The sequence below is a fragment of the Massilia sp. IC2-477 genome, from assembly GCF_020707265.1.
GTDB lineage: Bacteria > Pseudomonadota > Gammaproteobacteria > Burkholderiales > Burkholderiaceae_D > Telluria.
Window position 1 is genome coordinate 1 of record NZ_JAJFEQ010000016.1, and the last position, 57,164, is coordinate 57,164.

A 57,164-nucleotide genomic window follows, 5' to 3' on the forward strand; every position below is an offset into this window, starting at 1 on the left:
CTGCACGTTGCTCGGGGCGAGCCGAATGCGGTGCGCTACGAGCATGGGTTCCTAGTGGTAGCCGCGGTCGTCATACTAAATGAGACCGTGTAGAGTTAAACAAGTTCTGGGCGAACTGCTAAAACCCCTGCGGATAGGTCTCCGGCGGTTCGTCCGAATGCCAGCCGCTGGTGGCGTCGAGCGGCGTCACCGCGCTGCTGCGGTCGATGTGGATCACGGCGTCGAACTGGCGCGGCAGCTGGGCCATGAAGTAGTGGCTGTGGCGCTCGGTGCGCGGCAGGTAGAGCACGCCGATGGCGCGCTCGAGCCGTTCTTCCATCAGGATGTCGCGTGCCGGGCCCGGGTCGCGCAGCGGCAGGAAGAAGCGATCCAGGCCGACGCTGTGCAGCAGGTGCTCGTAGCTGCCGGGCATGCCGGGGCGCACGTGCTTGTGCTCGGCGGGACCATCCCATTCTGACGCGGCCGTGACCCGGCCGTCGTAGGTAGTAAAGCCGATCAGGCAGGCGTCCTCGCCATAAGCCTTGCGCGCCAGTTCGCCCACGTTCCATTCGCCCTGGCGCCCGATCTCGGTGGCGCGCGCGTCGCCGATGTGGGAGTTGTGCTCCCACACGACGATCTTGGCCGGCTTGCCCTCGCGTGAAAGGTGGCGCGCGAGCGCGTCGAGGGTTTCGGCCATGTGGCTGTCGCGCAGGTTCCAGGATGAGATGCGGCCGCGGAACATGGTGCGGTAGTACTCTTCCGCGTTCTTCACCAGGCGCGCGTTCTGCTGTGCGTAGAAGAAGGCGTCTTCGGGATTGGCGCCGTCGGACTGCATGTAGTCGAAGGCGCGCTGCTGCAGTTCCTGCAGCGCCGCATGGACGCCTTTCTGGCATGAGGCAGACAGGCCGACGCTGGCGGCATAGCCGTAGTGCTGGCTGTCCTGGTCGTAGTGGTCGAAGCAGGCGTAGCGGCGCCGGGTTTCTTCGGCGGCCACCGGGTCGACTTCTTCCAGGTAGCGCAGGACTTCCTGGATCGAGGTGAACAGGCTGTACAGGTCGAGTCCGTAGAAGCCGGCCTTGTTATCTCCGGCCGCATCGTTGCGCTTGCGCAGCCATTCGACGAAGTTCAGCACGGAGGTGTTACGCCACATCCAGGCAGGAAAGCGCTCGAAGCCGGACAGGGCGGCGCGCCCGTCCGCGTCCTGCCCTTCGCCGCGCACGTAGCGGTTGACGCGCCAGGCGTCCGGCCAGTCGGCTTCGACGGCGACTGCCGTGAAACCCTTTTCCTCGATCAGGCGCTGCGTGATGCGTGCGCGTTCGTCGTAGAATTCGGCGGTGCCATGGGTAGCTTCGCCAAGCAGCACGAAGCGCGCATCGCCGACGAGCTCGAGCAGCGGGTCGTAATCGGCCGCGCTGCCGGTCAGCGGCCGCGCCGCTGCACGCAGCGCGCCGGTCTCATAGTCGGTGATGGTGGCCATGGCTCGGTTCCCAGATTCAATGCAGGTAGCGGCTGCCGGCCTGCTCGCCCTGGGGAATCATCGGTGCCTGGCCATGCTCGTCCGGGTGCGCCCGCATCGGCGCCATGTTGTCGCTGACACGATAGGTCTTCGGCCGGCTGTTCTGCCAGAGCAGGGCGAGGCCGGCCAGGCCGACCAGCAGGCCGCCGGGCGAGCGCCGCATCAGGCTCAGCAGTCCGAGCATGCCGCCGCCGACCAGGGCCGGATGCGGGCCGTCGGCGCGCTCCTGGTAGCCCGTGTGGACCTCGCTCTTGCGGCCACTCAGGCTGCGCAGCCATTGTCCCAGGGCGCCGCGCGGGTTGCCGTCATCGCGGTCCGAGGCGTAGCTGTCGTAGCGTTCGTAGCTGTTGCGCTCCTGGGCCCGATCCTTGAGGCGTTCGGCGCTGTTCTCGAAGCGCCTGGCCGCGTCCTGGGCGCCGTGGCGGGCGCGTTCGATCACCGGCGCGGCCTGCGTCTGCAGGCGGCCGGCGCCGCGCGCCAATGCGCCGGCGGCGCTGTCCTTCAGGTCGGCCAGGCGGTCGCCGGCGCTGTGCAGGGCGTGGTCGACCGATGCCCCGGTCCGGCTACCTGCGGTGCGCAGCGCGGAATAGGCCCGCGAACGACGCGCGGAGCCGCGTTCGGGGTCAAGCAAGTACATCAGCAGCGCGCCGGCCGCCGCCGCCCCCAGCCATTTGCCCACGTTGCCCATATCGGTACCCGTCTCGGTAGGTATCGGTTTCATGTCCGCTCCTTTCTGTTGTCCTGGTTGCCTTGCCGGGCGGCGGGGCCTGCCCACGCCTGCGCCAGCAAATCCTGTACTTCTTCGTCGTCCGTCTGCCCAAAGGCGCGGTAGTACTGGCCGACCGCATGAAAGCGCGGCGGTGCGAGCGGGCAGACGACTTCGTCGGCTTCCCGTTCGAGGCGCGCGAGGGTAGCGGGCGCGCCCACCGGCGCCGCCACGACCAGCCGCGCCACCTGCTGACCGCGCACGACCCGGACCGCGGCCAGCATGCTGGCGCCGGTCGCGATGCCGTCGTCGACCAGGATCACGCAGCGCCCCTGCAGCCGCGGCGGCTGCCGCCCGCCCCGGTAGAGGCGATTGCGCCGCTCGAGTTCGGCCAGTTCGCGCGCCGTTACCTGTTCCACCTGTTCCTGCGTCACCCCCATCAGCCCGGGCACGCCCGGCTGCAGCACGCGTACGCCGCCGCTGCCGATCGCACCCATGGCGTACTCCTCGTTGTGGGGCATGCCCAGCTTGCGCACCAGCAGCACATCGAGCTCCGCACCGAGGGCCCTGGCTACTTCGAACGCGACCGGCACGCCGCCACGCGGCAGGCCCAGCACGAGGAGCTCGGGCTGGCCGGCGAGATGACGCAAGCAGCGCGCCAGCTGGCGGCCGGCGTGGGCGCGGTCCTTGTAGCCATCGGTATCCGGCATGGTGCAGCGAGCGAAGGACGTGATCATCGAATGCAATACGGCCGCGCCGCGCCGCGGCAGGGCGCCGCAACGCGGTCAGCGGACCAGGGACAGCGCCACAACCGGCGCTTGGCGCGGGCGACGCTACTGGATGGTCAGGCGGCGTGCTTCAGTACCCTGCTTTTTGGGCAGGCTCAACTGCAGGACGCCGTTCTCGAGCCGTGCCTGAGCCGTACCGTCGTCGACTTCGGTGGGCAGGGCAAAGCTGCGCATGAACCTGCGTGCGGTGCGTTCAGCATACACCACGGTTTCACCCTCACGGCGTTCGTTTGCCGAGCGGCATTCCGCCTCGATCGTGACGCGCTGTCCGTCCACCGACACCTTGACGTCCTCCTTGTTCACGCCGGGAAGTTCGGCCTGGATTTCGTAGGTTTTCTCGGTTTCGCTGACGTCCAGGCGCGGCGTCGCGGCGGCGTCGCCCGCCCATTGCCCGCCCTGGGCGAGCGGGGCGAAGAAGTCCTGGAACATGCTCTCGACCATGCGTCCGAACTGGTCCTCGACGGCACCAGGGCGGTAGGCCGGGAGCGCGGCATTGCCTCTCCTGATGAGATTCATGATGGCCTCCATGGATGAACATTGACGCGGCCGGCGGGGGCCGGCAGTTCATTTATAGGACGAAGTTGGCCAGTTTTCAAGCGGGCCGGACGGGCTCACACAGCGGAAGGCAAACAGCCGGGGTCAGGTCTGACATGTGGACACGAGCTCTGCCTGGACGCAGTTGTTATTGTTGAGCTCGTGTCCGATTGTCAGACCTGACCCAGGCTTGTTCAGGATTGCTTGGTACTGTAGACAGCATTGGTGCAGCACCGAACCGATCCACTTCCTTTCCCCGACGTATGGTGAAAACTGACCAGAACCAAGCGAGCTTGATCGCTACTTCATTCCTGAACCACACTGATCGGAAGCCTCATGCAAAAGTACAAAGCAGCCATGTTGGGAGGAGTCGTTGCCGGCGTCGTGACGACCGCATTCATGTTTGCAGGCCGCAAGAGCGGACTGCTGACCAAGACCCTGGACCGCGACGCGGTCGACTGGATTGATCGCACGACCGGATCGCGCGAGGTGATTGGAGACGCTGGCACGAGCGTCGTCGAATTCGCCAACCACCTTGGCGCATCCGCGGCGTTCGGCGCAGCCTTGCCAAAACTGCGGGAATGGGCTCCTGGCCTGTCGCCAACAGCGTTAGGCGTGCTGTACGGTTCCGCGCTGTACGCCGTGAACATCGGCGGCATTGCACCAGTGCTCGGCATTACGGAAGGCGAGGTGAAGGCCGGTCCACGCAAGGCCGGCGAACGTTGGGCCGTCCATGTGCTGCAGGCCGTGGTGACTGCGCTGGTGGCTGAACGGCTGGAGCGGCAGCGCCGGTGGTGAACAGGCTGCCCGTCCGGCCAGGGACGGGCAGTATAGGCGCCACTGCGATGCGCCGATGTGCCTGCATCAGCGCCTTTGCAGACCGTGGAGTCCGGTAGTCGCGTCGCGCCCTCAGCCCAGCAGGCGCCGGTGGAAACGCAGGTGATCCTCGATGAAGGTCGAGATGAAGTAGTAGCCGTGGTCGTAGCCCTCGTGGCGGCGGAGCGTGAGCGGCTGGCCGGCGCGGGCGCAGGCTTCCTCGAAGGCTTCCGGATACAGCTGCTCGGCGAGGAATTTGTCGGCCAGGCCCTGGTCGATCAGGATCCCGCCGGGGAAAGGCGCTTCCGTCATCGCGCTCATCAGTTCGGTCGCATCGTACGCGCGCCAGGCTGCCTCATCGGCGCCCAGGTAGCCGCCGAAGGCCTTCTTGCCCCACGGGCTGCGCATGGGCGCGGCGATCGGCGCAAAGGCCGATACCGAGCGGAACAGCCCGGGATTGCGCAGCGCCATCATCAAGGCGCCATGGCCGCCCATCGAGTGGCCGAAGATGCCTACCCGCGCCGGATCGGCCGGCAAGCTCGCCAGCACCAGTTCGCGCAGCTCCAGGATGTGGCTGTACATGCGGTAGTGCCGCGCCCATGGTTCTTGCGTCGCGTCGACGTAGAAGCCGGCGCCCGCGCCGAAGTCCCAGCTATCGGTCTCGCCCGGCACGCCGGCGCCGCGCGGGCTGGTGTCGGGGGTAACCAGGATCAGGCCTTCCTCGGCCGCGATGCGTTGGGCGCCGGCCTTGATCATGAAAGTCTCTTCGATGCAGGTCAGCCCGGCGAGGTAGAACACTACGGGCAGGCGCTTGCCTTCGGCGCCGGGCGGCAGGTAGACGGAAAAGCGCATCGGCAGGCCGATGGCCTTCGAATCGACACGGTAGAAACGCTGGAGGCCGCCGAAGCAGGCATGTTCGCTGAGCAGTTCAGGCATGGTTGTGCTGGATGAGTGGTCAATCCCGCAAGTATGCCCTGCGCGGTGCATGCTTGCCAGTCAGACGAATCCGAGCGCGCCGACCAGGGCCCCGGCGCCGAGCATCCACAGCAGGTGCAGGCGGGTGCGCCAGATGACCAGGCAGCTCAGCAGCGCCAGCAGCCAGGTGGGCCAGCCGGCGAGGTGCGCACCGGCGCCGGCGCCGGCAAGCAGCCAGCTGGTCGCCAGCAGCATGCCGATCACGACCGGCGCCATGCCCAGGCGGAAGGCGCGCACCGCGCGCCGCTCGCGATTGCGGTGGCCCCACTGGGCAACCTGGTAGTTGAGGATGGAGGAGGGCAGCAGGATGGCAGCCATGGTCACGGCCACGCCGGCAAAGGCGGCGGCCAGGCTGCCGGTGTTCATGCCCAGGTGCCAGCCCATCAGCGCCACGAACAGCACATTCGGACCGGGCGCGGCCTGGGCCAGCGCAATCGCGTCGCTGAACTGCGACTGGCTCAGCCAGCCTTCCTCCTGCACCAGGAAGCGCTGCATGTCGGCGGTGACGGAGATCGCGCCGCCGAACTGCAGCAGCGACAGCATCAGGAAGTGGACGAGCAGGCTCAGCCAGTCGTGCCAGCCGAGCGCCAGCGGGGCCGTCATGCGCGCAAACGGCGCCAGGCCAGCAGGCAGCCGAACCCGCCCACGGTCGGCAGCACCCACACCAGCGGCGCACGCAGCCAGGCCAGCAGCACGAAGCTGGCGGCCACCAGGGCGAGCGACCAGGGCAGGGGAATCGGGTTCCGGGCGAGCGCCGTGGCCAGGCGCAGGCCGGCCGCCGCGATCAGCCCGGCCGACACCGCCGCCATGCCGCGCAGGGCGCCGGCGACCATGGGATGTGCGGCGTAGCGCGCGTGCAGGGCTGCCAGCAGCAGCACCAGCGCCAGCGGCACCACCAGCAGGCCGGCCACCGCGACGAAGGCCCCGGCCGGGCCGAACCAGCGCGCGCCGATCATGATCGACAGGTTGACCACGTTCGGCCCCGGCATGATCTGCGCAACGGCCCAGTCTTCGATGAACTCGTCCTGCGTCAGCCAGCGCTTGCGCTCGACGAGCTCGCGCTGCACGACCGCCAGCACGCCGCCGAAGCCCTGCAGGGCCAGGACGGTGAAGGATACGAACAGGTCGGCAAGCGAGCTAGGGCGGGAGCGCTCGGACGGCGCGATGGAAGGCGAGGCAGTCATCGGAAAATTATCGCCGCCCCAGGCGTGTCCCGTCCATGCGTTTCGGGCTCAGCCTCCGCCAATGCCGCGCATGACCTTGCCGCTGCCGCCGCAGTTGGGGCAGGTCTTGCCGTCGACCTTGCCGCTGCCGGCGCAGTCTTCGCACACGTCTTCGCCGGCGCCGGGCGTGCCGGGTTCCGCTTCATCGCCGGGATTCAGGTCGGGATCGGGATGCATGCTCATGGAGTCCTCGCAGTGGTTGGTGGCGCGGCCATTGTAGGCGCGGCCCGGCAGAGGCGGCGCAGCGCAGGCGCGGCATGCGGTGCCGAGCACGAAGCGGGAACGCACGGATTGATTCGCATCAGATATTGACATTGTTCGCGCTTCCCCCATACTTTCGTGCAGCCGCACCCCCTCCGTCCAGAAAGGTCAGGCGCACGATGAATTCCCTTTGCAGCTCCCCGAGCAATCCAGACGGCGCCAGTAGCGCCGATAGCCGGCGCGACCTGCGCCAGCGCGACATCGTGGACGACGGCATCGCCCTGATGCGCGTTGCCGGCACCCTGTCCGCACTCGAATACCTCAAGTCGCGTGCCGTCGATGGACGCATCATCGCCCGCGTGCTGCTCGACCCTGCGCGGCGCCGGCTCAGCCCGGGCCAGGCGCTCGCCTGACTCGTAGCGTCCTGCGGTGCGGGTCATCCGTGGTTCACGGAAACGGGCTTATGCACAAAAAATTCCTGATATTAATTTTGTATTTTTATGCGGCGTGCATGCGACAGGCCCACGTAAGCCCTTGATTTCTGGGGCTATCGGGGCTGCCTTCCCAATAGGCAAATTGTTGAAAGCCGCACGGATGGCCGCGTTTGGCATGTCAAGCCCCCGCTTTTCCACATAGTTATTCACAGACTTTGTGGATATCCGGAAAACTTTTTAAGTATTAACTACTTAGCACGACTTCTGCATGTAATCCATGACCTGATCAAAGGAAAATCGGTCTTTCAATCGTGCGCGGACTTGCAATGCGCCGAATTTCGACTTGCACAAGAGAACTGGATAAATGTACAGTATGGCATTTCCACGTTCCGCCTGCCATGTCTGCCGTCCTCGACCAGCCCGCCACCGACGATCCTTTCGCCGGCCTGAATGCCGAACAGCGCGCCGCGGTCGAACACGACGTCGGCGCCGACAATGTGCGCCCCCTGCTGGTGGTGGCCGGCGCCGGTTCGGGCAAGACCAATACCTTGGCGCATCGCGTTGCGCGCCTGATCGGGGCGGGCGCCGATCCGCAGCGCATCCTGCTGCTGACCTTTTCGCGCCGTGCCGCCGGCGAGATGGGCCAGCGTGCCAGCGGCGTGCTGCAGCGGCTGCTTGGCAAGGGCGGGACGCAGGCCCAGGTCACGCTGCCCTGGGCCGGCACCTTCCACGCGATCGGCGCGCGCCTGCTGCGCCAGTATGCGGGCCGCATTGGTTTGGACGAATCCTTCACCATCCACGACCGCGGCGACTCGGAAGACCTGATGGGACTGGTGCGCCACGAGATCGGCCTGTCGAATACGGAGAAGCGATTCCCCCTGAAGGGTACCTGCCTGTCGATCTACTCGCGCGTGGTCAACAGCCGCGAGCCTTTGGCGTCGGTGCTGCAGTCCACCTTCCCCTGGTGCAGCGAATGGGAAGAGCAGCTCAAGCGCCTGTTCGGCGCCTATGTCGACGCCAAGCAGGAGCAGAACGTGCTCGACTACGACGACCTGCTGCTGTTCTGGGCCGAGATGGCGGCGGACCCGGAGCTGGGGCTGGAGATCGGCGCGCTGTTCGACCACGTGCTGGTCGACGAATACCAGGACACCAACCGCCTGCAGGCCTCCATCATTACCGGGATGAAGCCGGACGGGAAGGGCGTGATGGTGGTCGGCGACGACGCGCAGTCGATCTACGCCTTCCGCGGTGCGACGGTGCGCAACATCCTCGACTTTCCGAAACAGTTCACCCAGCCCGCAACGCTCATCACGCTCGAGCGCAACTACCGCTCGACCCAGACGATCCTGGACGCGTCCAACGCCGTCATCGCAGCCAGCAGGGAGCGCCATGCCAAGACATTGTGGACCGACAAGCCGTCCAGCCTCAAGCCCCAGCTGGTGCTGATCCCGGACGAAGCGCAGCAGGCGCGCTGGGTCTGCAATCGCATCCTCGAACATCGCGAGGCGGGCATCGCCCTGAAGTCGCAGGCGGTGCTGTTCCGTGCCGCCAGCCACAGCGCGGCGCTGGAGCTGGAATTGATGCGGCGGAACATCCCCTTCGTGAAATTCGGCGGCCTGAAGTTCCTGGAAGCCGCCCACATCAAGGACGTGCTGGCGGTGCTGCGCTTCGCCCAGAATCCGAATGGGCGTATGGCGGGCTTCCGCGTGGCCCAGCTGATTCCGGGGATTGGCCCGGCGACCGCCACCCGCCTGCTCGATGCGGTGGGCGAAGCCACCGATCCGGCGGCGGCGGTGGAAGGCTTCGCCGCGCCCGGCAAGAGCCAGGACGATTGGGCCGCCTTCAGCGCGCTATACCGGCGCCTGCGCACGCCCGGCGTGCGCTGGCCGGCCGACATCGAGCTGGTCAAGGCGTGGTACTTGCCGCACCTGGAGCGCATGTACGACGACGCCCAGGTGCGCGCCGCCGACGTCGAGCAGCTGACCCAGCTTGCCGGCGGCCACGCGACGCGCGAGAGCTTCCTGGCCGAGATCACCCTCGACCCGCCCGAGGCCACCAGCGACCGTGCGGGTCCTCCGCTGCTCGACGACGACTACCTGATCCTGTCGACCATCCACTCCAGCAAGGGACAGGAGTGGAAGTCGGTGCACGTGCTGAACGTGGTGGACGGCTGCATCCCTTCGGACATGAGTACCGGGAACCAGGACGACATCGAGGAAGAACGGCGCCTGCTGTACGTGGCCATGACGCGCGCCCGCGAGCACCTGCAGCTGGTGCTGCCGCACCGCTTCTTCATCAAGCAGCAGGCCGCGATGGGCGACCGTCACGTGTATGCGGCGCGCACCCGCTTCATCACGCCGGCCATGCTCAAGCATTTCGAGGAAACGACCTGGCTCGATGCGGATTCCCAGCAGCTGCGCAAGCCGGTACCGGAGAGCGTGCGCATGCTGGTCAGGGAGCGCGCCAGGAACGCGTGGAAATGAGCGCAGATCGACCCATTTTAGGGACTTATCCCCCGTGAGGCGGTTTTGTAGGAATTTGCTGTAGGAGTGCACACTGCACGAAAGTAGTGCTATACCAAGTCATTGATTTTTATAGGTTTTCATTTTGCCTGCGGAACGGGCAATTTGTTGAAACCCGCATCGTTACTGGAGTTTCGGCTTGTCAAGTAGTGCTTTTCCACATCTTTATCCACAGTTCTTGTGGATATTGAAGAATGTTCAATTGGATCAAGCACTTAGCTTTGTAGATTGACTTGGATCAATGTTTAGCGCCTCTGCCAGCAGACGCAGCGCGGCAAGCGCGCCCAACTCGAGTGCAATACCGTTCCGTACCGCCGCTGCCCGTGGATTGATCCGGATGACGGGCATGCCCTGGGCTTCGGCCATGCGCCGCACCGAGGGGATGTCGACGCCGGCGCCCAGCTCGATCACAGCCGGCCGCTTGAGGTCCGCGCGCCAGCGCGCGAAGCGCTCCATCTGCGCTTCGCTCCTTTCAGGCAGCCAGGCCCCATCATTGAACATCAGGATGTTCGGCCGCGCCATCGCGCCACAGCGCGGGCAGCGCGGCAACGCCGAGACCAGCCGGCACTGCGCCATGTCGACGCTGGGCGCGACGCTGTCGGCAGGCCAGATGGCATCAACGCAGGGGCGCGTGCACTGCAGGTGGTGGATCGAGCCGTGGTATTCGACGATCGCATCGGGGGCGAAGCCGGCGCGCTGGAACTGGCCGTCGACGTTGCTGGTGAAGACGAAGCTGCCGTGCGCCATGCGTGTGCCGATCGCGCGCAGGATACCGAAGCCGGCGTGCGGCCTTGTTGCGCGGTACAGGGCCAGGCGGTGGCCATAGAAGCCCCAAGCCAGGCGCGCGTCGGTCTCGAAGCCGTCGGGGCAGGCGATCTCGTGGAAGGCCAGGCCCAGGCGCCCGAGCGGCGGATAGGCGCGCCAGAAGCCCTCGGTGCCGCGGAAGTCAGGCAGGCCCGAATCCACGCCCATGCCGGCGCCAGCCGCGATTAGCAAGCCGTCGGCAGCGGCCACGAGCGCGGCCGCTTGCCGTATGGCGTCCTCATGCGCCATGGCCGGCCTCGCGCTTGAGGCGTTCGAGTTCGGCCAGGAAGCGCTCCGCCGCGACGCCGGGCGGCCACGGCTCCCACGGGGTGCAGCCGTAATGCGCGGCCAAGGGGTCCTGGTCCAGCACGTCGGCGCGGATCTTGAGGGTGCGCCGCACTTCGTCGCGGGTCCAGCCGGTCACGTGCACCGCTTCGCTCGCGGCGGCAAGGCGGTCGGCCTGCTTGTGCAGCCGGTGTTCCTTCTCGGTCCAGGCCGGCAGCCCATAGCGCAGGAAGACCATGTGCTCGAGCCGCTGCGTCAGGGCGCGGAAGCCCTCGCCCAGGAAGGGCTTGATCACCGAGATGGCGTCGAAGCCGAGCAGGCCTTCTTCGGCGTCGTGCAGCAGTTCGCGCAATTCCTGCACCGGCGTGCTCGCCGGGGCCATGGCGCGGCGCAGCAGCATGACGGCGATCGAGTGCTGGGCCACCGACAGTGGCAGGGGCCAGGCCGAATGCCCGCCCCAGCGATAGGTACGCGCCAGGCCCAGGGCCAGGTCGGCGTCGTCCCAGTCGAAGGGAGTGGGGTTCAGCAGGTCCAGGCGCTTTCCTGAAGGCATGCGGACCCAGGCGCGTGTATTGGCGAGTGCGTCGGCGCTGGCAGTGTTGTGCATGTGCCGATTTTACACACGGGCTGGCGCATTCTCCGCATAATTGATGCAGGCAAATGCGCCGTTGCACCGGGCTCCTACACTGGACCGGCCAGGCGGGTCAGACCGCGTAAGGGAGGCGATATGCAGGATGCGGACGGGAAGCGGAACGATCGCCTCGATTGCGACGTGCTGGTGGTCGGCGGCGGCATCAATGGCGCCGGCATCGCGCGCGACCTGGCCGGGCGCGGCCTGAAGGTGATCCTGTGCGACAAGGACGACCTCGGATCGCATACCTCCTCGGCGTCCAGCAAGCTGGTCCACGGCGGCCTGCGCTACCTCGAGCACCGCGAATTCGGCCTGGTGCGCAAGGCGCTGGCCGAGCGCGAAGTGCTGCTGTGCAGCGCGCCGCACATCATGCGACCGCTGCGCTTCGTGATGCCCCACGACAGCGCCCAGCGGCCGGCCTGGCTGATCCGCGCCGGCCTGTTCCTGTACGACCGCCTGGCGCCGCGCGCCTTCCTGCCGCCCTCGCGTGGAGTAGCGCTGGCGGGGCACCCCGCCGGCGGTGCGCTCAAGCCGGTCTTCACGCGCGGTTTCGTGTATTCCGACGGCTGGGTCGACGACGCCCGCCTGGTGCTGCTGAACGCACTCGACGCCCACGAGCGCGGGGCCACCATCCTGACCCACACGCGCTGCACGGCGTTCGAGCGCCATCCCTCACACTGGATGGCGACGCTGGTGGAGGCGGACTGCCGCCGGCGCGTGCGGGCGCGCTGCCTGGTCAATGCCGCCGGGCCGTGGGCGGCCGAGGTGGCGCAGGCTGCCACCGGCGCTGCGCCGCTGCGCCGCCTGCGCCTTGTGAAGGGCAGCCACATCGTGGTGCCGCGCCTGTTCGACCACCAGTACGCCTACATCTTCCAGCACCCGGACGGCCGCATCGTCTTCGCCATGCCCTACGAAGGCGCGTTCACCCTGATCGGCACCACCGACGTCGAATTCGGTGGCGACCCGGACAGGGTCGCGATCGCCGGCAGCGAGACGGATTACCTGTGCGAGCTCGCCAATCGTTATTTCCGCCAGCAGATCACGCCCGCCGACGTGGTCTGGAGCTATTCGGGCGTGCGCCCGCTGCTGGAGGACGAGGCGGCCAGTGCGAGCGCCGCCACGCGCGACTATTCGCTCGGGCACGACCAGTCCGCTGCGCCGCTCCTGTCGGTCTTTGGCGGCAAGATCACCACCTACCGCCGGCTGGCCGAGGAAGCCGGCGACTGGATCAGCGGCGCGCTCGGTCGTGCGCAGCCGGGGTGGACGGGGAAGGCCGTGCTGCCGGGCGCCGACCTGTTCGGCAGCCTGCCCGACAGCCGCGGCGTGCTCGAATTCGACGGCTGGCTGGACGGCTTCGCGCGCCGCCATCCCTGGCTGCCGACGGAGCTGGCCCAGCGCTGGGGGCGCGCCTACGGCACCCGTGTCGAGACCCTGCTGGCAGGGGCGACCGGCATGCTGGACCTGGGCGAGGCGGTGGCGCCCGGCCTCTACGCGGCCGAACTGCGCTACCTGATGCGGCACGAATGGGCCGCCTGCGCCGAGGACGTGCTGTGGCGGCGCTCCAAGCTGGGCCTGCACATGGCCCCTGGCCATGCGCGGACCATCGACGCGTGGATGCGCGTAGCTCGCGCGGAGGCGGGCGCGCCCTTGACCGAATCGGTTTGAGCCGCGCTATCATGGGCGCTTCTGCCCAAGGATAAAACCGTTCATGCGCCTTTACACCAGCCCCCGTGCGCCCAACCCGCGCCGCGTCACCATGTTCATCGCCGCCAAAGGCATCGACGGCATCGAGCTGGTCGACGTCGACCTGAACGCCGGCGGCCACCGCACGGCCGAATTCACTTCCCTGAACCCGCTGGCGCGGGTGCCGGTGCTGGTGCTCGACGACGGCCGCGCGCTGAGCGAAACGCGGGCGATCTGCACCTACCTCGAAGGCCTGTATCCGGAGCCGAACCTGATGGGGGTGGATGCGACCGAGCGCGCCTTCATCGAGATGGCGGACCGCCGCATGGAGCTGCACCTGATGCTGGAAACGGCGCTGTGCGTGCGCCACACGCATCCGGGGCTGGCGGTGCTCGAGCAGCCGCAGTTCCCGGACTTCGGCGCGGCGCAGGGGCAAAAGATGCGTGCGACGGCGCGCTGGCTCGATGGCGAGCTGGCCAAACATCCTTACGTGGCGGGGGAACGCTTCACGATCGCCGATATCACGGCCTTCTGCACGCTGGAGTTCGCGCGGGGATTGTTGAAGTTCCGGCCGGGGGAGGAGGGGATGCCGCACCTGCAGGCGTGGCGCGACCGGATTGCAGCGGAGTACTGACCGCGTGGGCAGGGTGTTTCAGGCCAGTGGCCTGAAACACAAATGCCCACCCTACAGCGTCCGGCCGTCCGTAGGGTGGGCGGGTCTTCCGCCCACGCGGTCAACAGGAAGGAAAATCACCGCACGCGCTTATACCACCCGCCATCCTCGAACAACGGCACGTAATCCGCCATCCCCGCATCCGCCGGCGCCAGCTCGCGGTCCAGTCCCAGCACCCCGAACAGCGACAGGCTGTCGCGGAACAGGCGCAGCACGCGCTGGCGTAGCACCGGTCCGAAGTCGGGCAGGGCGCGGCGGCAGACGATGCCGTGGAACTCCTGGAACGAGGCGTCCGTCACCAGGCTGTACTGCGCCCAGGTGATGCGCTCGCGCAGGCGCGGCAGCAGGCGCGCTTCGCCGTTCGAGACCTCGAAGTAGTCGGCCAGGCGGCCGTTGCCGCCGCTGGCCTCGTACTGCGGCTGCGACTGCGTCAGCTGCGCCACCGGCAAGCTAGCGTTGCGCACCTCGAACAGCAGCTCGTCGCTGGCGACGGTGGCGAACACCTCCGTGCGTCCGTACAGCTTTTCCTCGGCCAGCAGGATTGCCAGCGTCCAGGCCTCGGCCACGCCGGCCGGCTCGGCCAGCCAGACCTTGGGCAGGGCGGTCGGACGCAGGCTGTCGCCAAGGGCGGCGCGCAGGCGGCGCGTGTCCTCGGGCAGGTCGAACAGCGGCGCCTGCGGCACCGCCAATACCCGCAGCACGTCCTGGGCGGCGCCCGCTTCGTGCAGCACCCGCTCCTGCAGGCTGGAGATGGTCGCCAGCCCGCGCGCCTGCAATAGTGCCAGCAGGCGCTCGCGCAGGCGCGGCCGGGCGTAGCCACGGAAATCGAAACCGAAGCGCTGGTACACGGCTTCCAGCAGCAGCTCGATCTCGAGTTCCTCGGTCGCCTGGGCGGCGGCAAACCCGCTCCAGGCGCTCAGCTCGCCCATCAGTGCAACCAGACGCGCATCATCGACAGCAGCTGGGCCACATCGACCGGCTTGGTGATGTAGTCCGAGGCGCCAGCGGCGATGCACTTGTCGCGGTCACCCTTCATCGCTTTCGCGGTCAGGGTAATGATCGGCAGCGAACGGAACTTCGGAATGCGGCGGATCGCCCGCATCGTGTCGTAGCCGTCCATCTCCGGCATCATGATGTCCATCAGGACGATCTCGATGGTCGGATCCTTCTCCAGCACTTCGATGCCGTCACGGCCGTTCTCGGCGAACAGCACCTGCATCTGCTGGCGCTCCAGCAGCGTGGACAGCGCGAAGATGTTGCGCAGGTCGTCGTCGACGATCAGGACCTTGCGGCCCGCTAGGCCGCCGTCGGCCGCGTGGATCTCTTCCAGCATGCGGCGCTGGTTTTCCGGCAGGCTGGCCTGCGAACGGTGCAGGAACAGCGCGGTCTCGTCCAGCAGGCGCTCCGGCGAGCGGGCGTCCTTCATGACGATGGTTTTCGCATAGCGCTTGAGCTTGGTGACTTCCTTGCGCGAGAGTTCCTTGGCGGTGTAGATCACCACCGGCAGGTCGCGCAGGCGCTCGTTGCCGCCGATGCGGTCCAGCAGGTCGAAGCCCGAGATGTCAGGCAGGGTCAGGTCCAGCACCATGCAGTCGAAGTGCGAGCTTTCCAGCGCTTCCATCGCGGCGGCGCCGGTATCGACGGTCACCATGTGGATGTCGGCGTTGCCGATCAGGTTCACGATCGACTCGCGCTGGGCCATGTCGTCTTCCACCACCAGCAGCGAGCGCTTGCCGCCCATCAGGAACTTCTGGATGCGCTTGAATTCTTCCTGCAGGGCTTCGCGGCCCACCGGCTTGTTGATGTACGAGATCGCACCCTGGCGCAGCGCGCGCTCGCGCTCGCGCAGCGAGGACATCACGTGCACCGGGATGTGGCGGGTGTTCGGGTCGCGCTTGAGGCGGTCGAGCACCGTGAAGCCATCGATGTCCGGCAGGTCGATGTCGAGCAGGATCGCGGACGGCAGGTAGTCGCGCGCCAGCGACAGGGCCGAATCGCCGCGCTGGGTGACGATGGCCTTGAAGTTCTTCTCGCGGGCGAAGTCGAGCAGGACCTTGGCGAAGCGCTCGTCGTCTTCCACGATCAGCACCGACGGATCGCCCGGGGTCACCAGGCCGCGGTCGTCCAGCACCGACGAGTATTCGACCACCGAACTGGTGTCGCCCAGTTCGACTGTCGCCACGTCGACGCTTGCCTGCACCACCGGCTGGTAGGACACGGTGGTGGCAGTGCTTGCCGGCGGCGGGGCCAGGCGTGCCGGCTGCGGCTGGCGGGTCTGCTCGTAGTTGACGAAACCGGCGCGGTTGTATGGCAGGTACAGCGTGAAGGTGGAGCCGACGTTGACCGTGGACTCGACGCGGATCTCGCCGCCCAGCAGGCGCGCCAGTTCGCGCGAGATCGACAGGCCCAGGCCGGTGCCGCCGTACTTACGGGCGGTGGAGCCGTCGGCCTGCTGGAATGCCTCGAAGATCAGCTGCAGCTTGTCGGCCGGGATGCCGACACCAGTGTCGCGCACCGAGAAGGCCAGCACGGCGTCGGCGTGCACCAGGTTCGGGTGGTCGTGGGTCCAGCCGCTGTTCACGAGGCTAATGCTCATCGAGACGGTGCCGTGGCTGGTGAACTTGAACGCGTTCGACAGCAGGTTCTTCAAGACCTGCTGCAGGCGCGTGGTATCGGTCATCACCGCGGTCGGCAGGTTGTCCGCCAGGTCGACCTCGAAGCCGAGGTGCTTGGCTTCGGCCATGTGGCGGAAGGTGCGGTCCACGTAGTTGCGCAGGTTCGAGAAGCGGTATTCCGACACGTCCAGCGTGACGGTACCGGACTCGATCTTCGACAGGTCCAGAATGTCGTTAATCAGGGTCAGCAGGTCTGAACCGGAGCCGTGGATGGTCTTTGCGAATTCCACCTGGCGGGAAGACAGGTTGCCCTCCGGGTTATCCGACAGCTGCTGCGCCAGGATCAGGAGCGAGTTCAATGGCGTACGCAGTTCGTGCGACATATTCGCCAGGAACTCGGACTTGTACTTGGAGGACAGGGCCAGCTGGGTCGCCTTTTCTTCGAGCGCCAGCTTGGCCTGTTCCACCTCGCGGTTCTTGCGTTCCACCTCGATGTTCTGCTCGGACAGCAGGCGCGCTTTCTCCGCCAGCTCCTGGTTGGTTTGCTGCAGTTCCTGCGCCAGCGACTGCGACTGGGTCAGCAGCGATTCGGTACGGCTGTTCGCTTCGATCGTGTTCAACACCACACCGATCGATTCCATCAGCTGGTCGAGGAAGGACAGGTGGGTTTCGGTGAAGCGGTCGAGCGAGGCGATCTCGATGACCGCCTTGACCTGCTGTTCGAACAGGATCGGCAGCACCACAATGTTGTTCGGCGGCGCCGAACCCAGGCCGGACGAGACCACGATGTAGTCGCGCGGCACGTCGGTCAGCCAGATGCGGGTCTTCTCGAGCGCGCACTGGCCCACCAGGCCTTCGCCCGGCAGGAAGGAGGTCGGCAGCTTGCGGCTGGAACGGTAGCCGTAGGAGGCGATCATGCGCAGGCGTGCGTCGGTCTCCTGCGAGTCCATCATGTAGAACACGCCGTGGTGGGCCGAGACCAGCGGCGCCAGTTCCGACAGAATCAGCTTGGTCACGGCCTGGAGGTCGCGCTGGCCCTGCAGCAGTCGGGTGAAGCGCGCCAGGTTGGTCTTCAGCCAGTCCTGCTGCGCGTTCTTCTGCGTGGTCTCCTTCAGGTTACGGATCATCTCGTTGATGTTGTCCTTCAGGTAGGACACCTCGCCGCGCGCTTCCACCTGGATGCTACGCGAGAGGTCACCACGGGTCACCGCGGTCGCCACCTCACCGATCGCGCGCATCTGGTTGGTCAGGTTTGCCGCCAGCTGGTTGACGTTTTCCGTCAAATCTTTCCAGGTACCCGCCACACCGGACACGTTTGCCTGGCCGCCCAGCTTACCTTCGGTACCCACCTCACGCGCCACACGGGTCACCTCGGATGCGAACGAGGACAACTGGTCCACCATGACGTTGATGGTGTCTTTCAGTTCGAGAATCTCGCCCTTCACGTCCACGGTAATCTTCTTGGACAAGTCACCGCGCGCCACCGCGGTCGTCACCGCCGCGATGTTACGCACCTGGCCCGTCAGGTTCGACGCCATGAAGTTCACGTTATCGGTAAGGTCTTTCCAGGTACCGCCCACTCCTGGAACGTAGGCCTGTCCACCGAGTTTACCTTCCGTCCCCACCTCACGCGCCACGCGGGTCACCTCGGATGCGAACGAGGACAACTGGTCCACCATGACGTTAATGGTGTTCTTCAGTTCGAGAATCTCGCCCTTCACGTCCACTGTAATCTTCTTGGACAGGTCGCCGTTCGCCACCGCGGTGGTCACCTCCGCGATGTTACGCACCTGGCCGGTCAGGTTACCCGCCATGAAGTTCACGTTGTCGGTCAAGTCCTTCCAGGTACCCGCGACGCCGGGCACGTTCGCCTGGCCGCCCAGGCGGCCCTCGGTACCCACTTCACGCGCCACGCGGGTCACCTCGGATGCGAAGGAGTTCAGCTGGTCGACCATCACGTTGATGGTGTTCTTCAGCTCGAGAATCTCGCCCTTCACGTCCACCGTAATCTTCTTGGACAAGTCGCCGTTCGCCACGGCGGTGGTCACGTCCGCGATGTTACGCACCTGGCCGGTCAGGTTACCCGCCATCGAGTTCACCGAGTCGGTCAAGTCCTTCCAGGTACCGCCGACGCCCTTCACCTGCGCCTGGCCGCCCAGCTTGCCCTCGGTACCCACCTCACGCGCCACGCGGGTCACCTCGGATGCGAACGAGGACAACTGGTCCACCATGACGTTAATGGTGTTCTTCAGTTCGAGAATCTCGCCCTTCACGTCCACGGTAATCTTCTTGGACAAGTCGCCGTTCGCCACCGCGGTCGTCACCGCCGCGATGTTACGCACCTGGCCCGTCAGGTTCGACGCCATGAAGTTCACGTTGTCGGTCAAGTCCTTCCAGGTACCGCCGACGCCCGGCACGTAGGCCTGGCCGCCCAGCTTGCCTTCGGTACCCACCTCACGTGCCACACGGGTCACCTCGGATGCGAAGGAGCGCAGCTGGTCCACCATGACGTTGATGGTGTCCTTCAGCTGCAGGATCTCGCCGCGCACGTCCACGGTAATCTTCTTCGACAAGTCGCCGTTCGCCACCGCGGTAGTCACCTCCGCGATGTTACGCACCTGCGAGGTCAGGTTACCCGCCATCGAGTTCACCGAGTCGGTCAAGTCCTTCCAGGTACCCGCCACGCCCTTCACCTGCGCCTGGCCGCCCAGCTTGCCTTCGGTACCCACCTCGCGCGCCACGCGCGTCACTTCGGAGGAGAAGGAGGACAGCTGTTCCACCATGGTGTTCGCGGTCATCGCCGCGCGCAGGTACTGGCCCTTCAGCGGGTGGCCGTCGACTTCCAGCGCCATGGTCTGGGACAGGTCGCCCTTCGCCACCGCGCCGATGACGCGCGCCATCTCGGTGGTCGGACGCACCAGGTCGTCGATCAGGGTGTTGACCGAGCTGATGATGGTGGCCCAGCCGCCGACCACGCCGGGCAGGTCGGCGCGCTGCGTCAGGTGGCCTTCGCGGCCCACCACGCGCGACACGTCGGTAACCGTTTCGACCATCTTCTGCTTGGTTTCGATGATGTCATTCAGGGTGTCGGCGATCTTGCCGGATACCCCAGTCCAGTCCGAGGGCAGCCGCGCCGAGAAGTCGCCTTTTTTCAGCGCCATCAGGGTCGTCAGCAAGAGTTTGACGTCCAACTGTTCGCCCATGTCGGTCATGTTGTTCATCGACTAAATCCTTGTTTCGCGTGTGGGTAAAGAAAGTGAGTGCCGCAGGCGCCGGACGGCGACTGTGAACTGTGAAATGCAGAGAAGATACTCTTGTATAGATTCAAGTCAAGCATCGCGGTTGGCGAATGTTGTGCTGAGCTTAAGAAATCTTGCAGTTTAGAAAACTTTGGGTCGGTAACTGGCGGAGGGTAACGTAAATTCGTTGAACGCCGCGCACGATTGCGCAGTATTGTTGTATTGTCACTACAGCGTCTCCATCTTATGTGTGGCAGATGAGCTCGTCTGCAACATTCTTGAGTATTTACAACGCGAAGTCATTTAGCATAAGGGAGTACGGTCAACCGACTCTGTCCCATGATTGACACTGCATTATTGCTCGAACTGTTGGAAGCCGGAGACGAACGCGCATGGACAGAGCGCTTGTTCAAGCTGGCGCACGCGCTGGGCTTCGATCAGGTGATGTTCAGCGTCATCGCTTCGCGCCATGTGCGTTTCGAAAACGCTTTTACACGCAGCAATTATTCGGCGGAGTGGCGCAATCATTACGATGCCAACGGCTTCGCTTACGTCGATCCGACGATTGTGCACTGCATGTCGCATACCTTGCCCCTGATCTGGGCGCCAACGGCCTTCGGCGGGGACGGCGCCGGGGCCCTGTACGAAGAGGCCAGCGCCCACGGGCTTCGCAGCGGCGTGACGCTGCCGATTCACGGCCCACAGGGCGAACTGGGGATGGTCAGCTTCGCGTCGGACTTGCGGCCCGACGCGTCTTTCGAGCGCCAGCTGCTCGAGACCCTGCCGTCACTGTCCCTGATCCGGGACTATGCCTTTGCTTCGTCCGAACGCTTCCGCGACGCCAGGGTCGAGCCCGAGCTGCCGCGCCTGACCAGGCGCGAGCTCGAGGTCCTGCAGTGGGTCATGCTCGGGAAGTCCTCATGGGAGGTCGCCCGGATCACCAACTGCTCCGAGGCGACCGTCAATTTTCACCTTGCCAACGTGCGCCAGAAATTCGGCGTGAACACGCGCCAGCAGGCGGTCGTCGAGGCAATCGCCCTCGGCCTGCTCACACCTGAAGATCACCATCGCTGACCCTGCCGTTGACGTATAGACGCAACAGGATCGCGACCGGGGGCGGCAGTTCCAGTCCCGTCTCGAACCGGCTGCCGCTCGACTGGGTCACCCCGAAGCGGCTCCAGAACTTCTCCTGACTTTCCCGCTTGGCGATACGCAGGCGCCGCAACTCGTGCGGCTTGTTACGCCTGCCGCCGTCCACCTGCGCCGCCTGCTGCGCTTCCAGTTCCGCGGCCAGTGCTTCGCACATCAATTCGTTTGCCATGTCTGCTCCCTTTCATCGGTGGTTATGCAGTCTGCAAGTATTCCACCGGTGGCGCGCATGGAAACCTAGCAGAGCTGCTAGTTCCCGGCTTGCCCATATTGCATGAACCTTATATGCCAGCAGCATAGCTTTGAACCACCACACACAAGGGGCCGAAAATGAACATGCAGATCAAGATCGCAGCACGTCGTGAATTCAAATCCAAAGACCTGTGGGAAATGCATACCCTGCGCGCCAAGGTGTTCAGCGGGCGCCTGGGCTGGGAAGTGCCCGTCTTGTCGGGCATGGAGATCGACGGCTACGATGCCCTCGATCCGGCGTATATGGTGATGCGGGCACCTGGCGGTCCGCTGCTCGGTTGCTGGCGCCTGCTGCCGACCGAAGGTCCGTACATGCTCAAGGATTCCTTCCCGCAGCTGCTGGAAGGCCGGGAGGCGCCGAGTGACCCGCATATCTGGGAGCTGTCGCGCTTTGCCCTCGAGACCGGCAAGGAAAGCCGCTACGGTTTCTCGGAAATGACCATGCAGTGTTTCGAGGCCGCGGTCCGTTTCGGCATGGAGAACGGCCTGACCCACTTCGTCACTGTCACCACCACCGCGCTGGAACGCCTGACCCGGCGCGCCGGCGTGGTCAGCACCCGCCTGGGCGAGCCGCAAAAGATCGGCATCGAGACCGCGGTGGCCATCTACATCGACGTGCGGGCCACTTATGAAGCGCTGTTCGCCCAGCGCATGGCTTCTTAAGGCTGATCGCGCAACTGGCGTTGGAGGAATGTCCAGGTCAGCGCCCACATGCGCGCTGTCTGGGCATTGTCGGCGGCGCCGGCGTGGCCGCCGTCAAGGTTCTCCCAGTACAGCACGGGATGGCCCTGGTCCAGCATGCGCGCCGCCATCTTGCGCGCATGGCCCGGATGGACCCGGTCGTCGCGGGTCGACGTGGTGAACAGCACGCGCGGGTAGCACTGGTCGGCGCGGACCTGGTGGTAGGGCGAGTAGCGGCCGATCCACGCCCATTCGGCGGGATCGTCCGGGTCGCCGTATTCGCCCATCCAGGAAGCGCCGGCCAGCAGCTGGTGGTAGCGGCGCATGTCCAGCAGCGGCACCTGGCACACCACTGCGTTGAACAGCTCGGGGCGCTGGGTGAGCACGGCGCCGACCAGCAGGCCGCCATTGCTGCCGCCCATGATGCCGAGCCGGCGCGGGCTGCTGATGCCGCGCTCGATGAGGTCTTCGGCCACCGCGATGAAGTCGTCGAAGGCGCGCTGGCGATGTTCCTTGAGCGCGGCCTGGTGCCAGCCCGGGCCGAACTCGCCGCCGCCGCGGATGTTGGCCACCACGTAGACGCCGCCGCTCTCGAGCCAGGCGGCGCCGCTGAGGGCGCCGTAGGAGGGCTTGAGCGACACCTCGAAGCCCCCGTAGCCGTACAGCACCGTCGGGTTGTCGCCATCGAGCCGGGTGTCGCGGCGCATCACGGCGAAATAGGGCACGCGGGTGCCGTCCTTCGATGTCGCCTCGAACTGGTGGACCTGCAGCCCTTCCGCATCGAAGAAGGCGGGCATGGCCTTGAGCGGCTCGCGCATATCTTTTCCTGCTTCGATCAGGTACAGGGTGGACGGCTCCGTGAAACCGGTGGTGGTCAGGAAATAGTGGTTCGAGTCGACCCGGTCGAAGGCCCAGGATTCGAGGGAGCCGATGGCGGGCAGGTCGACGTCGCGCGCCTGCCATTTTTCCCCGCTGCGGCGCAGTTCCACCAGGCGGTTCTTGACCTTGTCGAGGATGGTGAGCAGCAGGGCGTCCCGGGTCACCGTCAGCCCGTCGAGCGAGGTGGTGGGAGAAGGCAGGAACAGGGGCTCGAACTGCGCTGTGCCTTCCAGGTGCGCGTCAAAGCCGGCCGCCAGCAGGGCGCCCTGCGGGTAGCTGCGTCCGCCAATCTCCCAGCTTGACCTCAGTTCGATCACGAGCTGGTCGCGCACCGCGAACGCGTTGGCGTCCTCCGGTTTCGGCACCTTGATCAACACGCCATCGCGTCGCAGGAACAGCTCGCTGCTGTAGAAGCCGATCTGGCGCTGCACGAACTCGCGTTCGAATCCTGGCGTGGCGTCGCGCCAGGCGGAGACCGACAGGTCGTCGAACCCGGCCTCGAATACCGTGGCGGCTTCGCTCAGCGGCGTGCCGCGGCGCCATGCCTTGACGATGCGCGGGTAGCCGGATTCCGTCAGCGAGCCGGGACCGAAGTCGGTGCCGACGAACAGGGTGTCGTGGTCGATCCAGGCCACGTCGCTCTTGGCTTCGGGCAGGGTGAATCCCCCTTGCACGAAAGTGCGTGCGGCCACGTCGAATTCGCGCACGGCATGGGCGTCGCCGCCGCCACGCGAGAGCGACACCAGGCAGCGTTCGCCCCCGGGTTCGAGCCAGGTCACGCCGCCCCAGACCCAGTTTTCGCCTTCGTCGCGCGCGAGCAGGTCGAGGTCGATCAGGATGTCCCAGCTAGGTGCCTCCTTGCGGTACTCGTCCAGCGTGGTGCGGCGCCACAGTCCGCGCGGATGGCCGGCGTCGCGCCAGAAGTTGTACAGCAGGCCGCCATGGCAGCGGCCATACGGGATGCGGTCGGTGGAATCGAGGATGGCGCGCAGGCGCGCCGCAAGGGCGGGGTAGCCGTCTTGCGCCTCCAGTTCGGCTTCGGCGGCGCGCTTCCTGTCCTCGACCCAGGCGCGGGCGCGCTCGCCGTCGACTTCTTCCAGCCAGAGGTAGGGATCATCGAGGGAAGGGCTTGTTTCCTGGGGAACGGATGGTGTCATGGGGGCTTGAGCGAATATGGATGAGCAGCTTGGCCTGCGGATTGCCTATACTAGCAATATCGAGCGGTCGGAACCGCACGTGTGGAGCAGAATGGATTCTTTATCGACCGGCAGCAAATCAAGAGATGCGGTAGCCGAAGCGGCGCAGGCCGCCGTGGACGGGGCAGGCCCGGCCACCCAGAGTGCGAGCGCCGCCCCCTGGGTGGCCGGGCTTGCGCTCGCGCTCGCAGTCGGCGCGCTGTGCTACCGGGTCGCCTCCAGCGCGGTCGAGTACGACGCGCGCCGCCGCTTCGAGACGGTGTCGAGTCTGGCGCAGGAGCGGATCTCCAGCGCCATCGCCTCGTATGCCCGCGTGGTGCGCGGGATGTCGGCATTGCATGCGGCCGGGGAGAGGCCCCTGACGCGGCTGCGCCTGCACCGCTATGTGCAGGCGCTCGACCTGCAGGGGCAGTTCCCCGCGATCGAAGCGGTCAACTACGTCGCCCATGTCCCGGACGCCCAGCGCGAGGCCTTCATCGCCGCCGTGCGCGCGGACCGCAGCGTGAACCCTGCCGGCAATCCGCACTTCAACATCTGGCCGGCCGGCCGGCGTCCCTCGTATGCCGTGATCACCTGGGTCGAGCCGGAGGCGCAGGCCAACGACCGGATCGGCTTCGACATCGCCGCCCAGCCGTTCATCGCCGGGGTGCTGGCGCGTGCGCGCGACCTCGGTGCGATGAGCGCCTCCGGCAATCCGGTGCGGCTGCAGCACCCGACGCCGCACACGGCGCTGGGCATGCGCCTGCCGCTCTACCTGGGCGGCGGCGTGCCGGCCACCGTGGAAGAGCGGCGCCTGCGCTACATGGGCAGCATCGGGATCGCGTTCTCGGTCGACGAACTGGTGCGGCGCGCCCTCGGACCCCAGGCGCGCCAGCCGGTGGCGCTCAGCCTGTACAGCGAGAACGGGCCCGCCGGTCCAGGCGGCGCAGCGCTGCAACTCGAGGCCGACGACCGGCTGCTGGTCGGCCGCGAGCTGCGCGTGGACGGCCGCGAGGCCCAGGCAGCGGGCGGGCGCTTCACGACCCTGCTGCCGATCGACTACGTCGGCACCCGCTGGAAGGCTCATTTCTCGGCCGACCGCGCCGCCATGGCGGTGGGCTCGGACCGCTACCTGCCGCTGCTGGCCTTCGCCTCCGGCTTCGGCGTCAGCCTGCTGGGCTTCGCGCTGATCTTCAACCTGATGCGCTCGCGCCGCGCCGCGCTCGACCAGCGCCTGCTGCTCGACTCGGTGCTCGACAACCTGGATGCTTACGTCTACCTGAAGGACGGCGCGCGCCGTTTCCGCTACGTGAACGCCAAGACCGCCGCGCTGATCGGACGGCCGGCGGAGAACATCGTCGGCCAGCGCGACCTCGACGTGGTCTCCGGCCCGCTGGCCGACGGCACCTGGCAGCGCGACCGCGCCGTGCTGGAAAGCGGGGAGCGCTATGCCTGCCAGGCCGAGCTGCCCCTGCGCGACGGCAGCGTGCGCCAGATGTGGAGCGTGCGCGTGCCGCTGCACCCGGAAGGCGAGATGCCGGCCGTGCTGTGCATCTCGACCGACGTCACCGTCCTGCACGAGCTGAAGGCGCGCGCCGACGCCGCCAACCGGGCCAAGAGCGACTTCCTGTCGAACATGAGCCACGAGATCCGCACCCCGATGAACAGCATCATCGGCATGACCCACCTGGCGCTGCAGGCGCATCCCGCCCCGCAGCTGCGCGGCTACCTGGACAAGATCTTCCATTCGGGCCAGCACCTGCTGGGCATCATCAACGACATCCTCGACTTTTCCAAGATCGAGGCCGGCAAGCTGGAACTGGCCACCCGCAGCTTCATGCTGGACGCCGTGATGCGCAACGTCGAGCAGCAGCTGGGGCAGGCGGCAGGCGCCAAGGGTCTCGGCTTCGACCTCGAGATCGCGCCCGAGCTGATGCGGCCCCTGCGCGGCGACCCGCTGCGGCTGGAGCAGGTGCTGCTGAACTTCGCCGGCAACGCCGTCAAGTTCTCCGAGCACGGCCGCATTGGCCTGCGCGCCCGCCTCGAGCATGCCTTCGGCCCGGAACTGCTGGTGCGCTTCGAGGTGCAGGACTGCGGCATCGGCATCGAGCCCGACAAGCTGGACAGCCTGTTCACGCCCTTCCACCAGGCCGACCCCTCGGCTACCCGGCGCCACGGCGGCACCGGCCTGGGCCTGGTAATCAGCAAGCAGCTTGCCGAACTGATGCACGGCGCGGTCGGGGTCGAGAGCAGCCCGGGACGCGGCAGCACCTTCTGGTTCACCGCGCGCCTGGGGCTCGAGGACGGCGTCGCGGCCGGCCTGGGCGCCGCGCCGGCCCAGCACGCGGACGGCGCCATGCGCCTGGATGGCTGCGCCGTGCTGCTGGTCGAGGACAATCCCTTCAACCAGCAGGTCGCGCGCGAACTCCTGGCCCAGGCCGGCGCCGTCGTGAGCGTCGCCGGCAACGGCGTCGAAGCGCTGGAGGCAATGGCGCGCGAGCGTTTCGACTGCGTCCTGATGGACGTGCAGATGCCGGTCATGGACGGACTCGAGGCGACCCGCCGCATCCGCAGCGACCCGCGCCTGGCGGGCACCCTGGTGATCGCGATGACCGCCAATGCCGGGGTCGAGGACCGCGCGCGCTGCCTGCAGGCCGGCATGGACGAATTCCTGACCAAGCCGGTGGTGCCGGAACTGCTGGGCGCGACCATCGCACGCTGCCTGGGGCGCAGCACGGCGCCCGCGCCGGACCTGGTGGCGGCGCCCGCACCGGGCAGCGGGGCGCTCGACTTCGGCGCGCTGGGAGCCAGCTTCGGCGACGACGGGGAGCGCATGCGTAAATATGCCTACCTGTTCGTGTCGACGGCGCGCAACGCCCTCGACCAGCTCGATGCGCTGCTCCTGGCCGGCGACATGGCCGGGGTGGCGGCGGTGGCGCACCGGATCAAATCCTCGGCCCGTACCGTCGGCGCCATGGGCTTTGCCGCGCTGTGCGAAGAGCTCGAGAGCCAGGCCGCGCGTCCGGCCCAGGCGCGGGCGCTGGCGGCGCGCCTGCGCGCCCAGCTGGGGCGCATCGAGCGCGAGGTCACGACGCGTCTCGGGACCCGTGTCCACGACCGGCCATGAGGGTCTTTTTCGAGGGTTGCTGAAGAGTCAATGACAGGCGCCAAGCCTTTCGCGGCGCCGTCAAAACGGGTATCCTTTGCCCCTTGAGCAACCCAACCGTCCCGATGTCCTCCCCGATCACCCCAGGCTTGTTGATTTTGCACGGCAATCAGATGGAATTGCTGCGCAGCGCCATGTTCGACTGGCTGCGCCGGCACCCGCTGGGACCGCTCGAGCAGGAGATCATCCTGGTGCAGTCGAACGGGGTGGCCGAGTGGCTCAAGATCGCCCTGGCCCAGGAAATGGGCGTGTGCGCCGCCACCCGCGTGGCGCTGCCGGCGCGCTTCCTGTGGGAAGCCTACCGCGGCATGCTGGGACGCGAACGCGTGCCGACCCGCGCGCCTTTCGACAAGGACCCGCTCACCTGGCGCCTGATGCGCCTGCTCCCAGGCCTGGTGGAAGAGGCCAGCTACGCCCCGCTGAAGCAGTTCCTCGGCGACGGCTGCCCGGAGCGCCGCCTGCAGCTGGCCGAGCGCCTGGCCGACCTGTACGACCAGTACCAGGTCTACCGGTCGGACTGGCTGGCCGACTGGGAAGCGGGACGCGACCAGCTGCGCCGCGCCGTGGGCGATCCGGTGCCCCTGGCCCCCGACCTGACATGGCAGGCCTGCCTGTGGCGCGAGATCCACGCCAGCCTGCCCGCGGAGCAGCGCGTGACGGGCCGCGCCAGCATTCACGAACAATTCCTGGCCGCGGTTGAATCCGGCCGCGAGCCCGCCTCGCGCCTGCCGCGCCGCGTGATCCTGTTCGGCATGTCGACCCTGCCTTACCAGACCCTGCAGGCGATCGCCGCGCTGTCGCGCCACACCCAGGTGCTGTTCGCGGTGCCGAATCCCTGCCGCTTTTACTGGGGCGACATCATCGAGGGACGCGAGCTGCTCAAGGCGGCGCGCCGCCGCCAGCAGCCGCGCGGCGGGCTGGAACTGGCCAGCGTGCCGGTCGAGGAACTGCACATGCACGCCCATCCGCTGCTCGCGAGCTGGGGCCGCCAGGGACGCGACTTCGTGCGCATGCTCGACGAATTCGACCAGGGCGAAGGTACCCGTTACGAGAACATGCGGGTCGACCTGTTCGACGACAGCATTGGCGAGACGCTGCTGCAGCAGGTGCAGGCCGCGGTGCGCGACCTGCTGCCGCCCGACGAGCATCCAGGTGTAGCCCCGCCGCGCGAGGACCGCTCGATCGAATTCCACATCACCCACAGCGTCCAGCGCGAAGTCGAGGTGCTGCACGACCAGCTGCTGTCCTGGTTCGCCCAGGACCCGAGCCTGCGTCCGCGCGACGTGGTGGTGATGGTGCCGGACATCGACGTGTTCTCGGCGGCGATCCACGCCGTGTTCGACCAGCACCGCCGCAACGACCCGCGCCACATCCCGTTCGAAATCGGCGACGTGCGCGACCGCAGCGTGAACCCGCTGCTGGTGGCCCTCGAATGGCTGCTGCGCCTGCCGCAGCAGCGCTGCCGCCAGAGCGAAGTGCGCGACCTGCTCGACGTCCCCGCGGTGGCCGGGCGCTTCGGCCTGGCGCCGGAAGACCTGCCCATCCTGGGCCGCTGGATCGAGGGCTCGGGCGTGCGCTGGGGCCTGGACCGCGAGCACCGCGCCGGCCTGGGCCTGGCTTCGGTGGGCGAGCAGAATGCCTGGATCTTCGGCGTGCGCCGCATGCTGCTCGGCTACGCCAGCGGCGCCGGCGCCAGCTTCGGCGACATCGAACCCTATGCCGAGGTGGGCGGGCTGGACGCCGCGCTGGCCGGCTCGCTGGCCCAGTTCATCGACAGCCTGCTGCACTACCGCGCGGCGCTGGCGCAGGCACGCACGCCCGCCGAGTGGGGCGAGGCGGCGCGCGCGCTCCTGGGGGCCTTCTTCAAGCCCGGCGTGGAGGCCGACCGCCTGACCCTGGCCCAGCTGAACGAAGCGCTGCAGTGCTGGCTCGAGACCGTCGACGCGGCCGAGTTCAGCGAGCCGGTGCCGCTGGCGGTGATGCGCGAATCCTGGCTCGGCCAGCTCGACCAGCCGACCCTGAACCACCAGTTCGTATCGGGCGGCGTGACCTTCTGCACCCTGATGCCGATGCGCGCCGTGCCGTTCCGCGTGGTGTGCCTGATGGGCATGAACGACGGCGACTTCCCGCGCCGCACCCAGCAGGCCGACTTCGACCTGCTGGCGCTGCCCGGCATGGCGCGTCCCGGTGACCGCTCGCGCCGCGACGACGACCGCTACCTGATGCTGGAAGCGCTGCTGTCGGCGCGCGACAAGCTGTACCTCAGCTGGGTCGGACGCAACGTGCGCGACAACAGCGAGCAGCCGGCCTCCGTGCTTGTGGCCCAGCTGCGCGACTACCTGAAGAACGGCTGGAACCTCGACCTGTCGGAGCGCACGGTCGAACACGCGCTGCAGCCCTTCAGCCGGCGCTACTTCGAGCGCGGCGGCCTGCTCACCTATGCGGGCGAATGGCGCTCGGCCCATGGCGCCGACGATGCAGAAGCGGCCGTGGATGCGCTGCCGCCGTACGAACTTGAACCGGGCTTCGTGCTCAAGCTGGGCGAGCTGGCCGCTTTCCTGCGCCAGCCGGCGCGCTACTTCTTCCGGCGCCGCCTGGGCGTGGTGTTCGCCGACGCCGCCGTGGTGGGCGAGGACGAAGAGCCGTTTTCGCTCGATGCGCTGGAGCGCTACTTCATCGAAGACCACCTGCTGGACGACAGCGGACCGGCCGAAGCGCCGCACGAAGTGCGCGCGACCTTGAATGCGCGCGCCGAACGGCTGGCGCGCGAGGGCGTGCTGCCGATCGGCCTGCTGGGCCGCCACTGGCAGCAGGAGCTGGTCGACGGCCTGGTGCCGGTGCGCAGCGCCTGGCTGGAACTGGGCGCGCGCTTCCCGGACCCGGCGCCCAAGCGTGCGGTGAATTTGGGATTGGCTGAAGGCTTGACCCTGGACGACTGGATCGACCGCCTGCGCACCGATGGCGAGGAAACCGCCTGGCTGATGCAGGTCTCGTCCAAGGTGCTGGACCGGGAAGGGCGCCCGCGTGGCGACAAACTGATCGGCGCCTGGCTGCGCCAGCTGGCGGCCAGCGCGGCGGGCAGCCCGGTGGCCGGCCACCTGGTGGCGCGCGACGCCATCCTGACCATGGACGCCTTGAGCCCCCTGGAGGCGGCGGCCACGCTGCACGACCTGGCCACCCTGTGGCGCACCAACCTCGACCGCCCGCTGGGCGTGGCCTGCAAGACCGCGCTGGCGCTGCTGCAGGAGGGCGATGCGCGCAGCGTGTACGACGGCGGCTACGAACTCTCGGGCGAGGTCGACGAGCTGTGCCTGGCGCGCCTGTGGCCCGACTTCGCCAGCCTGGTCGCGGCCGGCGACTGGCCGCACGTGGCGCGCGACCTGTATGGACCGCTGGCCGAATGGCTGGAAAGTACGGTGCACGTGGCGCCCCTGGCCGGCGCCGCGGTGGAGGAGAGCGAATGAGCCAGCTCCTCGAACCGCTCGACTTTCCGCTGCACGGCACGCGCCTGATCGAGGCCTCGGCCGGCACCGGCAAGACCTGGACCATCGCCGCGCTCTACCTGCGCCTGGTGCTGGGCCACGGCATGGAGGCGGCCTTTGCGCGTCCGCTGCTGCCGAGCGAGATCCTGGTGATGACTTTTACCCGCGCCGCCACGCGCGAGCTGGCCAACCGGGTGCGCGAGCGCCTGGTCGAGGCGGCCGCCTTCTTCCGCGGCCAGCTGGAACCCAACGACCCCTACCTGGAAGCGCTGCTCGAAGCCTATCCGGGCGAAGCCGAGCGCAGCGTGGCGGCGCACCGCCTGGTGCTGGCGGCGGAAACAATGGACGAGGCGGCGATCTTCACCATCGACGCCTGGTGCCAGCGCATGCTGCGCGAGCACGCCTTTGATTCCGGCAGCCTGTTCGACGAAGAACTGGTAAGCGACGAACGCGCCCTGTTCGAGGACGCGGCCCACGACTACTGGCGCCAGCACATCTACCCGCTGGGCGCGAACGCCCTGGTGGCGGTGCGCGAATGCTGGAAGGACGTCGAATCGCTGAAGGGCAGCGTACGCGAGCTGGTCACGCGCACCCACCTGCTGGGCGAATGCGCGCCCGAACCGCTGGGCGTGGTGGTGGCGCGTGTGCAGGCGGCGCTGCGCGCCGAGCTGTCCGGCCTGAAGGACGGCTGGGCTGCGCGCGCCGACGAGATGGAAGCCTGGATCGCCACCCAGCGCGAGCGCAACGCGAAGTGCTTCAACGGCAACAAGATGCGGGCGGATTCCCTGGTCAAGTGGTTCGAGGCCCTGCGCGCCTGGGCCGCGGACCCGCTGCGCGTGCTGCCCGAGCTGAACGACACGGCGTGGAAACGCCTGTGCCCGGACGGCATCGTGGACGCCTTCAGCAAGGATTTCGTGGCCGAGGTGCCGGCCTGCTTCGGCTTCACCGCGCCGCTCAAGGATGCATTGGACCGCCTGCAGCCGCTGGCGCACGCACTGCTGCGCCACGCGGCCAGCCACATCGCGGCGCGCATGCGCGAGCTGAAGGCGCGCAACCGCCAGTTCGGCTTCGCCGACATGCTGGAACGCCTGAAGGACGCGCTGGAAGGACCGAACGGCCCGGCGCTGCGGGCGCGTATCGTGCAGCAGTTCCCGGTGGCGATGGTCGATGAATTCCAGGACACCTCGCCCGACCAGTACCGCATCTTCGACCTGCTGTACCGGGTGGCAGACAACGACCCGGAACAGGGACTGTTCCTGATCGGCGACCCCAAGCAGTCGATCTATGGCTTCCGCGGCGCCGACATCCACAGCTACCTGGCGGCGCGCCGCGCCACCGCGGGCCGCCACTACCAGCTGGGCGTGAATTACCGCTCGACCGCGCCCCTGGTGCAAGCGGTGAACCAGCTGTTCCGCCACGCCGAGGGCCACGCCGGGCATGCCGGCTACCCGGCGGGCGCCTTCCGCTTCCGCCGCGGCGAAGACAACCCGCTGCCCTTCGAGCCGGTCGCCGCCAAGGGCCACCGCGAGCGCCTGGTCGGCGCCGACGGCCCGCAGCACGCGATGTCGGTGTGCTGCGCCGGCCCCATGAGCCAGGAAGCCTACCGCGACTTCTTTGCCCACCACTGCGCCGAGCACATCGTGGGCCTGCTGGCGGACGAACGGGTCGGCTTCTCGGACGGCGACCGCTTCCGCCGCCTGATGCCGGCCGATATCGCGATCCTGGTGCGCGACCGGCGCGAAGCCGCCGCCGTGCGCCGCGCCCTGGTCGAGCGCAAGGTGGCCAGCGTCTACCTGTCCGACAAGGATTCGGTGGTCGAGAGCGAGGAAGCGGCCGACGTGCTGCGCTGGCTGTACGCGGTCGCCAATCCGCTCGACGGCACGCTGGCGCGCGCGGCGTTTGCCACCCGCACCGCCGGCCTGCCGCTGGGCGAGCTGGCGAAACTGTCCTCGGACGAGGTGGCCTGGGAAGCGCGCGTCGAGCAACTGAAAGCCCTGCACGGCGCCTGGCAGCGCCAAGGCGTGCTGGCCATGCTGCGCCGTTTCGTGCACGAACTGGGCCTGCCGGCGCGCCTGCTGCGCCAGCCCGGCGGCGAGCGGCGCCTGACCAACCTGCTGCACCTGGCCGAGCTGCTGCAGGAAGCCAGCACCCAGCTGGAGGGCGAGCAGGCCCTGATCCGTTGGCTGGCCGAACAGCTCGAAGGCCTGGGCGAAGGCGGAGACGAACGCGTGCTGCGCCTGGAAAGCGACGCCGAGCTGGTCAAGGTGGTCACGGTCCACAAATCGAAAGGCCTGGAATACCCACTGGTCTACCTGCCGTTCGCGGTCACCGCGCGCCGGACCGACCGCCGCAACCGCGCCTTCTTCGAATTCGTCGGCCCGGACGGCGCACGCCAGCTGGACCTGACACTGGGCGAAGAGGCCTTGGAAGCGGTCGACCGCGCGCGCCTGGAAGAAGACCTGCGCCTGCTCTACGTGGCCCTGACGCGTGCGCGCCACTACCTGTGGCTGGGCGCGGCGCCGGTCAGTGGCCGCAGCAAGAACGAGAATCGGCTGCACGAGTCGGCGCTCGGCTACCTGCTGGGCGGCGGCGAGAAGATCGCGGCCGAGCTGCTGCGCGATCGGCTGGAACAGCTGCGCGGCGACGCCGACGGCATCGTGCTGCACGACCTGAGCGAAGCGGAAGGCCGCACGCTCTTGGCGCGCGAAGACGCGCGCCCGGACCTGCTCGCGGCGCCGCGCTTCGAGGCCAGTTTTGAACGCAACTGGTCGATCGGTTCCTTCACCTCGCTGGTGCGCCATGCGGTGGCCGTGAGCGCGCCGCCGGTGCCGGCGCCGATGCGCGCCCAGGAACAGACCCTGCTCGAGGAAGATCCGCAGGTGCTCACGCCGCCGCGCATCGAGGACGCGCCCTGGCACCGCTTCCCGCGCGGCTCGGTGCCCGGCAACTTCATGCACGAACAGCTCGAATGGATGGCGGGCGAGGGCTTCGGCCGCGCCGACGAGCCGGAATTCATGCTGCGCCTGGGCCAGCGCATCGAGCGCGCCGGCTGGGGCCACCGCCTGGACGACGCCCTGGCCTGGCTGCATGCGGTGGCCACGACGCCGCTGCCGCCCCTGGGCGCAGCCTTGAGCGATCTGCGCGACCCAGTGCCCGAACTCGAATTCTGGTTCCCCAGCGAGCGCCTCGACGTCGTGGAACTGGACCGCCTGTGCCGCAGCCGCATCGTCAAGGGCCTGGAGCGACCAGTGCTGCCCGAGCGGGTGCTACACGGGATGCTCAAGGGCTTCGCCGACCTCGTGTTCGAGCACGATGGCCGCTACTGGGTGCTGGACTACAAGACCAATGCGCTGGGACCGGGCGACGCCGCCTATACCCAGGCTGCGATGGAACTGGGCATGCTCGAGCACCGCTATGACATCCAGGCCACCATCTACCTGCTGGCGCTGCACCGCCTGCTCAGGAGCCGCCTTGGCGATGCCTACGAACCGCGCCAGCAGCTGGGCGGGGCCGTGTTCCTGTTCCTGCGCGGGATCGCCAATGCCGACACGCGCGGCTGCTGCGTGCTGGGTCCCGACCTGGAACTGCTGGACGGCCTCGAAGGCCTGCTGGGAGACTGACATGGCGAAACACGAAGCCGACATGGACCTGCTGTGGAACGAGCTGACGCGCCTGAGCGAAACGGGCGAGCTGCGCCGCCTGTCCTGCGCCTTTGCCCGTTTCATCGCCTCGCTGGGCGCTGCGCCGCCCTCGCTGGTGCTGGCGTCCAGCGTGCTGTCCGAGCTGGAAGGGCAGGGCCACAGCTGCCTGCTGCTGGACGACCTGGCGGCCGGCCCGGCCACCTTGCTAGGATGGGAGGACGAGGGGTGGAAGCTGCTCGCGCGCGCCGCCGGCCCGCTGCCGAAGACGGCCCAGGGCTGGGCCCAGCAGCTGGCCGCCTGCGGCCAGGTGTGGGAAGTCGGCGCCTTCGATTACGACCAGCCGCTGGTGCTCGATGGCGACCGCCTCTACCTGCGCCGCTACTGGCGTGACGAGATGCTGGTGGCCCAGGCCGTGCGCGAGCGCGCGACCAAAGTACGCGAAGTCGACGTGCGCGACGTGCGCGGCTGGCTCGACGTGCTGTTCTCGACCCAGCGCGCGAGCGAGGGCCCCGACTGGCAGAAGCTGGCCTGCGCCATCGCCCTGCGCGGCTCGGTGGCCATCATCACCGGCGGCCCCGGCACCGGCAAGACCTATACCGTGGCGCGCCTCTTGGCGCTGCTGTTCGCCACCGCGCCGGAAGCGGCCAGCCAGCGCATCGCCCTGGCCGCACCCACCGGCAAGGCGGCGGCGCGCCTGAAGCAGTCGATCGACAAGGCCCTCGGCGAACTCGACGACAAGGTGGGCTCGCAGCTGCCACTGCGCGAACTGACCGCGCGCATGGGCGCCGCCCGTACTCTGCACAGCCTGCTGGGTGCCCGTCCCGATACCCGCGCCTTTGCCCACCATCGCGGCAATCCGCTCGACGTCGACGTCCTGATCGTGGACGAAGCCTCGATGGTCCACCTCGAGATGATGGCCTCGCTGCTGGACGCGCTGCCCCCTGGCGCGACCCTGATCCTGCTGGGCGACAAGGACCAGCTGGCGTCGGTGGAGGCGGGCGCCGTGCTGGGCGACCTGTGTTACAACGCCCAGGCCGGCGGCTACACCGACGCCACCCTCGACTACGTGCTGGCCGCCAGCGGCGAAGAACTCCCCAGCGAATTCCTGGGCAAGGCCGGCGCGCTGGCCCAGCAGACCGTGATGCTGCGCCACAGCCGCCGCTTCGGCGGCCCGATCGGCCAGCTGGCCCTGGCCGTGAATGCCGGCGACGCCGTGCGTGCCGAAACCCTGCTGCGCGCCGGTAATGCCGAGAAAAACGGGGTGCGCTGGATCGAGAACGCCCAGCAGCAGCACGTGCTGCATCTGGCCCAGTCCGGCTACGGTTCTTACCTGGACGTGTTGAATACGGCTCCCACGGCCGGATTGAACACGAATCATGAAGAATGGGTGCGCCAGGTCTTGCAACGCTTCGAATCCTTCCGCATCCTGTGCGCGGTGCGCGACGGCGAGTGGGGCGTGACCGGCCTGAACGATGCAGTAGCGAGCCGCCTGGCCCAGGCCGGGCTGCTGCGCCCGAATGGCGAATGGTATGTGGGACGGCCGGTGATGGTCACCCGCAACGACTACGGCACCGGCGTCTACAACGGCGACATCGGCGTGACCCTGCCCGACCCGGCTAGGGCTGGCGCGCTGCGGGTGTATTTCCTGGAGGGCGACACCGTGCGCAGCGTGCTTGCCACCCGCCTGCGCAACGTCGAAACGGCGTTCGCGATGACGGTCCACAAGTCGCAGGGCTCGGAGTTCCGGCACACGGTGCTGGCGCTGCCGCGCGAGCGCGGCGCCGTCCTCACCCGCGAGCTGGTCTACACCGGCATCACCCGCGCCAGCGAGCAGTTTACTTTGGTCTCGCCCCCAGGCGCCGTTTTGGCGGAAGCCATTGCCCAGCGTACCCACCGCACCAGCGGCCTGCGCGGCATGATCGCGCCCAGCGCGCGCTGATACCCGTTCGGCCGCGTCGCGCAAGCTCCCGGCCTTGATCGAGGCCAAGGGCGGTGTTTGCGCGCGCCATGGCGATCGAACTCGGCCGTTCAAATGCTGTCTTACCTGCGATCAAGAACAAAGACCCGGCTGCACTTTTCGTGTGTAGTCATGATTCCCGACATTTCGGCGTGAACGCCTGGCGCAAGCATGCAGCCAATCGACCAGCAGATGCTCGTGTTCTGTCCCGCGGCGCGCAGCGCAGCGCAATTGCCTTGCCTGCCCGACGACGAGGATGTGCTCCCGGCCTTTCCGCTGGCCGGCGCCTGGGCGCGCTGGTTCGCGCGCAGCTTCGACCTCTGGTGGCAAACCGCACTGGTGGCCCTGGTGATCGGCTACCTGGCGAGCAGGGTGTCCCCAAGCTTCCTGCACTGGCTGGAAACCCCGCTCGGCTGGAAGCTGTTCGGCCTGGCCTGCATGCCCGGCGGCCTGGTGCTGGACGCGGCCCTGCTGGCCGTGGGGGGCAATACCCCGGGCAAGGCGCTGCTGGGCTTGCGCGTCATCACCACCGATGGGAGCACCCCCGGTTTCCGTGAGCTGCTTCGCCGCAATATGGCGGTCTGGCGCGCCGGCCTGGGACTCGGCCTGCCTGCCGTCAGCCTGCTCACCATGGCGCGCCAGGGCCTGCGCCTACGCAAGGGCGTGCAGGCAAGCTATGACAGAAAGGATTTCCTGGTGAGCGCCAGCCCCCGCGGCTGGCTGGCGAAGGGCGTGTTCGGCCTGGCCTTTGCCGGCCTGTTCAGCACCATCATGATCCTCGACACGGTGGACCGCCAGGACAGCCGCGAAGCCACCGCCATGCTGGCGGCCCCGCCGATGGCCTGGACCAACCCGGCCACCGGGCGCAGCACCATGCTGGCACCCCAGTGGAAAGCCGAGGCGCGCCAGGGCGCGGACGGCGCGCCGCAATACCTGTTCACCCGGCACAGCGGCCATGCGGTGGTGCTGTTCGCCTACGAGGCCGGCGGGGGCAGGGCCCTGCGCCAGGACGCCCAGGCGCTGGAAGACCGGCTGGCCGACCGTTTCGAGCTGGCCGAAAGCTATTTTGCCGAGTTCCGCGGCCGGCGCTCCTGGGTCAGCCGCGGCCTGCACCGCAAGGGCCCGGAGCGGGTCCAGCTGCGCATCGTGGAAGTGGATGGCAAGGCCTGGCGCGTGGTCGCGATGCAGTCGCCGCCGGCCGCCTATACCGACGACCTGGTGGCCGAGCTGAGCAGTGCCCTGTGGGATACGGTGGCGCCGCCGGCGCCTGGGAGCGGAAAATGACAAAAGGGCCTTGCGGCCCTTTTTGCTGTTGCGGCAGATAGCTTATTTCTTGCGGCGCTTCGGCACCACCTTCACCTTGCCGCGCTTCTTGACCGCCTTGAGCTTGCCGGTGCCGGCGCTGGCCTTGATGCGGGCGCGGCTGGAGGAAGCCTTGAAACGCGGGGCGCGGCTCGAAGCGCGCGCGACCACTGGCGCTTCTTCGCCGGTGATGAAGCGGCGCACGTTGAGTGCGTCCAGGATGCGTGCCGAGGAGGCGCTGGCGTTCAGCAGCACCATGGTCGCGTTCTTCCCGCCTGCCTTGATGTTCATGATCAGGCAGCGGCCGGCTTCCGAAATATAGCCGGTCTTCGACAGGCCGATGTCCCAGCCCTTGGCGCCCACCAGGCGGTTGGTGTTGCGGTACTCGACCTGGCGGCCGTTGATGTTGATCAGGTCCTTCGACTCGGTGGTAGCGGCGGTGATGTCGGGATAGCGCGCAGCAGCAGCGGCCATCTTGACCAGGTCGCCGGCGTTGGAGCGGTTGCGCGGCGACAGGCCGGTCGGCTCTTCGATCACGGTCTGGGTCATGCCGAGCGCGGCGATCTTGCGCTTGACGGCGGCCTTGAAGCCTTCGGTGCCGCCTGGATAGGTACGGGCCAGCGCGTGCGCGGCGCGGTTGTCCGAGGACATCAGGGCCAGCTGCATCACGTCGCGGCGCGAAATCAGGGCGCCGACCGGCACCCGCGAGCTGCTGTTCTTGAAGGTGTCGACGTCGCTGCGGTCGATTTCGATCAGCTCGTCCATGTCCTGGTGGGCGTCCAGCACGACCATGGCCGTCATCAGCTTGGTCAGCGACGCGATCGGGACGACGCGGTCTGCATTCTTTTCCAGCAAAATCTTGCCGGTGTCATCTTCTACCACGAGCACCGATTGCGAGCCGAACGGCACCGCGAATGCGGCAGCCGAAAACGACATCAATACGGTGGCAAACAATTTTTTCAACATTGTCGGGTTCAGGAATAGGCTTGCGTTGAGCGAAAAGCGCGGGGTGCGCGGTCAACAGTCAGATTTCACGATCTAGCTGTAGGGCAACTACAGGTGTTGGAAGATAGCATCAAGCATGATGCATGTCTATGGCACACAAGCAAAAATGACCTTGTGGACCGGAATTTATTGCAGTTTAGCGTCAGGATTGCCAGAGCGTCCATGAGCTAGGCCAGAATCGGCCCGGAATTCTATCCTGAAAAACAAAGCCCTGCGCGGGGCAGGGCTTGTTGGCCAGGGGCTTATTTCGGCTGGTAAATCTTATCGAATTCACCGCCATCGTTGAAGTGGCGCTCCTGGGCCTTGCGCCAGCCTCCGAACAGCTCATCCACCGTGAACAGCTGGATCGGCCGGTAGTTGGCGGCGTACTTCTTCATCACGGCGTCCGAGCGCACGCGCATGAAGTGCTTGGCGCCGATTTCCTGGCCGGCCGGCGAGTACAGGAAGTTCAGGTAGGCGGTCGCTTCCTTGCGCTGATTGCGGCGGTCGACCACCTTGTCAACCACGGCGACCGGCGATTCGGCCAGGATCGAGACCGACGGGTAGACCACCTCGAAGTTGTCGCCGAACTCGGCGCGCACCATGCTCACTTCGTTCTCGAAGGTCACCAGCACGTCGCCGATCTGCCGCTGGGTGAAGGTGGTGGTGGCGGCGCGGCCGCCCGCGTCCAGGATCGGCACGTTCTTGAAGATGCGGCCCACCAGCTCGCGCGCCTGGGCATCATTGCCACCTTTCTTCTTCAGGGCCGCGCCCCAGGCCGCCAGGTAGGTATAGCGGCCGTTGCCGGCGGTCTTTGGGTTCGGGATGATCACCTGCACGCCCGGGCGCGCCAGGTCGTCCCAGTCCTTGATTCCCTTGGGGTTGCCCTTGCGCACCAGGTAGACCATGGTCGAGTAATAGGGCGCCGCATTGTTCGGGAACTTCTTGGCCCAGTCCTTTGCCACCAGGCCGCGGTCGGCCAGCATGTCGATGTCATTGGCCTGGTTCATGGTGACGACCGAGGCTTCCAGGCCGTCGGCCACGGCGCGCGCCTGCTTGCTCGAGCCGCCGTGCGACTGCTTGATGGAGACCGTTTGGCTGGTCTGCTGCTTGTAGGCGGCAATGAAGGCCGGGTTGATGTCCTTGTACAGCTCGCGCGCGACGTCGTACGACACGTTCAGCAGCTCGGTCTCGGCGGCGCTGGCGGTGAGCGGCAGCGCGGCGCCTAGCGCCAGGGCGATCAATAGACGGCGAAGCGGGGAAGTCAGGGTCATGTTTGTTCTCGCTTTTCAAATCTTGTGGACAGGATGCATCATCCATCGGATGGCCCAATTACGGAACAACAGTTTTGTCATATGCTTAGTACCGCCGAGCGGGACAGCACGCTGCCGGACGCATGCAGACGTCGGCAGCAGGCAACAGGCCTTTCGGTGTATAGTCGTGCCCAGCCATTGCGCCGCCGGCGCGGGTCCTGTTCGTTTTTATTCTGCATAGTGATGTTTGATGTCCACGCGTTTTGACATTCGCAAGGCGGTACCCGGTGATGCGTCCGCTGCCTGCGCGCTGCTGCGCCGCTCGATCGAAGTCGGCTGCAAGGCCGACCACGAAGATCGTCCGGGCGTGCTCGAGGCCTGGCTCGGCAACAAGACCGCGGCCAACGTCAGCACCTGGTTTTCCATTCCCAGCAACCACGCCCTGGTCGCCGAACGCGATGGAGAACTGCTTGGCCTGTGCCTGCTGACCCAGGCCGGCAAGCTGGCACTGTGCTACGTGGCGCCGGAGGCGCTGCGCAGCGGCGTCGGCCGTGCGCTGCTGTCCGCCGCCGAGGGACAGGCGCGCGCCTGGGACATCCGCAAGCTCCACCTGCACAGCCCGGCCAGCGCCAGCGCCTTCTTCGAGCGCCAGGGTTATGTGAATGCCGGCAAGGACAAGGCCTGCTTCGGCCTCGAATGCGATCTGTTGTGGAAGCAGCTCGACGCCAGCTGCGAGGCCCAGGCCGGCGCTCGCAAGCGCTTCTGCAATTGCAGCAGCTGAGTTCGTCCTGATCTTCTGATGCTAAGATAGCAATCTTTGGCATCGGGAACGATACGTGGACATACAACTGCTCTTCATCTGCTTCCTCACGTTCGTCATCCACCTGATCGGCACGCTCGCCTATTCGGTCCGCATCGCCGGCGTGCGCACCCGCCGCATCGCTGTCTCCTTCGCCCTGTTCAGCATCCTGGTGCTGCTCTCGCGCACCTCGAATTCCTTCCTCGGCCCCTTCCTGGCCAAGCGCGTCGAAAGCAATCTGGACGGCGCGGCCCAGTCCGCGCTGCTGGGCGACTTCCAGTGGCTGCTGGCATCGAGCAGCCTGGCTACCGTCATCGGCGCCTTCCTGATCCCGACCTTCCAGCGCGTGTTCTGCCGCGCCGTGCTGCATTTCCAGGCGCACCGCTCGGTTCCCAAGCTGATCCTGCACGGCTTCTTCAAGGGCGGGCTGTCCTATGTGAAGGACGTGGCCAGCGTGCCGGCCGCGAAGAATATCAGCGCGATCCGCTCGGGACACGGCGTGTCGCTGCGCATCACACTGCTCAACGTGGTGGCCACCGCCCTGTGGACCGTGGGCGTGTTCGCCGCGCTGTATGCGGGCGTGCTCGATCCATCCGTGCGCGTGACCTCCAGCACCCTGTCCTCGATCATCAACGGCGGGGCCACCATCCTGATGGCGATCTTCATCGACCCCCACATGTCGGGCATGACCGACGACGTGCTCGAAGGCAAGGTCAGCGAAGGACAGTTCAGGAAGGCGATCGTGTGGCTGGTCGGCAGCCGCCTGGCGGGCACGATCCTGGCGCAGGCCCTGCTCGTGCCGTCCGCCATCCTGATTGCCTGGGTGGCAAGGGCGATCTGAATACTTGCGCTGGCCGCAACAGGTTTGACGAACACATCTTTTGTCGGTGTAAAGCTTGCGCTATAGTAAGCGCCTCGATTGGATGAGTTCGATATGGCTTCACGTAGAGATTTCCTGCAACAGGGCGCCCGCCTGTGCGCCATGGGCGTCATCGGCACCCCGCTCCTGACCCCGGCCAGCGCCGCTGCCCAGAACAACGACCTGCAACCGCCGCCCGACCTGTTCGACGCGCAACTGCTGGATCTGGATTTCTGGGTCAAGCCGCGCACGCTTTCCCTGGTGCGCCCGCAAAGCGGCGAACGCGCCAAGGTGCTGTACTGGAAGGACGGCGAGATCATCGATTCCGCCTACCAGGAGCTGTGCCACATCCTGCGCGATGTCAACGGCCGCGCCAGCGCGCCGATCGACCCCAAGCTGTTCGAAGTGCTGTGGGGCACGCAAGCCTTCATCGCCCGCTACGGCATGACCCAGCCGCTCGAGATCCTGTCGGGCTACCGCACCGAGGCCTCGAACAAGCGCCTGGTGGAAGAGGGCGTGCCGGCGGCGCGCAAGTCGCTGCACATGGTGGGCAAGGCGGCCGATATCCGCATCGCCAGCCTGAACGAGGAAGTGCTCGGCGGCCTGATCCGCAGCTTCCGCCAGGGCGGCGTCGGCTACTACTACCGCTCCGGCCCGAAGGGCGGCTGGATCCACGCGGACACCGGGCTCAACCGTACCTGGAAGGGGTAAAACCCCGGCGCGCACACCGTGCGTGCATGCCATCGCACTTCCGCTAATATGGGTTGTCGGGGTCAGGCAGGCCTGCCTGGCCGATTCATTCCGCTTTACGCTGCACGACTCAAGGAGGCAATGATGGCAACGATGAATGCTCCAACGATGGACCGCAGGACCATGGGCGAACGGCGCACCTCGATGCGCACGCAAGGGCGCTCCGCCATGTCGGCGCTCGACTACCTGGCAATGGCGCTCCTGATTATCGGCGGCCTGAACTGGGCCATGGTCGGCCTGTTCGACGTCGACATGGTCGCCACCATCTTCGGCCCGGGCAGCCCGGCCACCCGCATCGTCTACGTGGTGGTGGGCCTGGCGGCGCTGTACTCGATCTACACCACGGCCAAGATGGCCGGCAGCAAGCGCTCGCACTGAGCGAATGCGCGTCGGCCTGATCTCCGACACGCACGGGTTGCTGCGCCCGCAGGCGCTCGACTTCCTGCGGGGCAGCGACCATATCATCCATGCCGGGGACATCACGGGCCCCGAGATCCTCGCGCCGCTGGCCGCGATGGCGCCGCTGACCGTCGTGCGCGGCAACAACGACCGCGGCGCCTGGGCCGCCGACATTCCCGAGACCGCCATCTTGCGGCTGGGAGCGGTCGCGATCTACGTCATCCACGACATCAAGGAATTGCCGATCGACCCGCAGGCGGCGGGCATGCGCGTGGTCGTCTCCGGCCATTCGCACAAGCCGGCCTGCCAGCAGCGTGGCGGGGTGCTCTACGTGAATCCCGGGAGCGCAGGACGGCGTCGCTTCACGCTGCCGATCTCGGTAGGTGAATTACTGATCGACGGCCATGAGGTGTCAGCCAGGCTGCTTACGCTCGAGATCGACTGAGTGCGCGCGCTTCATGCAGGCCGCATGAAAGGCTGCCTTGCTGTTTTGTTGGCGCCACATCCGAGTCCATCAGTATCTTGACGCACTGGCTTGCCGGGCGTAGCTTGAACGCGACAGCGCCGCAACACTCTTCCATCACCGGTTCGTTTACCCAGAGGCGACACCATGGCCCGTCTTTCGTGCGGAGCGCTCTTGATCGGAGCGGCTCTCATGCATCTTCTCCTTTCCCAAGTCACCCAGGCGGCAGATCGGCTCCCCGTGATTCCCGTCGAGAAGTACTCGGCCGAGCAGAAGCAGGCTGTCGCGCAATACGAAGCCGTGCGCAAGGCGCCCATCTTCGGACCCTTCGAAGTGATGCTGCATAGCCCGGCAATGATGAGCAACGCACGGGAAGTCGGCGACTACATGAAAGCGGGTTCGGCGATACCGCGTAACCTGGCCGAACTCGCCATTCTCTACATTGCCAGGGACTGGAACCAGGACTACGTCTGGTACCAGCACCTACCTCTGGCCTTGAAGGCTGGTCTCACCCAGGCCCACGTGGACGCGCTCGGCATCGGTCAAAAGCCGGCGAACATGAGCGATGACGAAGATGCCGTGTATGCCTTCGTGACCGAACTCGTTCGGAATCGCCAGGTGTCAGATCAAAGCTACGACCGCATCAACCGGCGCTTCGGCAGCAAAGGGGTGGTCGACCTCACCAGCCTGACCGCATTCTACGTTCACCTCTCGATGCAGCTGAACGTCGCGCAGTTCAAGCTTCCACCGGGCGCCGCCGGGGTGCCGCGGCGCGCGGAAGCTGCCAAACCCTGAGCTTCTCCCGGACCGCAACAGCGGGGTCCGGGAGAAGGCAGCTTACTTCATCGTATAGCTCTGCCAGGCCGTATCCACCGCAAAGTTACGCGCGGGGTCCCAGTAGGTAAAGCTGTAGCGCACCACGTCGCCGATCTTCAGGCCGCCCGCGATATAGGTGTTGGTGCTGCCGTCCAGCCGCATGCGCACGTTCTGCTGGGCGCCGTTGTTGACGGTGTAGTGCACGTCGGCCCAGCTGCCGGTATTGGTGTTGAACTGCAGCGTGGTAGCGCTGGGCTGGGTGACCCAGGTCGGACCGGTCGGCGTCGTCGGCGGCGGCGTGGTGGTGGTGCCGGAATCCCACACGATGTCGTCGATCGCGAACTGGAAGGTCGACGTGGGCAGGCGGTTGGCGTCGCTCGAAATCATGAAGACATCGAGCAGGGACTGCGCCGCCACCTTGGTGCCGAGCAGGGTCGAGACCGGGATGCTGCCCTGCGCCCATTCGCCGTTGCGTACCAGGCCGTGGGTGCTCGTGTTGGCCGGGAAGTTCACCCAGTTCTGGTTGGTATAGGTGTCGCCGACGCCGATATTGAAGGACACATTGGCCGGAATCTTGATGCGGAAGCGCATGGTGCCGTTGCGGTAGTTCGACAGGTCGCGTGCCTGGCGTGCCTGCACGCCGCCGCCGAACCACTGGCCGGGCGCCGTGTAGGCCCAGGCGATCACGTTGCTGCCTTCATACGGCGCCGTATTGCCGGCCCCGCTCGAGGCGCCGTTCCACAGGAAGATGTCGGAACTGGTGCCGGCCACCAGCTTGTTGTTGACGGCCGTGGTGTCGGTGAAGACGCCGAACTTGCCCGCCACTTCGGGCACGGTCTGGTTGCCGAGCTTGACCTGGCCCTTGCCGTCGAGCTGGTACACGCGCACGTAGTCGACGTACATTGTGCCCGGCAGCGGCGCCGTCACCTGGCTGGGGTTGGCGGCGTCGGTGAAATTTCCGCCCACGGCCAGGTTTAGCAGCAGGTAGAAGGGCGCCTGCAGGGCGGTCGAGTTCACCGGCAGCGGCGCGTCGTACATGTTGCGCTCGACCCCATTGTCGACCACGGTGAAGCGCATCTGGCTTTCATCCCAGTACAGGCGGTAGGTCACGAAGCGGTTGGCCAGCGAGGTGCTCGGGATGTACCAGTTCTTGGTCTGCCACGCGGTGGAGGCGGCGCAGCTCTCGTTGCCCGGCACGCAGGCAGCCTGCTGCCAGGTGATGACATTCGAGCCGGTGAAGTGGTTGGGCGAGGGATTGCCGGCGCTGGCGCGCATGGAGGCCTTGTGGCCCATCTCCATGATGTCGATCTCGCCGTTGCGCGGCCAGGTCTGCGGGCTCACGCCCAGCATCCAGGCGGCCGGCCATAGTCCGGTGGCGATGTTCGGGGTGGCCAGGCGCACCTCGATCATGCCGTACTGGACCTGCACCTTGCCCTTGGTGTCGATCTTCCCGGAGGTGAACACGTTGCTGCCCACGGTCTGCGAGCGCGCCTGGATCGCCAGGGCGCGCGTGCCGGATTCGAAGGGCACGTTGACGATCGAGAGGTTGTTGGGGCTGTAGTACTGCAGCTCGGCGTTGCCATAGCCGCACAGGTTGATCTGGCAGCCGTTGCCGTCCGACGCGGTCCATACGCCGGTGTTCAGGCTGGTGCCGTTGAATTCCTCGGACCACAGCAACTGGCCGATGACGGGATTGGTGACGCTGGCCGCTGCCCCGGTACAGGCAGCGAACAGGGCTGTCGCAGCGAGCGACTGGAAAGGTTTCCACTTCAGGTGACGATTCTGGTTCTGTTGGTTCACGTCGACTCCTCATTTAACTCCGAAGAAAAACGTGCGCCAGGACGGCGCGCCGCGGTCTGCCAACTTCATGCGTTGGTCTCGTATGATCCTGTCGAAACTGGAAACGTTTCCATACCGTTGAGTGAAAGAATATGTGAGATTTGTATTGACGTCAAATGTAAGCGTGCGCGAGTCTTGATCTATCGCAAATGATTTTGAGATAGTCTATGGATCGATTCATGCCGAACACGGAGAGACCCATGCCACAACACAATGACGCATCCATCATCGATGCCTGGTCGCGCAATACCGATCCCTGGACCGCGGCCGTGCGCGGCGGCGAGATCGAATCGCGGGTGCTGGTGACCAACAGCGCCATCGTCGAGGCGGTACGGGCGCGCGCGCCGCGCCTTGGGGTCGATCTCGGTTGCGGCGAAGGCTGGCTGGTGCGGGCGCTGCCCGAGGTAGCGATGGTCGGGGTCGATGCGATCGCCGGGCTGGTCGAACAGGCGAGAAGCGCCGGCGGCGGCGAATTCCGCCAGCTGAGCTACGAGCAGATCGCGGCCGGCGAGCTGCAGCTGGCGGCCGACGTGGCGGTCTGTAACTTCTCGCTGATCGGCGACGAGGCCACGCGCGGCCTGCTGCGGGCGGCGCCGAGCTACCTGCGCCCCGGCGGCCACCTGATCGTGCAGACCGTGCACCCCGTCGTGGCCTGCGGCGACGCGCCTTATGTCGATGGCTGGCGCGAGGGGAGCTGGGCCGGTTTCAGCAGCGCCTTTGCCGACGCCGCGCCCTGGTACTTTCGTACCGTGTCGAGCTGGATCGCGCTGTTCGTCGAGCACGGCTTGCAGGTGGTCGAGATGCGCGAGCCGCTGCACCCGGCTACCCGCAAACCGGCCTCGCTGATCCTGACGGGCCGCCTGGCCGCTTGACGCCGGGCCGGCAGGGCGCGGCGGTTTACAGGCCGACCGCGATGATTCCCATCAGCGGGTCTTCGCTCAGGGCGATCACCATCATGCCGTCGCCGCTCACCACCATCTGGCGCGCCAGCAGGCCACGCGCATAGCCGGCAAACTTGTAGCCCTTTACAAAAGCGCCGTTGGCGTCGTGCAGCCAGATGTCGTACTGCGTGTAGGGCCCTTGCAGGCCGCAGTAGGCGCGTCCGTGCACGTCGACTTCCACGTTGTTCGGATAGGCGTCGCCGCCCGGCAGGTTGCCGATCGAGCGCAGGCTGGCGTCGAAGATCGTGCAGCGGTAGGGCGCGCCGTTGGCGAAGTAGACGCGCGCGCCGTCGGGGCTGACCGCGACGTCGCGGCCGTTCTCGCCAGGGCGGGCCGCGGCCACGCCTGCGCTCACCAGCGCGGTGCCGCCGCCCATCGCGGAATAGTCGAGCGTGCTCGCGCTGGCGCTCGACGGGCTGTAGCCGCTGTCCTGGCTGTAGACGCGCTTGCCGTCGCGGCTGACGGCCAGGCCCGGACCGACCCAGCCGCTGGTGCTGATTCGCTTGCCGTCCGCGACCCGGTAAATGCCCGACACCGTCAGCAGCAGCTCGACGCCGTTCGGGCGCACCGACAGCAGCCGCTCGTAGCTGGACGCCGCATCGGACAGCGGCAGGTCCGGCAGCGTCGTCAAGCGGTCCAGGTCGAGCACCACCACCTTGCGGTTGGCCGTGTCGTAGGCGTACAGGCGGGCGCCGTCCTGGCTGACGCTCATGTCGCCAAGCGCGGCGCCCAGGGCGACGCTGCCGGTCTTCTGCGCCGTATAGACATTGTAGATATCGAGCGTGGTGCCGCCCTTGTGCACGTAGACCAGCGGACGGATCGGGTCGGCAACCAGGGTATGGTAATCGACCGAGAGCTTGGTCAGCTCGGGCGGCGTCGCCCCTTTGTAGAAGCCGACGCGGATGGTTTCCGGCGCCGTGACGCCGCTCGTGGCCGGGCTCAGGGTAACCGTGGCGATGCTGGTCGCGCCGTTCGCCACCAGGGCCGGGTCGGCCTCCAACGTCAGGGTATTGCCGCTGCGCGTCACCGACAGCCAGGCGGCGTTCGAGCTTGCGCTCCAGCTGGAAGCGGCGCCGAAATTATCGCTCACGGTCACGCTGGTGCGCAGGCGCGACCATGCCGGCGTCGACACGAAGGCGACACCGTTCACCGACGGCAGGATCTTCTGCTGGTCGCGGTTGATGGTCAGCGTGAGCGGGGTCGACACCACGTCGCCGTTGACCGTGGCCTGGGGCGCCAGCACGACGCTGGTCGAACCGATCGGCGCGGCCGCGGCGTTCGGCGTGACGGTGATGCTGGTGCCGGTCTCGTTCACCGTGCCGGACACGGCGCTGAAGCCGGCCCAGGCAGGCGTGCCCGCCAGCGTCCACGGCCAGGCGTTCTCGCGCGTGTTGAGCGAGAGCCTGAACGGCGCCGCGGTGAATTCGCGCCCGGTGCTGCCGCCCAGGGTGATCGTATTCACCGAAGCGCTCAGCGTCGGCTTGGTCAGGTTCAGGTAGACCGGAACCTGCAGGTTGTTGGCCGCCGGCGAGGTGAAGGTGACGGTGGCGTTGTGGTTGCCGCTGGCGAGCTTGCCGCGCGCCGGATCGACGGCGAACGAGGCGGCGCCCGGCGTGGTGCCGGTGGCGGGCGTCACCGACAGCCAGGCTTGGTCGCTGGCCAGCGAGAAGGGCGCGGCGCCCTTGTTGGACAGCGAGAAGGTGACGTTCTGCGGCGCGATCGGCGCGCCGTTGACGGCATTGAAGGTGAAGCCGGTGCCGCTGGTCTCGAAGCGGTTCGCCATCAACGCCAGGGTCAGCGGCAGCGTGATGCGCTGCTTGTCGCTCGACTCGATCGCCAGTTCGCCGACGTAGTTGCCGGCGGCGAGGCCGGCGGCGTTGAATTCGACCGCGAAGCGGCCGGGGCCGCTGCCGCTGGCGTTGACCGGACGCGCCCAGGCCACGTTGCTGGTCGCCGTCCATTGCAGGCCCTGGCCACCCACGAGCACGAGCTGCTGGCGCGGGGTGTCGCCCAGGTTCATCGTCGTGCCGAGGGTCGTTTCCGGGCGGGCCGACAGGTCTGCCGGCTTGGCCGGCGTGACGGTCAATTCGTAGGGCAGCAGCATGGGCGAGCCCGGGAACTGGCTGGCGCAGCCCGTGTCGCGGCACAGCTTGATCGTGAAGTTGCCGCGGTAGCTGCCGGCTGCCAGGCTCGGCGCGGTCTGCAGGACCGCCGTGTAGCTGGTCGGCGAACTGGCGACGAAGCGTGCGTTTGGCAGCAGCACCCCGGTGTCGTCCACCACGAACGCATACACATTGCCGCTGAAGTCCTGCGGACGCAGGACGCTGGCGTTGATCGAGATGGTGGCCGAGAGTCCGGCTTCGACGCTGGCGCTGGCCTTTTGCGGCGAAAACTGCAGAGCGGGGCTGCTCACGGGCGGTGGGACCGGTGGCGCCGTGCCGGAGCTGCCGCCTCCGCCACCGCCACCGCCGCCACAGGACGCCAGCATGGCTGCGAGCGCAGCGACGTAGGGCCAGTACAACAGGGATCTGACTTTCACGAATACCTCGGCTTGAACGGGAAGTGGTTGGAAATTTTTTTCATAAAAAGACATGACAGGAGCAGGGACATTACTTTCCAAGGTATTTCCTTGTTGGAGAACCGGCGGACTGCATACTGGCACACAAAAATCCCGTAAGATACGGCCGAATTGATATCAGCCCCGCTTTTACCCGCATCACATGAATTTGCCACCCGATACCCCGCCGCGCTTTCGCCCCCGTCCCTGGACCGCGCTGGAAACCCCGCAGGACGTCGAACTCTGGATCGACGAGCATAACCGCGCCCTGCAGGAGCTGGTCAAGCCGACCGAGACCGGCGTCGGCATCTGCTTTACGCTGGCCGAAGGCGGCAACGTCTACATGCAGACCACGGACGACGCCGTGATCCTCGATGTCGAGCCGGACGCCGACTGGATCTCGCCGCTGATCCATGCCGCCACCGGCGCCGAGCCGCCGCGCGGCCAGGTCTGGGTGCTGCCAGACGACAGGCTGGTGCAGCTGATTCTCGGGCTGTCGACCCTGGTCGCGAGCACGACCCTGGTGGTCGGCCATCGGTTCGGATCGCGCGCCCGCCGGCCTGCTTACTAGACCCAGCCTTCCCGGCTGCGCCGGTTTCGGTTATAAAGTCAGCTCGACCTTGGATGGAGACGCATTGATGGGCAAGCATTCGAACACCGTGGCACGCCGGACCCTGCTCGGCCTGGCGCTGGCGGCGTCGCTGTCGGCATTGGCGCCGCTGCATGCAGCCGCGGCGGCCGACCTGCTCGCGGAAGCGAAGGCGCGCGGCTCGCTGCGCATCGCGATGGAAGGCACCTACCCGCCCTTCAACTTCAAGGACCCCAAGACCGGCCAGCTGACGGGCTACGACGTCGACGTCGCGCGCCTGGTCGCGGGCAAGCTGGGCTTGCGGCCGGAATTCGTCAGCACCGAATGGGCTGCGATCCTGGCGGGCCTGGCCGCCGGCAAGTACGATGTCATCGTCAGCCAGGTCGGCATCACGCCCAAGCGCGAGCAGGCCTTCGATTTCTCGCGTCCCTACACCTATTCCTTCCCGCAGCTCATCGTGCGCAAGAACGACCGCGCCAGCTACGCCAGCCTGGCCGACCTGAAAGGCAGGACCGTTGGGGTGGGGCAGGGCAGCGTGTTCGAGCAGCAGGTCAAGGCGGTGCCGGGCATCACGGTCAAGAGTTATCCGGCGGCGCCGGAAAACCTGCAGGACCTGGCCTTCGGCCGCATCGACGCGGCCCTGAACGACAGCCTGATGGTGGCCTACCTGCTCAAGAATTCGCCGCTGCCGATCAAGGCCGGCGCGCGCGTCGGTGCACCCGAGCGCATGGGCATCCCCTTCCGCAAGGGCAGCCCGCAGTTCAAGGCGGCGGTCGACAAAATCCTGCTGGACGCGACCAACGACGGCACGCTGAAGGCGCTGTCGATGAAGTGGTTCGGCGTCGACGCCAGCCGCCCGGCCAAGTAAAGGCCCGGCGTGGAACTGATCGCGCTGCTGCGCGAGGCGGCGCCGACCCTGTTGACAGGCGCCGGCTATACCCTGATGTTCGCAGTGGCCTCGATGCTGGGCGGACTGGCGATCGGCCTGCCGGTGGCCCTGATGCGCATCGCGCCCTGGGCCCTGGTACGCCTGCCGGCGAGCTTCTACGTCAGCATCATGCGCGGCACGCCGCTGCTGGTGCAGATCTTCGTCATCTATTACGGATTGCCGAGCATCGGCATCGAGTTCGCGCCGGTGACGGCGGGCGTGCTGGCGCTGTCGCTCAATAGCGGCGCCTATCTGTCGGAAAGCCTGCGTGGTGCGATCCGCGCGGTCAGCGAAGGGCAGTGGCGCGCCAGTTTCAGCCTGGGCCTGGGCTACTGGCAGACCCTGCACCACATCATCCTGCCGCAGGCGCTGCGCATCGCAGTGCCGTCAATGAGCAATACGCTCATCAGCCTGATCAAGGACACCTCGCTGGTGTCGGTGATCACGGTGACAGAGCTGATGCTCGCGACCAAGGAAGTGATTGCGGTGACGTTCCAGCCGCTGCCGCTGTATATCGCGGCGGCCTGCGTTTACTGGCTTCTGAGCCTGTTCTTCGAGGCGATCCAGCGCCGCGCCGAGCGCCGCCTGAATCGCGCCCACACCGTGCGCTGAAAGCCAGGCGGCCTGCGCACGGCGCCGGGGCTTAGCGGTTGCCGCCCCCTTGATCCTGCTGCTGGAAGGCTTCCGAAGCCTGCTGGGCGCTTTCGCCCTGGTTCTGGCCGTCGAGGTCTTCCAGGGCCGGGGTGCCGCCGGAAGCGTGCTGGCCGCCGCCCTGCTGCTGGTTGCCTTGCTGGCCACCTTGCTGCTCGCTGCCCTGCTGCTGGCCACCTTGCTGGCCCTGCTGCTGGCTGCCCGATTGCTGGCCACCGGACTGCTGGTTGCCCGACTGCTGGCCCTGGCCGTCAGTCGCGACCAGGTCCTTCATCGGATCGTTCGAGTTGGTGTCCGGCGTCGATTGCTTCTGACCGTTCTGCTGATTCTGGTTCATGTTCGTCTCCTTGATAAGGAAGTTGAGTGACCATCTTAATCTTCCTGCTGACATCGGCAATCGGAGCCCGCGCGGCCTGTGCGTAGGACCGTTCGGACGCGCTCGCCCGCAGGAAAGAAAAGTGTCAGCACAATGCAAACGCGCACCGGACAAGACTGACTTGCCGGTGCGCGCCCGATTGCGTTTGGGTTGACGATCACCAGTGCTACTGGTTCCCTTGTTGCGGTCCCGATTGCTTGTTACCTTGTCGCTGCTGTCCCGCTCCCTGGCCGTCGCCTTGCACGGACTGCTGGTTGCCCTGCAGCTGATCGGACTGCATGCTGTCCTGCTGCTGCCCCGGATGCATGTTGCTCGACTGCTGCTGGCCGCCGTTGGCGACCCTGCCGCTCGCGGTATTGATGCTGAGGTCGTCCACGTCATCGTCGTGGCGCGGCCCCTTGACGCCATGGCCTTTGTTTTCACCCATACTGTTCTCCTGTTTGAGTGTCGATGGCTCGATGATAGACCTCTGGCGGCCCGGGACAATCGGAATGGGGGAGGAGCTGCCGTAGGACGGCTCGCACAAAGCCAGCAGTAAAAATGCTAGCGCTTTTCGCCCTGGCGCGACTGCTCGTCCGGCTGTTGCGGCGTCGGCTTCTGGTCGGATTGCAGGTTACCGGGGCGGCTCTGCTCGAGCCGTTCGCGCTGGCGGTTGACGTCGAAGTCGTCGAGCTGGATGTCGCTCAGGCTCCGGTCGGTATCCTTGGTTTCAGGCATGGCAGCCTCCTTGCGTAAGATGTGGTCGGAGCCCCATCTTAGGCACAACAGCGAAAAGGCGGCGCTCAGGGTTGCGCCGGCAGCAGCCCCTCGCCGCGCAGGAACTCGCGCACGGCCTCGAACGCGGCCAGCTGCTGTTCCGGCGCGAAGCCGCCATGCTTGCCGCCCTTGATCGTGTACAGGACGTTCTTCACGCCGGCCTTGTCGAGCGCCGCCTTCAGGCGCACGCCATGCGCGTAGGGCACCAGGGGATCGGCGTCGCCGTGGACCGTGAACACAGGCGGGCCGCCGGCACGCACGTAAGTCAAGGGAGAAAGCGCGCGCGCCAGCCCTTCGCGCCCCGGCATGCTGCCGAACCAGGCCACCGCATACGAGCGCTGGTTCGGGCCCTGCAGCATGTCGGCGACGTCGGTGATGCCGAACCAGTTGACCACCGCCGCCACCTTCGGCGCCGGGTTTCGGTAAGGCCCGGACCAGGTAGGCTCGTTGGCCGCGCACTGGTTGGTGAAGGGCGAATCGGCCGGGATCATGGAGGTGGTGAGCGCCAGGTGGCCGCCGGCCGAATTGCCCGTGGTGACGACCTTCGACAGGTCGAAGTTGTACTTCTTCGCGTTGCGACCCACCCACTGCAGCGCGCACAGCGTGTCCTCGACCGCGGCCGGCGCCAGCGCCGTGTTCCCCAGGCGGTAGCTGACGTTCACCACCGTGTATCCCATCTGCAGCCAGGGCAGGGCGGACAAGGCCGAACTTTCGCGGCTGCCCGCGACCCAGCCGCCGCCGTGAAAGCGCAGCACGACCGGCCGCGCCTTCGACGCGTAGTCGTCGGGCAGCAGGACGTCTAGCTTGAGCTCCTGTCCGCTCGCCTTCAGGTAGGTCACGTTGGCGTCGATCCCGTGCATGTGATCGAGCAGCACCGCGGTGCGCAGGCCATCGTCAGCTGCCATAGCGGCGGCCGGGAAAGCCAGCGCGCAGGCCAGCAGGGTAGCGAGGGCGCGCATCCCGATTACATGTTCGGGTAGTTCGGGCCGCCGCCGCCTTCCGGCGTCACCCACACGATGTTCTGGGTCGGGTCCTTGATGTCGCAGGTCTTGCAGTGCACGCAGTTCTGCGCGTTGATCTGCAGGCGGTCCTTGCCTTCGTCGGTCTTCACGTATTCGTACACGCCGGCCGGGCAGTAGCGCTGCTCCGGGCCCGCATACTTGGCCAGGTTGACGTCCACCGGGATGCTCGGGTTCTTGAGGGTCAGGTGGATCGGCTGGTCTTCCGCATGGTTGGTGTTCGAGATGAACACCGAGGACAGGCGATCGAAGGTCAGCTTGCCGTCCGGCTTCGGATAGGCGATCGGCTGGAACTGCGAGGCGGGCTTCAGGCATTCATGGTCCGCATGCTTGTGGTGCAGGGTCCAGGGAGCCTTGCCGCGGAAGACCATCTGGTCGATGCCGGTCATGATGGTGCCGACGTACAGGCCCTTCGACATCCACGGCTTGAAGTTGCGCGCGACGTGCAGTTCTTCGTGCAGCCAGCTCTTTTCGAACGCTGCCGGGTAGGACGCCAGTTCGTCGTGCTGGCGGCCTTCACCCAGCGCCGCGAACGCGCTTTCCGCGGCCAGCATGCCGGTCTTGATCGCGGCGTGGCTGCCCTTGATGCGGCTGGTGTTCAGGAAGCCGGCGTCGCAGCCGATCAGGGCGCCGCCCGGGAACACGGTCTTCGGCAGCGACTGCAGGCCGCCCGCGGTGATCGCGCGCGCGCCATACGAGATGCGCTTGCCGCCTTCGAAGAAGTGGCGGATCGCCGGGTGCGTTTTATAGCGCTGGAATTCCTCGTACGGCGAAAGGTAGGGGTTCTGGTAAGCCAGGCCCACCACGAAGCCGACTGCCACCTGGTTGTTCTCCAGATGGTACAGGAAGGACCCGCCATAGGTGCTGTTGTCCAGCGGCCAGCCGGCGGTGTGGATCACCAGGCCCGGCTTGTGCTTGGATGGATCGATCTCCCACAGCTCCTTGATGCCGATGCCGTAGGTCTGCGGATCCTTGCCCTGGTTGAGCTCATACTTGGCCATCAGGGCCTTGCCCAGGTGGCCGCGTGAGCCTTCCGCGAACAGGGTGTACTTGGCATGCAGCTCCATCCCGAGCTGGAAGTCGGCGCCCGGCTCGCCATCGCGCTTGACGCCCATGTTGCCGGTGGCGACACCCTTGACCGAACCGTCCTCGTTGTACAGCACCTCCGCGGCCGGGAAGCCCGGGAAGATCTCGACGCCCAGGCTTTCCGCCTGCGTACCGAGCCAGCGCACCACGTTGGCCAGCGAGATCACGTAGTTGCCATGGTTGGTCAGCATCTTCGGGACCATGAAGTTCGGGGTCCTGATCGCCTTGGTCTCGGTGAGGAACAGTACCTGGTCTTCGGTCACCGGGGTGTTGAGCGGTGCGCCTTTTTCCTTCCAGTCCGGGATCAGCTCATTCAGGGCGATCGGGTCCATGACCGCGCCGGAGAGGATGTGCGCACCCAGCTCGCCGCCTTTTTCGAGCACGCAGACGGAGACTTCGCGGCCCTGTTCCGCCGCCAGCTGCTTGAGCCGGATCGCTGCGGACAGGCCCGCGGGGCCGCCGCCGACGATCACCACGTCGTACTCCATTGCTTCGCGTGGTCCGTATTGTTCGAGGATGTTGGTTGGCTCGGTCATGGTTATTTTAATAATGAGAATGAAATTTAAGCACGAGTGTGCACTTTTTTGCTGTCGATTGCAATGTTGGGCGCCATTTTACGGACATTATTAGATGCGGCAATCTAATACTGGTGATTTGTGTAATCATGAGGACTTCGCAAGCTCGCATACATCAAGCACGAGAAGGGGAGCCGAGTGGGCATCGAAGTCAATTACGAAGGAAAAATCGCCATGGTCACCGGCGCCTCGAGCGGCCTCGGTGCCCGTTTCGCCAAGGCGCTGGCCGGCGCCGGCGCCCAGGTGGTGCTGGCCTCGCGCCGGGTCGAGCGCCTGAAGGAACTGCGCGCGGAGATCGAGGCCGACGGCGGCGCCGCCCACGTGGTGCGCCTGGATGTCACCGACCTGGGATCGATCAAGGCCGCCATCGCGCATGCCGAGACCGAGGCCGGTCCGATCGACATCCTGGTCAACAACTCGGGCGTGTCGAACACCCAGCGCCTGCTGGACGTCACCGAGGACGACTACAACTACATCATGGACACCAACCTGCGCGGCGCCTTCTTTGTCGCGCAGCAGACCGCCAAGCGCATGATCCAGCGCGCCAAGGGCGACCCGCGCAAGCAGCACCGCATCGTCAACATCGCCTCGGTGGCCGGCCTGCGCGTGCTGCCCCAGATCGGCGTGTACTGCATGAGCAAGGCCGGCGTGGTGCAGATGACCAAGGCGATGGCGGTCGAGTGGGGCCGCTACGGCATCAACGTCAACGCCATCTGCCCCGGCTACATCGCCACCGAAATGAACGAGGACTACTTCGACTCCGAGCAGGGGCGCAAGCTGATCGACATGCTGCCGCGCAAACGCACCGGCAAGCCGGAAGACCTCGACGGGCTCCTGCTGCTGCTGGCCGCGGACGAAGCCCATTTCATCAACGGCGCCGTCATCACGGCCGACGACGGCATGACGGCGCAGTAAGCAGTTTTTAGTTTCACAGGTAAGGAAGCAATGAGCAGCAAGCAGTTTGTACATTCCATGAGGATCCCGATCCGTTGGGGCGACATGGATGCAATGGGTCATGTCAACAACACCGTCTATTTCCGCTACATCGAATCGGCGCGCATCGCCTGGCTGGACGAGGTCGGGGCGCTGCCCGATCCCGCCGGGGCCAACGAAGGCCCGGTCATCGTCAACGCCTACTGCAGTTTCCTGAAGCAGCTGACCTATCCGGGCGAGATCGAAGTCACCACCTTCGTCGGCCCGCCGGGGCGTTCCAGCGTCGAGGTCACCCACGAGATCCGTCTGGTCGGCCCGGACGGGCAGGCGGGTGCACTCCACGCCGAAGGCGGTGCGAAAGTCGTGTGGATCGACTTCAAGGCGGAGAAATCGCGGCCCTTGCCGGAGCGGCTGCGGGCCTTGTTGCCGGTGGCGGAGCAGGGTTAGTCCTTATTGTTGTAAGTGGTCTGGTGCAAGGCTGGACCACTTTTGTGTTCATCGCAGCGTCGCCCGGTGCTGAATGCCTTTGTCCGCCGGGAGCCGGACAGGCTGCGTGTCATATTCCGATCCGCCGACTATTCCTTTTCTAATCTCGCTGCAATTCATTCATAGCCGGCGCTACTTTTCCGTTTCTATATTAGCGGGGAAATTAATTACGATATATTTTCTGAGAATTATTCAAGCTAATGTCCCCATTACGCTTTGAAAGTCAAGCGCGGACCCTTGGCGATTATCAGCTTATGCGTAACTCTCGACCGTACACTAAATACGGCTTGTTCCAAATCGCGCGCTTGGTGGGGCCTAATTGATCATTCCTTGCAAATGGAGAACGTTTAATTCAGGAAATTTCTGTGCGGAAGTTTCAGGTAGTTGCTGCGAGGTTTGAGGTTTTGCAAATATGACAATTTTATAAAGAATAGAATTGAATCACCTTCTGGCAGGAATCATTCTGCTCGAAAACTTTGCCGCGCTTCCAAATTCCCGTGTTGCGCTGCAGTGCTGTCACTCTTAACGGACGAAATCATGAAAATGGACGACCCGGTGCAGGCCCGATTCGACACGTCGGAATCGCCGAACGTGGCCTGCCCATCCGTTATTGGCGAATCCCTGCATGCCCATAACAGGAATCTGCGCATCAGCCTCAGGCAATGGAAGATGTTTCACGCAGTGATCGATGCGGACGGTTTCGTCGGCGCCGCAAACCAGCTGCATGTCAGCCAGTCGTCGATCAGCCACGCGCTCACCAAGCTGCAGGAACAACTGGGAGTTCCCCTGCTAACGCT

48 protein-coding genes (1 of these 48 running past the window's edge) are annotated in these 57,164 nt (G+C 66.6%); 25 read left to right on the forward strand and 23 right to left on the reverse strand.

The annotated features are described in order from the left end of the window. Positions 1 to 118 precede the first annotated feature (118 nt). From LK542_RS23000 to LK542_RS23015, 4 genes are all read right to left on the reverse strand, one after another. Positions 119 to 1,456 carry an erythromycin esterase family protein gene (locus LK542_RS23000; protein WP_227813736.1) on the reverse strand — a complete coding sequence of 446 codons (1,338 nt, stop codon included), beginning with the start codon at positions 1,454 to 1,456 and terminating at the stop codon, positions 119 to 121. 16 nt (positions 1,457 to 1,472) lie between these two features. Beyond that, positions 1,473 to 2,216: a hypothetical protein gene (locus LK542_RS23005; protein ID WP_227813737.1), complete on the reverse strand. Its 744-nt coding sequence runs from the start codon at positions 2,214 to 2,216 to the stop codon at positions 1,473 to 1,475. Next, positions 2,213 to 2,938: a phosphoribosyltransferase gene (locus LK542_RS23010; protein WP_227813784.1), complete on the reverse strand. Its 726-nt coding sequence runs from the start codon at positions 2,936 to 2,938 to the stop codon at positions 2,213 to 2,215. Before LK542_RS23010 ends, LK542_RS23005 begins: the two co-directional genes overlap by 4 nt. Before the next feature lie 96 nt (positions 2,939 to 3,034). Then, positions 3,035 to 3,505, reverse strand: a complete 471-nt coding sequence (locus tag LK542_RS23015) for an Hsp20/alpha crystallin family protein (RefSeq protein WP_227813738.1) — start codon at positions 3,503 to 3,505, stop codon at positions 3,035 to 3,037. Positions 3,506 to 3,859: 354 nt separating this feature from the next. Here LK542_RS23015 and LK542_RS23020 point away from each other — a divergent pair, with 354 nt between their 5' ends. Beyond that, on the forward strand, positions 3,860 to 4,321 hold the full coding sequence (locus LK542_RS23020) for a hypothetical protein (RefSeq protein WP_227813739.1): 462 nt from the start codon (positions 3,860 to 3,862) through the stop codon (positions 4,319 to 4,321). A gap of 111 nt (positions 4,322 to 4,432) precedes the next feature. Here the strand turns inward: LK542_RS23020 and fghA are convergent, their stop codons facing one another. The 4 genes from fghA to LK542_RS23040 are packed head-to-tail and all read right to left on the reverse strand — an operon-like array spanning position 4,433 to position 6,825. Further along, complete coding sequence (gene fghA / locus LK542_RS23025) at positions 4,433 to 5,275, reverse strand: S-formylglutathione hydrolase (RefSeq protein WP_227813740.1); 843 nt, start codon at positions 5,273 to 5,275, stop codon at positions 4,433 to 4,435. A gap of 60 nt (positions 5,276 to 5,335) precedes the next feature. After that, entirely contained in the window at positions 5,336 to 5,917 is a 582-nt protein-coding gene (locus LK542_RS23030) for a chromate transporter (protein ID WP_227813741.1), read from the reverse strand. Beyond that, a complete protein-coding gene (locus LK542_RS23035) occupies positions 5,914 to 6,498 on the reverse strand; it encodes a chromate transporter (protein ID WP_227813742.1) in 585 nt (194 codons plus the stop codon). The genes LK542_RS23030 and LK542_RS23035 overlap by 4 nt, the downstream gene beginning before the upstream one ends. A 48-nt stretch (positions 6,499 to 6,546) precedes the next feature. Beyond that, a complete protein-coding gene (locus tag LK542_RS23040) occupies positions 6,547 to 6,825 on the reverse strand; it encodes a hypothetical protein (RefSeq protein WP_227813786.1) in 279 nt (92 codons plus the stop codon). A 92-nt stretch (positions 6,826 to 6,917) separates the two neighbouring features. On the opposite strand from LK542_RS23040, the gene LK542_RS23045 reads away from it, so the two are divergent. Continuing rightward, positions 6,918 to 7,151: a hypothetical protein gene (locus tag LK542_RS23045; RefSeq protein ID WP_227813743.1), complete on the forward strand. Its 234-nt coding sequence runs from the start codon at positions 6,918 to 6,920 to the stop codon at positions 7,149 to 7,151. 419 nt (positions 7,152 to 7,570) lie between these two features. Beyond that, complete coding sequence (locus LK542_RS23050; RefSeq protein ID WP_227813744.1) at positions 7,571 to 9,655, forward strand: ATP-dependent helicase; 2,085 nt, start codon at positions 7,571 to 7,573, stop codon at positions 9,653 to 9,655. A 246-nt stretch (positions 9,656 to 9,901) separates the two neighbouring features. Here the strand turns inward: LK542_RS23050 and LK542_RS23055 are convergent, their stop codons facing one another. Next, positions 9,902 to 10,747, reverse strand: coding sequence for a Sir2 family NAD-dependent protein deacetylase (locus LK542_RS23055; protein WP_227813745.1), 846 nt, complete (start codon positions 10,745 to 10,747; stop codon positions 9,902 to 9,904). After that, complete coding sequence (locus LK542_RS23060; protein ID WP_227813746.1) at positions 10,737 to 11,390, reverse strand: phosphohydrolase; 654 nt, start codon at positions 11,388 to 11,390, stop codon at positions 10,737 to 10,739. The genes LK542_RS23055 and LK542_RS23060 overlap by 11 nt, the downstream gene beginning before the upstream one ends. A 120-nt stretch (positions 11,391 to 11,510) precedes the next feature. Here LK542_RS23060 and glpD point away from each other — a divergent pair, with 120 nt between their 5' ends. After that, entirely contained in the window at positions 11,511 to 13,079 is a 1,569-nt protein-coding gene (gene glpD, locus LK542_RS23065; RefSeq protein WP_227813747.1) for a glycerol-3-phosphate dehydrogenase, read from the forward strand. A gap of 43 nt (positions 13,080 to 13,122) precedes the next feature. Further along, positions 13,123 to 13,731 (forward strand): glutathione S-transferase family protein, encoded by a 609-nt coding sequence (locus LK542_RS23070; protein WP_227813748.1) that lies wholly within the window; start codon positions 13,123 to 13,125, stop codon positions 13,729 to 13,731. A gap of 116 nt (positions 13,732 to 13,847) precedes the next feature. Here LK542_RS23070 and LK542_RS23075 read toward each other — a convergent pair whose 3' ends face one another. Then, positions 13,848 to 14,699 (reverse strand): CheR family methyltransferase, encoded by an 852-nt coding sequence (locus LK542_RS23075; RefSeq protein WP_227813749.1) that lies wholly within the window; start codon positions 14,697 to 14,699, stop codon positions 13,848 to 13,850. Next, complete coding sequence (locus LK542_RS23080) at positions 14,699 to 19,606, reverse strand: response regulator (RefSeq protein ID WP_227802361.1); 4,908 nt, start codon at positions 19,604 to 19,606, stop codon at positions 14,699 to 14,701. The genes LK542_RS23075 and LK542_RS23080 overlap by 1 nt, the downstream gene beginning before the upstream one ends. Positions 19,607 to 19,963: 357 nt before the next feature. Between LK542_RS23080 and LK542_RS23085 the strand changes: the two genes are divergently transcribed. Next, positions 19,964 to 20,698: a LuxR family transcriptional regulator gene (locus LK542_RS23085; protein WP_227813750.1), complete on the forward strand. Its 735-nt coding sequence runs from the start codon at positions 19,964 to 19,966 to the stop codon at positions 20,696 to 20,698. On the opposite strand, the gene LK542_RS23090 is transcribed toward LK542_RS23085, so the two are convergent. Next, a complete protein-coding gene (locus tag LK542_RS23090; protein ID WP_227802363.1) occupies positions 20,673 to 20,945 on the reverse strand; it encodes a DNA-binding transcriptional regulator in 273 nt (90 codons plus the stop codon). The genes LK542_RS23085 and LK542_RS23090 overlap by 26 nt on opposite strands. A 158-nt stretch (positions 20,946 to 21,103) precedes the next feature. On the opposite strand from LK542_RS23090, the gene LK542_RS23095 reads away from it, so the two are divergent. Beyond that, complete coding sequence (locus tag LK542_RS23095) at positions 21,104 to 21,688, forward strand: acyl-homoserine-lactone synthase (protein ID WP_307728993.1); 585 nt, start codon at positions 21,104 to 21,106, stop codon at positions 21,686 to 21,688. On the opposite strand, the gene LK542_RS23100 is transcribed toward LK542_RS23095, so the two are convergent. Beyond that, positions 21,685 to 23,742, reverse strand: a complete 2,058-nt coding sequence (locus LK542_RS23100; RefSeq protein WP_227813751.1) for a prolyl oligopeptidase family protein — start codon at positions 23,740 to 23,742, stop codon at positions 21,685 to 21,687. The two genes, LK542_RS23095 and LK542_RS23100, sit on opposite strands and share 4 nt — an antisense overlap. Positions 23,743 to 23,833: 91 nt before the next feature. Here LK542_RS23100 and LK542_RS23105 point away from each other — a divergent pair, with 91 nt between their 5' ends. The 5 genes from LK542_RS23105 to LK542_RS23125 all read left to right on the forward strand — a co-directional run bounded on the left by LK542_RS23105 (position 23,834) and on the right by LK542_RS23125 (position 37,290). Next, on the forward strand, positions 23,834 to 26,887 hold the full coding sequence (locus LK542_RS23105) for a CHASE domain-containing protein (protein WP_227813752.1): 3,054 nt from the start codon (positions 23,834 to 23,836) through the stop codon (positions 26,885 to 26,887). Between the two features lie 104 nt (positions 26,888 to 26,991). Then, the gene (gene recC, locus LK542_RS23110) at positions 26,992 to 30,390 is read left to right on the forward strand and encodes an exodeoxyribonuclease V subunit gamma (RefSeq protein WP_227813753.1); all 3,399 of its coding nucleotides are present in this window, start codon (positions 26,992 to 26,994) and stop codon (positions 30,388 to 30,390) included. Then, positions 30,387 to 34,028 carry an exodeoxyribonuclease V subunit beta gene (recB, locus tag LK542_RS23115; protein WP_227813754.1) on the forward strand — a complete coding sequence of 1,214 codons (3,642 nt, stop codon included), beginning with the start codon at positions 30,387 to 30,389 and terminating at the stop codon, positions 34,026 to 34,028. Before recC ends, recB begins: the two co-directional genes overlap by 4 nt. 1 nt (position 34,029) lies before the next feature. Further along, a complete protein-coding gene (gene recD / locus LK542_RS23120; RefSeq protein WP_227813755.1) occupies positions 34,030 to 35,988 on the forward strand; it encodes an exodeoxyribonuclease V subunit alpha in 1,959 nt (652 codons plus the stop codon). A 189-nt stretch (positions 35,989 to 36,177) separates the two neighbouring features. Further along, complete coding sequence (locus tag LK542_RS23125) at positions 36,178 to 37,290, forward strand: RDD family protein (protein ID WP_227813756.1); 1,113 nt, start codon at positions 36,178 to 36,180, stop codon at positions 37,288 to 37,290. Positions 37,291 to 37,332: 42 nt separating this feature from the next. On the opposite strand, the gene LK542_RS23130 is transcribed toward LK542_RS23125, so the two are convergent. Then, positions 37,333 to 38,274 (reverse strand): serine hydrolase, encoded by a 942-nt coding sequence (locus LK542_RS23130; protein WP_227802369.1) that lies wholly within the window; start codon positions 38,272 to 38,274, stop codon positions 37,333 to 37,335. Positions 38,275 to 38,555: 281 nt separating this feature from the next. Continuing rightward, positions 38,556 to 39,566, reverse strand: a complete 1,011-nt coding sequence (locus tag LK542_RS23135) for a sulfate ABC transporter substrate-binding protein (RefSeq protein ID WP_227813757.1) — start codon at positions 39,564 to 39,566, stop codon at positions 38,556 to 38,558. A gap of 229 nt (positions 39,567 to 39,795) precedes the next feature. Between LK542_RS23135 and LK542_RS23140 the strand changes: the two genes are divergently transcribed. The 6 genes from LK542_RS23140 (at position 39,796) to LK542_RS23165 (ending at position 43,610) form a co-directional block, all read left to right on the forward strand. Then, positions 39,796 to 40,326: a GNAT family N-acetyltransferase gene (locus tag LK542_RS23140; protein ID WP_227813758.1), complete on the forward strand. Its 531-nt coding sequence runs from the start codon at positions 39,796 to 39,798 to the stop codon at positions 40,324 to 40,326. A 55-nt stretch (positions 40,327 to 40,381) separates the two neighbouring features. Next, complete coding sequence (locus LK542_RS23145) at positions 40,382 to 41,185, forward strand: lipid II flippase family protein (protein ID WP_227813759.1); 804 nt, start codon at positions 40,382 to 40,384, stop codon at positions 41,183 to 41,185. Positions 41,186 to 41,278: 93 nt separating this feature from the next. Beyond that, positions 41,279 to 41,914: a DUF882 domain-containing protein gene (locus tag LK542_RS23150; protein WP_227802373.1), complete on the forward strand. Its 636-nt coding sequence runs from the start codon at positions 41,279 to 41,281 to the stop codon at positions 41,912 to 41,914. A gap of 120 nt (positions 41,915 to 42,034) precedes the next feature. Beyond that, a complete protein-coding gene (locus tag LK542_RS23155) occupies positions 42,035 to 42,331 on the forward strand; it encodes a DUF378 domain-containing protein (protein WP_307728994.1) in 297 nt (98 codons plus the stop codon). Positions 42,332 to 42,335: 4 nt separating this feature from the next. Next, a complete protein-coding gene (locus LK542_RS23160) occupies positions 42,336 to 42,797 on the forward strand; it encodes a metallophosphoesterase family protein (RefSeq protein WP_227813760.1) in 462 nt (153 codons plus the stop codon). A gap of 210 nt (positions 42,798 to 43,007) precedes the next feature. Beyond that, positions 43,008 to 43,610, forward strand: coding sequence for a carboxymuconolactone decarboxylase family protein (locus LK542_RS23165; protein ID WP_227802376.1), 603 nt, complete (start codon positions 43,008 to 43,010; stop codon positions 43,608 to 43,610). Positions 43,611 to 43,652: 42 nt separating this feature from the next. Here the strand turns inward: LK542_RS23165 and LK542_RS23170 are convergent, their stop codons facing one another. Then, a complete protein-coding gene (locus tag LK542_RS23170) occupies positions 43,653 to 45,431 on the reverse strand; it encodes a family 16 glycosylhydrolase (protein ID WP_227813761.1) in 1,779 nt (592 codons plus the stop codon). A gap of 239 nt (positions 45,432 to 45,670) precedes the next feature. On the opposite strand from LK542_RS23170, the gene LK542_RS23175 reads away from it, so the two are divergent. Next, positions 45,671 to 46,342, forward strand: a complete 672-nt coding sequence (locus LK542_RS23175; protein ID WP_227802378.1) for a bifunctional 2-polyprenyl-6-hydroxyphenol methylase/3-demethylubiquinol 3-O-methyltransferase UbiG — start codon at positions 45,671 to 45,673, stop codon at positions 46,340 to 46,342. 25 nt (positions 46,343 to 46,367) lie between these two features. On the opposite strand, the gene LK542_RS23180 is transcribed toward LK542_RS23175, so the two are convergent. Continuing rightward, positions 46,368 to 48,950 carry a quinoprotein amine dehydrogenase gene (locus tag LK542_RS23180; RefSeq protein ID WP_227813762.1) on the reverse strand — a complete coding sequence of 861 codons (2,583 nt, stop codon included), beginning with the start codon at positions 48,948 to 48,950 and terminating at the stop codon, positions 46,368 to 46,370. A gap of 181 nt (positions 48,951 to 49,131) precedes the next feature. Between LK542_RS23180 and LK542_RS23185 the strand changes: the two genes are divergently transcribed. From LK542_RS23185 to LK542_RS23195, 3 genes are all read left to right on the forward strand, one after another. Further along, a complete protein-coding gene (locus LK542_RS23185; RefSeq protein WP_227813763.1) occupies positions 49,132 to 49,539 on the forward strand; it encodes a hypothetical protein in 408 nt (135 codons plus the stop codon). 67 nt (positions 49,540 to 49,606) lie between these two features. Next, positions 49,607 to 50,425, forward strand: coding sequence for a transporter substrate-binding domain-containing protein (locus LK542_RS23190; protein ID WP_227813764.1), 819 nt, complete (start codon positions 49,607 to 49,609; stop codon positions 50,423 to 50,425). A gap of 9 nt (positions 50,426 to 50,434) precedes the next feature. Further along, a complete protein-coding gene (locus LK542_RS23195) occupies positions 50,435 to 51,097 on the forward strand; it encodes an ABC transporter permease subunit (RefSeq protein ID WP_227802382.1) in 663 nt (220 codons plus the stop codon). Positions 51,098 to 51,128: 31 nt separating this feature from the next. Here the strand turns inward: LK542_RS23195 and LK542_RS23200 are convergent, their stop codons facing one another. The 5 genes from LK542_RS23200 to LK542_RS23220 all read right to left on the reverse strand — a co-directional run bounded on the left by LK542_RS23200 (position 51,129) and on the right by LK542_RS23220 (position 54,909). Further along, positions 51,129 to 51,473, reverse strand: coding sequence for a hypothetical protein (locus LK542_RS23200; protein ID WP_227813765.1), 345 nt, complete (start codon positions 51,471 to 51,473; stop codon positions 51,129 to 51,131). A 205-nt stretch (positions 51,474 to 51,678) separates the two neighbouring features. Then, the gene (locus LK542_RS23205; RefSeq protein ID WP_227813766.1) at positions 51,679 to 51,939 is read right to left on the reverse strand and encodes a hypothetical protein; all 261 of its coding nucleotides are present in this window, start codon (positions 51,937 to 51,939) and stop codon (positions 51,679 to 51,681) included. Positions 51,940 to 52,055: 116 nt separating this feature from the next. Next, positions 52,056 to 52,229, reverse strand: a complete 174-nt coding sequence (locus LK542_RS23210; protein ID WP_227802385.1) for a hypothetical protein — start codon at positions 52,227 to 52,229, stop codon at positions 52,056 to 52,058. A 65-nt stretch (positions 52,230 to 52,294) separates the two neighbouring features. After that, the gene (locus LK542_RS23215; RefSeq protein WP_227813767.1) at positions 52,295 to 53,227 is read right to left on the reverse strand and encodes an alpha/beta hydrolase; all 933 of its coding nucleotides are present in this window, start codon (positions 53,225 to 53,227) and stop codon (positions 52,295 to 52,297) included. 5 nt (positions 53,228 to 53,232) lie between these two features. Continuing rightward, the gene (locus LK542_RS23220; RefSeq protein WP_227802387.1) at positions 53,233 to 54,909 is read right to left on the reverse strand and encodes an electron transfer flavoprotein-ubiquinone oxidoreductase; all 1,677 of its coding nucleotides are present in this window, start codon (positions 54,907 to 54,909) and stop codon (positions 53,233 to 53,235) included. Positions 54,910 to 55,086: 177 nt separating this feature from the next. Between LK542_RS23220 and LK542_RS23225 the strand changes: the two genes are divergently transcribed. From LK542_RS23225 to LK542_RS23235, 3 genes are all read left to right on the forward strand, one after another. Next, entirely contained in the window at positions 55,087 to 55,863 is a 777-nt protein-coding gene (locus LK542_RS23225; protein ID WP_227802388.1) for an SDR family oxidoreductase, read from the forward strand. Between the two features lie 30 nt (positions 55,864 to 55,893). Beyond that, positions 55,894 to 56,328: a thioesterase family protein gene (locus tag LK542_RS23230; protein WP_227813768.1), complete on the forward strand. Its 435-nt coding sequence runs from the start codon at positions 55,894 to 55,896 to the stop codon at positions 56,326 to 56,328. A gap of 576 nt (positions 56,329 to 56,904) precedes the next feature. Next, positions 56,905 to 57,164: the 5' portion of a LysR family transcriptional regulator gene (locus tag LK542_RS23235; protein ID WP_227813769.1), read on the forward strand. The gene runs 730 nt beyond the window's last position; 260 of the gene's 990 nt are visible here — the first part of the coding sequence; its start codon is at positions 56,905 to 56,907; its stop codon lies beyond the right edge, outside the window.

What these genes read in the sequence shown, in the direction of transcription:
- LK542_RS23100 (WP_227813751.1), bottom strand. Translation starts at nt 23,742, where the DNA reads ATGACACCATCCGTTCCCCAGGAAACAAGCCCTTCCCTCGATGATCCC.
- recB (WP_227813754.1), top strand. Translation starts at nt 30,387, where the DNA reads ATGAGCCAGCTCCTCGAACCGCTCGACTTTCCGCTGCACGGCACGCGC.
- LK542_RS23035 (WP_227813742.1), bottom strand. Translation starts at nt 6,498, where the DNA reads ATGACTGCCTCGCCTTCCATCGCGCCGTCCGAGCGCTCCCGCCCTAGC.
- LK542_RS23055 (WP_227813745.1), bottom strand. Translation starts at nt 10,747, where the DNA reads ATGGCGCATGAGGACGCCATACGGCAAGCGGCCGCGCTCGTGGCCGCT.
- LK542_RS23130 (WP_227802369.1), bottom strand. Translation starts at nt 38,274, where the DNA reads ATGTTGAAAAAATTGTTTGCCACCGTATTGATGTCGTTTTCGGCTGCC.
- LK542_RS23220 (WP_227802387.1), bottom strand. Translation starts at nt 54,909, where the DNA reads ATGACCGAGCCAACCAACATCCTCGAACAATACGGACCACGCGAAGCA.
- LK542_RS23085 (WP_227813750.1), top strand. Translation starts at nt 19,964, where the DNA reads ATGATTGACACTGCATTATTGCTCGAACTGTTGGAAGCCGGAGACGAA.
- LK542_RS23185 (WP_227813763.1), top strand. Translation starts at nt 49,132, where the DNA reads ATGAATTTGCCACCCGATACCCCGCCGCGCTTTCGCCCCCGTCCCTGG.
- LK542_RS23090 (WP_227802363.1), bottom strand. Translation starts at nt 20,945, where the DNA reads ATGGCAAACGAATTGATGTGCGAAGCACTGGCCGCGGAACTGGAAGCG.
- LK542_RS23190 (WP_227813764.1), top strand. Translation starts at nt 49,607, where the DNA reads ATGGGCAAGCATTCGAACACCGTGGCACGCCGGACCCTGCTCGGCCTG.
- LK542_RS23095 (WP_307728993.1), top strand. Translation starts at nt 21,104, where the DNA reads ATGAACATGCAGATCAAGATCGCAGCACGTCGTGAATTCAAATCCAAA.
- LK542_RS23060 (WP_227813746.1), bottom strand. Translation starts at nt 11,390, where the DNA reads ATGCACAACACTGCCAGCGCCGACGCACTCGCCAATACACGCGCCTGG.
- LK542_RS23075 (WP_227813749.1), bottom strand. Translation starts at nt 14,699, where the DNA reads ATGGGCGAGCTGAGCGCCTGGAGCGGGTTTGCCGCCGCCCAGGCGACC.
- LK542_RS23215 (WP_227813767.1), bottom strand. Translation starts at nt 53,227, where the DNA reads ATGCGCGCCCTCGCTACCCTGCTGGCCTGCGCGCTGGCTTTCCCGGCC.
- recD (WP_227813755.1), top strand. Translation starts at nt 34,030, where the DNA reads ATGGCGAAACACGAAGCCGACATGGACCTGCTGTGGAACGAGCTGACG.
- LK542_RS23010 (WP_227813784.1), bottom strand. Translation starts at nt 2,938, where the DNA reads ATGATCACGTCCTTCGCTCGCTGCACCATGCCGGATACCGATGGCTAC.
- fghA (WP_227813740.1), bottom strand. Translation starts at nt 5,275, where the DNA reads ATGCCTGAACTGCTCAGCGAACATGCCTGCTTCGGCGGCCTCCAGCGT.
- LK542_RS23050 (WP_227813744.1), top strand. Translation starts at nt 7,571, where the DNA reads ATGTCTGCCGTCCTCGACCAGCCCGCCACCGACGATCCTTTCGCCGGC.
- LK542_RS23140 (WP_227813758.1), top strand. Translation starts at nt 39,796, where the DNA reads ATGTCCACGCGTTTTGACATTCGCAAGGCGGTACCCGGTGATGCGTCC.
- LK542_RS23210 (WP_227802385.1), bottom strand. Translation starts at nt 52,229, where the DNA reads ATGCCTGAAACCAAGGATACCGACCGGAGCCTGAGCGACATCCAGCTC.
- LK542_RS23160 (WP_227813760.1), top strand. Translation starts at nt 42,336, where the DNA reads ATGCGCGTCGGCCTGATCTCCGACACGCACGGGTTGCTGCGCCCGCAG.
- LK542_RS23070 (WP_227813748.1), top strand. Translation starts at nt 13,123, where the DNA reads ATGCGCCTTTACACCAGCCCCCGTGCGCCCAACCCGCGCCGCGTCACC.
- LK542_RS23080 (WP_227802361.1), bottom strand. Translation starts at nt 19,606, where the DNA reads ATGAACAACATGACCGACATGGGCGAACAGTTGGACGTCAAACTCTTG.
- LK542_RS23020 (WP_227813739.1), top strand. Translation starts at nt 3,860, where the DNA reads ATGCAAAAGTACAAAGCAGCCATGTTGGGAGGAGTCGTTGCCGGCGTC.
- LK542_RS23200 (WP_227813765.1), bottom strand. Translation starts at nt 51,473, where the DNA reads ATGAACCAGAATCAGCAGAACGGTCAGAAGCAATCGACGCCGGACACC.
- LK542_RS23015 (WP_227813738.1), bottom strand. Translation starts at nt 3,505, where the DNA reads ATGAATCTCATCAGGAGAGGCAATGCCGCGCTCCCGGCCTACCGCCCT.
- LK542_RS23105 (WP_227813752.1), top strand. Translation starts at nt 23,834, where the DNA reads ATGGATTCTTTATCGACCGGCAGCAAATCAAGAGATGCGGTAGCCGAA.
- LK542_RS23155 (WP_307728994.1), top strand. Translation starts at nt 42,035, where the DNA reads ATGATGGCAACGATGAATGCTCCAACGATGGACCGCAGGACCATGGGC.
- glpD (WP_227813747.1), top strand. Translation starts at nt 11,511, where the DNA reads ATGCAGGATGCGGACGGGAAGCGGAACGATCGCCTCGATTGCGACGTG.
- LK542_RS23150 (WP_227802373.1), top strand. Translation starts at nt 41,279, where the DNA reads ATGGCTTCACGTAGAGATTTCCTGCAACAGGGCGCCCGCCTGTGCGCC.
- recC (WP_227813753.1), top strand. Translation starts at nt 26,992, where the DNA reads ATGTCCTCCCCGATCACCCCAGGCTTGTTGATTTTGCACGGCAATCAG.
- LK542_RS23005 (WP_227813737.1), bottom strand. Translation starts at nt 2,216, where the DNA reads ATGAAACCGATACCTACCGAGACGGGTACCGATATGGGCAACGTGGGC.
- LK542_RS23175 (WP_227802378.1), top strand. Translation starts at nt 45,671, where the DNA reads ATGCCACAACACAATGACGCATCCATCATCGATGCCTGGTCGCGCAAT.
- LK542_RS23165 (WP_227802376.1), top strand. Translation starts at nt 43,008, where the DNA reads ATGCATCTTCTCCTTTCCCAAGTCACCCAGGCGGCAGATCGGCTCCCC.
- LK542_RS23125 (WP_227813756.1), top strand. Translation starts at nt 36,178, where the DNA reads ATGCAGCCAATCGACCAGCAGATGCTCGTGTTCTGTCCCGCGGCGCGC.
- LK542_RS23045 (WP_227813743.1), top strand. Translation starts at nt 6,918, where the DNA reads ATGAATTCCCTTTGCAGCTCCCCGAGCAATCCAGACGGCGCCAGTAGC.
- LK542_RS23030 (WP_227813741.1), bottom strand. Translation starts at nt 5,917, where the DNA reads ATGACGGCCCCGCTGGCGCTCGGCTGGCACGACTGGCTGAGCCTGCTC.
- LK542_RS23205 (WP_227813766.1), bottom strand. Translation starts at nt 51,939, where the DNA reads ATGGGTGAAAACAAAGGCCATGGCGTCAAGGGGCCGCGCCACGACGAT.
- LK542_RS23135 (WP_227813757.1), bottom strand. Translation starts at nt 39,566, where the DNA reads ATGACCCTGACTTCCCCGCTTCGCCGTCTATTGATCGCCCTGGCGCTA.
- LK542_RS23230 (WP_227813768.1), top strand. Translation starts at nt 55,894, where the DNA reads ATGAGCAGCAAGCAGTTTGTACATTCCATGAGGATCCCGATCCGTTGG.
- LK542_RS23000 (WP_227813736.1), bottom strand. Translation starts at nt 1,456, where the DNA reads ATGGCCACCATCACCGACTATGAGACCGGCGCGCTGCGTGCAGCGGCG.